50 protein-coding genes and 1 pseudogene (1 of these 51 only partly in view) are annotated in these 56,733 nt (G+C 62.8%); 32 read left to right on the forward strand and 19 right to left on the reverse strand.

The features are described 5' to 3' along the window. Positions 1–147: 147 nt before the first annotated feature. Positions 148–812, reverse strand: a pseudogene (locus ACTXGA_RS18115) (transposase); the annotation flags it as partial. Positions 813–1,049: 237 nt separating this feature from the next. Here ACTXGA_RS18115 and ACTXGA_RS18120 point away from each other — a divergent pair. Continuing rightward, positions 1,050–1,841: an inositol monophosphatase family protein gene (locus ACTXGA_RS18120; protein WP_443396015.1), complete on the forward strand. Its 792-nt coding sequence runs from the start codon at positions 1,050–1,052 to the stop codon at positions 1,839–1,841. 4 nt (positions 1,842–1,845) lie between these two features. On the opposite strand, the gene ACTXGA_RS18125 is transcribed toward ACTXGA_RS18120, so the two are convergent. The 4 genes from ACTXGA_RS18125 to ACTXGA_RS18140 form a co-directional block, all read right to left on the reverse strand. Continuing rightward, entirely contained in the window at positions 1,846–2,916 is a 1,071-nt protein-coding gene (locus tag ACTXGA_RS18125; protein WP_443396016.1) for an ABC transporter ATP-binding protein, read from the reverse strand. Then, complete coding sequence (locus ACTXGA_RS18130) at positions 2,913–5,132, reverse strand: ABC transporter permease (protein ID WP_443396017.1); 2,220 nt, start codon at positions 5,130–5,132, stop codon at positions 2,913–2,915. The genes ACTXGA_RS18125 and ACTXGA_RS18130 overlap by 4 nt, the downstream gene beginning before the upstream one ends. Beyond that, on the reverse strand, positions 5,133–6,158 hold the full coding sequence (locus ACTXGA_RS18135) for an ABC transporter substrate-binding protein (protein ID WP_443396018.1): 1,026 nt from the start codon (positions 6,156–6,158) through the stop codon (positions 5,133–5,135). It abuts the gene before it with no gap. 207 nt (positions 6,159–6,365) lie between these two features. After that, the gene (locus ACTXGA_RS18140; protein WP_443396019.1) at positions 6,366–8,027 is read right to left on the reverse strand and encodes a Na/Pi cotransporter family protein; all 1,662 of its coding nucleotides are present in this window, start codon (positions 8,025–8,027) and stop codon (positions 6,366–6,368) included. A gap of 170 nt (positions 8,028–8,197) precedes the next feature. On the opposite strand from ACTXGA_RS18140, the gene ACTXGA_RS18145 reads away from it, so the two are divergent. The 10 genes from ACTXGA_RS18145 to ACTXGA_RS18190 all read left to right on the forward strand — a co-directional run bounded on the left by ACTXGA_RS18145 (position 8,198) and on the right by ACTXGA_RS18190 (position 17,659). Then, positions 8,198–9,013 (forward strand): DeoR/GlpR family DNA-binding transcription regulator, encoded by an 816-nt coding sequence (locus tag ACTXGA_RS18145; RefSeq protein ID WP_443396020.1) that lies wholly within the window; start codon positions 8,198–8,200, stop codon positions 9,011–9,013. Positions 9,014–9,061: 48 nt separating this feature from the next. Further along, positions 9,062–10,036, forward strand: a complete 975-nt coding sequence (phnD, locus tag ACTXGA_RS18150) for a phosphate/phosphite/phosphonate ABC transporter substrate-binding protein (RefSeq protein ID WP_443396021.1) — start codon at positions 9,062–9,064, stop codon at positions 10,034–10,036. A 63-nt stretch (positions 10,037–10,099) separates the two neighbouring features. After that, a complete protein-coding gene (gene phnC, locus ACTXGA_RS18155) occupies positions 10,100–10,894 on the forward strand; it encodes a phosphonate ABC transporter ATP-binding protein (protein ID WP_443396022.1) in 795 nt (264 codons plus the stop codon). Then, positions 10,891–11,706, forward strand: a complete 816-nt coding sequence (gene phnE, locus ACTXGA_RS18160; RefSeq protein ID WP_443396023.1) for a phosphonate ABC transporter, permease protein PhnE — start codon at positions 10,891–10,893, stop codon at positions 11,704–11,706. Before phnC ends, phnE (ACTXGA_RS18160) begins: the two co-directional genes overlap by 4 nt. Next, a complete protein-coding gene (gene phnE, locus ACTXGA_RS18165) occupies positions 11,706–12,521 on the forward strand; it encodes a phosphonate ABC transporter, permease protein PhnE (protein WP_443396024.1) in 816 nt (271 codons plus the stop codon). The genes phnE (ACTXGA_RS18160) and phnE (ACTXGA_RS18165) overlap by 1 nt, the downstream gene beginning before the upstream one ends. Beyond that, complete coding sequence (locus ACTXGA_RS18170) at positions 12,485–13,423, forward strand: HAD-IIA family hydrolase (RefSeq protein ID WP_443396025.1); 939 nt, start codon at positions 12,485–12,487, stop codon at positions 13,421–13,423. The genes phnE (ACTXGA_RS18165) and ACTXGA_RS18170 overlap by 37 nt, the downstream gene beginning before the upstream one ends. Positions 13,424–13,521: 98 nt before the next feature. Further along, entirely contained in the window at positions 13,522–14,832 is a 1,311-nt protein-coding gene (gene ugpB / locus ACTXGA_RS18175) for a sn-glycerol-3-phosphate ABC transporter substrate-binding protein UgpB (RefSeq protein WP_443396026.1), read from the forward strand. Between the two features lie 89 nt (positions 14,833–14,921). Further along, the gene (ugpA, locus tag ACTXGA_RS18180) at positions 14,922–15,803 is read left to right on the forward strand and encodes a sn-glycerol-3-phosphate ABC transporter permease UgpA (RefSeq protein WP_443396027.1); all 882 of its coding nucleotides are present in this window, start codon (positions 14,922–14,924) and stop codon (positions 15,801–15,803) included. Positions 15,804–15,820: 17 nt separating this feature from the next. After that, a complete protein-coding gene (gene ugpE / locus ACTXGA_RS18185) occupies positions 15,821–16,657 on the forward strand; it encodes a sn-glycerol-3-phosphate ABC transporter permease UgpE (protein ID WP_443396123.1) in 837 nt (278 codons plus the stop codon). 3 nt (positions 16,658–16,660) lie between these two features. Next, positions 16,661–17,659 (forward strand): ABC transporter ATP-binding protein, encoded by a 999-nt coding sequence (locus ACTXGA_RS18190; protein WP_443396028.1) that lies wholly within the window; start codon positions 16,661–16,663, stop codon positions 17,657–17,659. Between the two features lie 57 nt (positions 17,660–17,716). Here ACTXGA_RS18190 and ACTXGA_RS18195 read toward each other — a convergent pair whose 3' ends face one another. Further along, positions 17,717–18,142 carry an Lrp/AsnC family transcriptional regulator gene (locus ACTXGA_RS18195; RefSeq protein ID WP_443396029.1) on the reverse strand — a complete coding sequence of 142 codons (426 nt, stop codon included), beginning with the start codon at positions 18,140–18,142 and terminating at the stop codon, positions 17,717–17,719. 129 nt (positions 18,143–18,271) lie between these two features. Between ACTXGA_RS18195 and ctlX the strand changes: the two genes are divergently transcribed. From ctlX to ocd, 3 genes are read left to right on the forward strand one after another with little or no spacing between them, the layout of a single operon-like run. Next, a complete protein-coding gene (gene ctlX, locus ACTXGA_RS18200) occupies positions 18,272–19,231 on the forward strand; it encodes a citrulline utilization hydrolase CtlX (RefSeq protein WP_443396030.1) in 960 nt (319 codons plus the stop codon). Continuing rightward, on the forward strand, positions 19,228–20,157 hold the full coding sequence (rocF, locus tag ACTXGA_RS18205) for an arginase (protein ID WP_443396031.1): 930 nt from the start codon (positions 19,228–19,230) through the stop codon (positions 20,155–20,157). The genes ctlX and rocF overlap by 4 nt, the downstream gene beginning before the upstream one ends. Before the next feature lie 15 nt (positions 20,158–20,172). Further along, positions 20,173–21,237, forward strand: coding sequence for an ornithine cyclodeaminase (gene ocd, locus ACTXGA_RS18210; protein ID WP_443396032.1), 1,065 nt, complete (start codon positions 20,173–20,175; stop codon positions 21,235–21,237). A 63-nt stretch (positions 21,238–21,300) separates the two neighbouring features. Here ocd and putA read toward each other — a convergent pair whose 3' ends face one another. Together putA and ACTXGA_RS18220 are read right to left on the reverse strand one after the other, a co-directional pair. After that, positions 21,301–24,966, reverse strand: coding sequence for a bifunctional proline dehydrogenase/L-glutamate gamma-semialdehyde dehydrogenase PutA (putA, locus tag ACTXGA_RS18215; RefSeq protein WP_443396033.1), 3,666 nt, complete (start codon positions 24,964–24,966; stop codon positions 21,301–21,303). 66 nt (positions 24,967–25,032) lie between these two features. Beyond that, positions 25,033–25,869, reverse strand: coding sequence for a carbon-nitrogen hydrolase family protein (locus ACTXGA_RS18220; protein ID WP_443396034.1), 837 nt, complete (start codon positions 25,867–25,869; stop codon positions 25,033–25,035). A gap of 577 nt (positions 25,870–26,446) precedes the next feature. On the opposite strand from ACTXGA_RS18220, the gene dctP reads away from it, so the two are divergent. From dctP to ACTXGA_RS18250, 6 genes are all read left to right on the forward strand, one after another. After that, positions 26,447–27,451: a TRAP transporter substrate-binding protein DctP gene (gene dctP, locus ACTXGA_RS18225; protein ID WP_443396035.1), complete on the forward strand. Its 1,005-nt coding sequence runs from the start codon at positions 26,447–26,449 to the stop codon at positions 27,449–27,451. Between the two features lie 76 nt (positions 27,452–27,527). Continuing rightward, the gene (locus ACTXGA_RS18230; protein WP_443396036.1) at positions 27,528–28,142 is read left to right on the forward strand and encodes a TRAP transporter small permease; all 615 of its coding nucleotides are present in this window, start codon (positions 27,528–27,530) and stop codon (positions 28,140–28,142) included. Then, positions 28,139–29,431 (forward strand): TRAP transporter large permease, encoded by a 1,293-nt coding sequence (locus ACTXGA_RS18235; RefSeq protein ID WP_443396037.1) that lies wholly within the window; start codon positions 28,139–28,141, stop codon positions 29,429–29,431. The genes ACTXGA_RS18230 and ACTXGA_RS18235 overlap by 4 nt, the downstream gene beginning before the upstream one ends. A gap of 504 nt (positions 29,432–29,935) precedes the next feature. Further along, a complete protein-coding gene (locus ACTXGA_RS18240; protein WP_443396038.1) occupies positions 29,936–31,495 on the forward strand; it encodes a bifunctional aminoglycoside phosphotransferase/ATP-binding protein in 1,560 nt (519 codons plus the stop codon). Next, positions 31,492–34,392 (forward strand): cation-translocating P-type ATPase, encoded by a 2,901-nt coding sequence (locus tag ACTXGA_RS18245; protein ID WP_443396039.1) that lies wholly within the window; start codon positions 31,492–31,494, stop codon positions 34,390–34,392. The genes ACTXGA_RS18240 and ACTXGA_RS18245 overlap by 4 nt, the downstream gene beginning before the upstream one ends. Beyond that, positions 34,389–35,522: a methionine adenosyltransferase domain-containing protein gene (locus ACTXGA_RS18250; protein WP_443396040.1), complete on the forward strand. Its 1,134-nt coding sequence runs from the start codon at positions 34,389–34,391 to the stop codon at positions 35,520–35,522. Before ACTXGA_RS18245 ends, ACTXGA_RS18250 begins: the two co-directional genes overlap by 4 nt. Before the next feature lie 4 nt (positions 35,523–35,526). Here ACTXGA_RS18250 and ACTXGA_RS18255 read toward each other — a convergent pair whose 3' ends face one another. Genes ACTXGA_RS18255 through ACTXGA_RS18265 form a run of 3 tightly spaced genes read right to left on the reverse strand, consistent with a single transcriptional unit; the run spans position 35,527 to position 38,018 of the window. Next, complete coding sequence (locus tag ACTXGA_RS18255; protein WP_443396041.1) at positions 35,527–36,015, reverse strand: HMA2 domain-containing protein; 489 nt, start codon at positions 36,013–36,015, stop codon at positions 35,527–35,529. After that, complete coding sequence (locus ACTXGA_RS18260) at positions 35,999–36,265, reverse strand: DUF5132 domain-containing protein (protein WP_443396042.1); 267 nt, start codon at positions 36,263–36,265, stop codon at positions 35,999–36,001. Before ACTXGA_RS18260 ends, ACTXGA_RS18255 begins: the two co-directional genes overlap by 17 nt. Positions 36,266–36,308: 43 nt before the next feature. Further along, positions 36,309–38,018, reverse strand: coding sequence for a PHA/PHB synthase family protein (locus ACTXGA_RS18265; protein ID WP_443396043.1), 1,710 nt, complete (start codon positions 38,016–38,018; stop codon positions 36,309–36,311). A gap of 212 nt (positions 38,019–38,230) precedes the next feature. Here ACTXGA_RS18265 and ACTXGA_RS18270 point away from each other — a divergent pair, with 212 nt between their 5' ends. The 8 genes from ACTXGA_RS18270 (at position 38,231) to ACTXGA_RS18305 (ending at position 45,483) form a co-directional block, all read left to right on the forward strand. Further along, positions 38,231–40,855, forward strand: a complete 2,625-nt coding sequence (locus ACTXGA_RS18270) for a cation-translocating P-type ATPase (protein WP_443396044.1) — start codon at positions 38,231–38,233, stop codon at positions 40,853–40,855. 117 nt (positions 40,856–40,972) lie between these two features. Then, positions 40,973–41,914 carry a formylglycine-generating enzyme family protein gene (locus ACTXGA_RS18275; RefSeq protein ID WP_443396045.1) on the forward strand — a complete coding sequence of 314 codons (942 nt, stop codon included), beginning with the start codon at positions 40,973–40,975 and terminating at the stop codon, positions 41,912–41,914. A gap of 135 nt (positions 41,915–42,049) precedes the next feature. Next, complete coding sequence (locus ACTXGA_RS18280) at positions 42,050–42,436, forward strand: nuclear transport factor 2 family protein (RefSeq protein WP_443396046.1); 387 nt, start codon at positions 42,050–42,052, stop codon at positions 42,434–42,436. A gap of 424 nt (positions 42,437–42,860) precedes the next feature. Continuing rightward, a complete protein-coding gene (locus ACTXGA_RS18285; protein WP_443396124.1) occupies positions 42,861–43,331 on the forward strand; it encodes a tripartite tricarboxylate transporter substrate-binding protein in 471 nt (156 codons plus the stop codon). Positions 43,332–43,410: 79 nt separating this feature from the next. Further along, complete coding sequence (locus ACTXGA_RS18290; RefSeq protein WP_443396047.1) at positions 43,411–43,599, forward strand: hypothetical protein; 189 nt, start codon at positions 43,411–43,413, stop codon at positions 43,597–43,599. Between the two features lie 65 nt (positions 43,600–43,664). Then, entirely contained in the window at positions 43,665–44,225 is a 561-nt protein-coding gene (locus ACTXGA_RS18295) for a hypothetical protein (RefSeq protein ID WP_443396048.1), read from the forward strand. Beyond that, positions 44,225–44,557, forward strand: coding sequence for a tripartite tricarboxylate transporter permease (locus ACTXGA_RS18300; RefSeq protein WP_443396049.1), 333 nt, complete (start codon positions 44,225–44,227; stop codon positions 44,555–44,557). Before ACTXGA_RS18295 ends, ACTXGA_RS18300 begins: the two co-directional genes overlap by 1 nt. Further along, positions 44,554–45,483 (forward strand): alpha-hydroxy-acid oxidizing protein, encoded by a 930-nt coding sequence (locus ACTXGA_RS18305; RefSeq protein ID WP_443396050.1) that lies wholly within the window; start codon positions 44,554–44,556, stop codon positions 45,481–45,483. Before ACTXGA_RS18300 ends, ACTXGA_RS18305 begins: the two co-directional genes overlap by 4 nt. Positions 45,484–45,490: 7 nt before the next feature. On the opposite strand, the gene ACTXGA_RS18310 is transcribed toward ACTXGA_RS18305, so the two are convergent. The 3 genes from ACTXGA_RS18310 to ACTXGA_RS18320 all read right to left on the reverse strand — a co-directional run bounded on the left by ACTXGA_RS18310 (position 45,491) and on the right by ACTXGA_RS18320 (position 47,785). Further along, entirely contained in the window at positions 45,491–45,784 is a 294-nt protein-coding gene (locus ACTXGA_RS18310) for a GNAT family N-acetyltransferase (protein WP_443396051.1), read from the reverse strand. Continuing rightward, complete coding sequence (locus tag ACTXGA_RS18315) at positions 45,781–46,434, reverse strand: DsbA family oxidoreductase (protein ID WP_443396052.1); 654 nt, start codon at positions 46,432–46,434, stop codon at positions 45,781–45,783. The genes ACTXGA_RS18310 and ACTXGA_RS18315 overlap by 4 nt, the downstream gene beginning before the upstream one ends. A gap of 118 nt (positions 46,435–46,552) precedes the next feature. Further along, positions 46,553–47,785 carry a urate hydroxylase PuuD gene (locus tag ACTXGA_RS18320; protein ID WP_443396053.1) on the reverse strand — a complete coding sequence of 411 codons (1,233 nt, stop codon included), beginning with the start codon at positions 47,783–47,785 and terminating at the stop codon, positions 46,553–46,555. 100 nt (positions 47,786–47,885) lie between these two features. On the opposite strand from ACTXGA_RS18320, the gene ACTXGA_RS18325 reads away from it, so the two are divergent. Then, complete coding sequence (locus ACTXGA_RS18325; RefSeq protein ID WP_443396054.1) at positions 47,886–48,809, forward strand: LysR family transcriptional regulator; 924 nt, start codon at positions 47,886–47,888, stop codon at positions 48,807–48,809. A gap of 3 nt (positions 48,810–48,812) precedes the next feature. Here the strand turns inward: ACTXGA_RS18325 and uraH are convergent, their stop codons facing one another. Beyond that, positions 48,813–49,166 (reverse strand): hydroxyisourate hydrolase, encoded by a 354-nt coding sequence (gene uraH, locus ACTXGA_RS18330; protein WP_443396055.1) that lies wholly within the window; start codon positions 49,164–49,166, stop codon positions 48,813–48,815. A gap of 151 nt (positions 49,167–49,317) precedes the next feature. On the opposite strand from uraH, the gene puuE reads away from it, so the two are divergent. The 3 genes from puuE to ACTXGA_RS18345 are packed head-to-tail and all read left to right on the forward strand — an operon-like array spanning position 49,318 to position 52,699. Then, entirely contained in the window at positions 49,318–50,730 is a 1,413-nt protein-coding gene (gene puuE / locus ACTXGA_RS18335) for an allantoinase PuuE (protein ID WP_443396056.1), read from the forward strand. Next, positions 50,727–51,215 carry an ureidoglycolate lyase gene (locus ACTXGA_RS18340; protein ID WP_443396057.1) on the forward strand — a complete coding sequence of 163 codons (489 nt, stop codon included), beginning with the start codon at positions 50,727–50,729 and terminating at the stop codon, positions 51,213–51,215. Before puuE ends, ACTXGA_RS18340 begins: the two co-directional genes overlap by 4 nt. A gap of 59 nt (positions 51,216–51,274) precedes the next feature. Further along, entirely contained in the window at positions 51,275–52,699 is a 1,425-nt protein-coding gene (locus tag ACTXGA_RS18345) for a uracil-xanthine permease family protein (protein WP_443396058.1), read from the forward strand. 251 nt (positions 52,700–52,950) lie between these two features. On the opposite strand, the gene ACTXGA_RS18350 is transcribed toward ACTXGA_RS18345, so the two are convergent. The 4 genes from ACTXGA_RS18350 to ACTXGA_RS18365 all read right to left on the reverse strand — a co-directional run. Beyond that, positions 52,951–53,817 carry a bifunctional allantoicase/(S)-ureidoglycine aminohydrolase gene (locus tag ACTXGA_RS18350; protein WP_443396059.1) on the reverse strand — a complete coding sequence of 289 codons (867 nt, stop codon included), beginning with the start codon at positions 53,815–53,817 and terminating at the stop codon, positions 52,951–52,953. Between the two features lie 165 nt (positions 53,818–53,982). Continuing rightward, on the reverse strand, positions 53,983–55,218 hold the full coding sequence (locus ACTXGA_RS18355; RefSeq protein WP_443396060.1) for a cytosine deaminase: 1,236 nt from the start codon (positions 55,216–55,218) through the stop codon (positions 53,983–53,985). Between the two features lie 131 nt (positions 55,219–55,349). Further along, on the reverse strand, positions 55,350–56,333 hold the full coding sequence (locus tag ACTXGA_RS18360) for an ABC transporter ATP-binding protein (protein ID WP_443396061.1): 984 nt from the start codon (positions 56,331–56,333) through the stop codon (positions 55,350–55,352). Then, on the reverse strand, positions 56,330–56,733 hold the 3' end of the coding sequence (locus ACTXGA_RS18365) for an ABC transporter ATP-binding protein (protein WP_443396062.1). 550 nt of this gene lie beyond the right edge of the window; the window shows 404 of its 954 coding nt (coding positions 551–954); its start codon lies off the right edge, out of view — the gene reads right to left on this strand; its stop codon occupies positions 56,330–56,332. Before ACTXGA_RS18365 ends, ACTXGA_RS18360 begins: the two co-directional genes overlap by 4 nt.

The following is a 56,733-nucleotide window of genomic DNA, read 5'->3' on the forward strand; positions in this document are numbered from 1 at the left end:
GCGCACGCAGGTCCATCATGGGTTTGGTCATCGGGTAAAGGCCTTGGTTCAGGTTGGTTTTCGCAAACCGACACTAACGGGAAACCCGATGACCACCGAAAGCTACACCACCAGACGGGACGTCACCGCATGTGCTGTCGGGCAAATCATCGCCCAGACGTCGTTCGGTCCGCTGGCGTCTTCCCGTTCCTCTCGCAGCTTGGCTTTCACGCGCCGCTTCGGGTGCTTGTTCCGCAGTTGCAGACCCAACTCATTGTAAATCCTGCGCGTCTTCTTGATGTTGATGCTCCAGCCTTCTCGCCGCAGCAGAACATGGACGCGCCGGTAGCCATACCGAACACGCGTCTCGCAGATCTCCCTGATCCGCATCTCCGCAGCAGCCTGATCCGTGCGTCGGGACTTGTAATGGTAGCTGGACGTGTCGAAACGGATGGCCCCACAAGCCCTCCTGATCGACACCCCCCAGTCGACGCACATCCCGGTAACGAGTTCGCGCAAACGGCCAGGCTTCAGAGCTTTCGCCGGATCACGTCCGTTCGCGGGTTCTCTCGACCCGATGGCGTTCACCCGCTCACCATTTCGCGGTCAAGCGTCAGGTCAGCAACGATCTTCTTTAGCCGGTCGTTCTCATCTTCGAGCGCTTTTAACCGGCGCATTTCGTCGGGCAGCGGTCCACCGTACTTTTTCTTCCAGTGGAAATAGGTCGCTTGGCTGATCCCGCCCTTTCGACAGATCTCAACGACCGGCGTGCCTTGCTCGCCCTGCTTCAGGATGAAGGCCTTCTGAGCCTCCGTGAACCTCGATGCTTTCATGCGTTTCCGCTCCTCTCCCAGCCAGGAAAGATTAGCCGAAAACTCCAGCTTCAGATGATCCAGATTTCAGGGGGGGCAGAGAAGCTTCCTTCGATGGCGGTGAGCTTTCCGCCTTGATTTACTTGGGCCAGTTCGAAACGGTGCGGCGACGGCGTGGATTGGCCGGGGCCCTCTGGGGAGGTGTCCGGGCATACGGCGCAACCTATCCGGGACAATGCAAAAGCAAGCGAGGGACACATGACCGACTGGACAGACAGGGCCCGCACGGCGGTTGAATTCGCGCGGGAAGCGGGCGCTCTCGCGCGCAGTTATTTCGAGGATCGCAGCAGCTTGCACGTCGACCGGAAGGGCGCGCAGGACTGGGTCAGCGATGCGGATCGCAATGTCGAACTCAGGATCAGGGAGCGTCTGGCCGGTGCCTGGCCCGATGACGGGATTTTTGGCGAAGAGCATGATCCGAAACCGGGAAGCAGCGGCTTTGACTGGGTGATCGACCCGATCGACGGGACGACGAATTTCGTCAATGGCATTCCTGCTTGGACCATCGTGATCGCGGGGGTCGCCGATGATCAGACCCAAATCGGCGTGATCCACGATCCGAACGTGGATGAAACCTATGTCGCCGTCCGGGGGCAGGGGGGCACGCTGAACGACAAACCGATACAAGTTGCCACAGGGCAGTCCATTCAGGACGGCACGGTGGCCGTCGGCTATTCCAACCGCGTGGCTTCGCGCAACGTGGTGCCGGTGGTGGAGGCGCTGATCGACCGGGGTGCCATGTTCCATCGCAACGCCAGCGGGGCCTTGTCGCTGGCCTATGTCTCGGCCGGGCGGCTGCTGGGCTACATGGAGGAGCACATGAACGCCTGGGACTGCCTTGCCGGTCAGTTGTTGATCGAAGAGGCTGGCGGCCGGGTCGAACGGCAGAACGCGAGCGAGATGATCCGCAACGGCGGTCGCGTTGTCGTCGGAACGCCCGATGTGTTCGACACGCTGGTGTCCATTGCCGACGAGGCTTGGTCCGGCTGAGCGGCTATTCTTCGGGCAACAGCACCGGTCCCTTCTGGGCAAAGGCCATGCGGACTTGTGTGCCGGGTTCCAGCGGGGTGTCGACGTCGTCCTGCACCGCAAAGACCTGCCCGAACTCACCTGTAAGGGTGTATTCCATCCGGACCCCCACATAGGTCGCCTTGGCGACGGTCGCGGGAATGCCCGCGTCGTCGCCGATCAACAGCCGTGATGGCCGCACGGCGATGGTGGCCGGGCCGGGCGGCAGGCCGCGGGCGGGCAGCCTGTGTTGATAGCCTTCGATCTCTATCGTGGCCATGTCGTCGGCGACCGTGACGATCTGGCACTTGAGCAGGTTGGCCTCGCCGATGAAATCGGCAACGAAGCGGTCGTTTGGCGCATCGTACAATTGGCGCGGTGTGCCGATCTGGGCGATGGCGGCGTTGCGCATGACGACGATTTCATCCGAGACGGCCAGCGCCTCTTCCTGATCGTGGGTTACGTAGACGACGGTCAGGCCAAGGTCCTGCTGGATCGCGCGGATGTCTTCGCGCACCTGTCGCCGCAATTTGGCGTCGAGGTTGGACAGAGGTTCGTCGAACAGCAGCACCTGCGGTTCCAGCACCAGAGCACGGGCCACGGCGACGCGCTGCTGTTGGCCCCCGGACAGCTCAGACGGCAGGCGGGCGTCGAACCCCTTCAGACCGACAAGGTCCAACCCGGTGAGGGCGCGTTGGCGGGCTTCGGCCTTGGCAAAGCCGGAAAAGGTCAGCCCGTACATGACGTTTTCCAGAACGCTCATGTGCGGAAACAGGGCGTAAGACTGGAAGACCATCGAAACGTCGCGGTCGGTGGCGGGCAGTTTGGTCACGTCGCGGTCGCCAATCAGGATACGGCCCGAACTGGCCATTTCCAGCCCGGCGATCATGCGCAGCGTCGTCGTCTTGCCGCAACCAGATGGGCCAAGCAGCGTAACAAGTTTGCCCGCATCCACCTGCAGATCGATGGAGTCGACGGCGATGACATCCTTGCCAAAGATCTTGGACACGCCTTCGAACCGGACGGGGGCGGCTTTGGAAGCGATGGTGACACTCATGTGCGGGGCTCCGTTGCGTGCTGCGTGCGTCGGCCGATCCGGACCCGGCCCACAAGAAGTTGCAAAAGGCCAACCGCCGCCAGCATCACGAAGATCAGCGTCGTCGAATAGGCGATGGCTAGGCCGTAGTCGTTGTTTTCGACCCGGCCGATGATGTAGCTGGTGGCCATGTCGTATTCCGCCGAGACAAGGAAGATGACGGCGGAAATCGCCGTCATTGCGCGCACGAAACTGTAGACCAGCGCGGCAAGGATGGCCGGGCGCAGCAGCGGCAGGATGATCCGCCGGAAGGTCTGCCACGAGTTCGCGCCCAGCGTTAGCGAGGATTCGTCAAGACTGCGGTCGAGTTGCGACATGCTGGCGATTCCGGCGCGGACGCCCACCGGCATGTTGCGAAAGATGAAGCTGATCACAAGGATGATCCCGGTGCCGGTGATCTCTATCGGTGGCACGTTGAAGGCAAGGATATAGCTGACGCCGATCACCGTTCCGGGGATGGCAAAACTCAGCATCGTTCCGAATTCAAAGGCGTTCTTGCCCGCAAAGCTTTGCCGTGTCAGCAGGTAGGCCGTCACAAGCCCCACCGCAGCGGTCAGCGGGGCGGCGATGGCGGCGATGTAGATCGTCGTCCAGAAGCTGTCCCAGGCCGCGCCGGTCCAGCGGATGCCTGCATCCTCGAAACGGACCGAAAAGGCGGTGACGTAGTGCTTGAGCGTCAGCGAGTTGTTGACGCCCCAGAGCTCGACCACGCTGCCGTAGAGGATCATGGCGTAGACGATGATGGTGAACAGGGCCCAGCCAAGGGCAATGGTCAGCACGGGCAGCGAAAGCCCCACGGGCATCAGCGGATGCACGCCCGCGTCGCCCTTGCCGGTGACAGTGGTGTAGCTCTTTTTCCCTAGCCAGACGCGCTGCGCGTAAAAGGCAGAGAGGGTGAAGAACAGCAGCACCATGGCCAGCACGGCGGCGCGACCCTGATCGTATTGTGCGCCGACGATGGCAAAGAAGATCTCTGTCGAGAGCACGTCGAAATTGCCACCAAGGACCAGAGGGTTGCCGAAATCGGCCATCGACTCGATGAAGCCCAGCAGGAAGGCATTGGCCAGCCCCGGCCGCATCAAGGGCAGCGACACGGTGCGGAAGGTCTGCCATTTGTTGGCGCGCAGCGTCTGGGCGGCCTCTTCCATCGAAGGGCTGACGCCTTCGACCACTCCGATCAGCACCAAAAAGGCGATCGGGGTAAAGGCCAGCGTCTGGGCAATCAGGACGCCCGGCATGCCGTACAGCCAGCGGGTCGGCGGGATGCCGAACAGGTCGGCCACAAATTGGGTGACGCTGCCCGACAGGCCGAACAGCAGGATCAGCGCAAGGCCGATGACGAAGGGCGGCGTGATGATCGGCAGGACGGTCAAAGCCCGCAGCGCCCGTTTCTGCCGAAACCCCGAACGGGTGACGACCAGCGCGAAACACAGTCCAAGGACGGTGGTGATGACACCGACGAGGATGGCAAGGAACAGCGAGTTCCACGCCGCCCCGCAGCGCGCGCCCCAGAGGCAGCCAAGCCCCCACAGCCGGTCATCGAAGAACTTGGCGAAGAAGACGGAGATGGAATATGCGCCATCCTCGGTGACGAAGGCGGCGAACAGCATCTTGGCGATGGGAAAGAAGACAAAGGCCGTGACGATGGCGATCACGCCACCGATGGCGCTGACCACGAAGACGTCGCCGTTGACCGCGCCACGCGCGGCAATGCCTTGGGTCAGCAGGAACAAGAAAGCGGTGGCGCAGATCATCGCGCCGTAGCCCATGCCGAACTGGCGGTCGCCCAGCTCTCCGAAGGCCGCGTTCAGCCAGTCAAAGCTGAACCCCCGGATGCCGATGCCAAAGCCCTGCGCAATCAGCCATCCGAACCCAAGTGCGCCGGACAGGATCAGGATGCGGGCATAGGCCGGGTCCGATTTGACCCGCCGCAGCGCCAGCAGGGGCAGCACCAGAGGAATTATCAGCGGCGCCAGCCAGAGCTTTTCCGCCTGTGCAATGAGAAAGGCCGCAGGTGCGTAATCCTCATCAAACGGATAGCCGTCGAACAGCCATTCAAACGACCACAATCCATCCTCCACCATGTACCATGGCAGAAGACAGAACCCGACCCACCCGGCGGCGATCCAGAAGATCAGAACCGGGTGGGTGGTCTTTTCAGAAGAGATGGTGCGCACTTACTGAGGCAGGGTCGAGACGTCCTCGTCCCATTTCTGCAAGAGGCGCTTGCGCTCATCCGAGGAGCCGTACTTTTTGAAGTCGTAGTCGATCAGCGTGATCTTCGACATGTCCGGCGCCTTGTCCGAGGTCTTGGCCCCCATGTTCGACGGCACCTGGAAGGCGTTCACCTCCAGCGCGAGGTTCTGCGCATCGGCCGAAAGCGCCCAATCGTAGAACTTCTTGGCCTCGTCCATGTTGCGCGCGCCCTTGATGATCGACATCGAGCCGATCTCGTAGCCGGTGCCTTCGCAGGGGGCGACGACCTTGATCGGGAACCCGGACACGGCCTGCGCCACGGCGTCATGCATAAACACGATACCGATGGTGTTCTCGCCACGTCCGGCGGCCTTGATCGGGGCCGATCCCGACTTGGTGTATTGGTTGATGTTGGCGTGCAGCCCCTTCATGAACTCAAAGCCATCATCCTCGCCAAAGATCTGCACCATCGACGCCAGTGTTGTATAGGCGGTGCCAGAGGAGTTGGGGTTCGCCATCTGGACGTGGCCCTTGTAAGCGGGGTCCAGCAGATCCTTCCAGCAGCCGGGTTCCGGCAGGTTGTTCGCGGCCAGAAGCTCGGTGTTGTAGCCATAGCCCAGGGCGCCCGAATAAATGCCGATGGTGCGGTTGCCAGCGCTTTCCGCCTGCGAAATCGCCCATCCGTGCAGTTGGTCCCGCATCGGAGAGATGTATTCTTCGGTCAGGCCTTCCTCTGCCGCTTGAAGGTGCGGGTCCCCGGTGCCGCCCCACCAGACGTCTCCTTTGGGGTTGACGGACTCGGCCCGGATCTGGGCAAAGGTCTCGCCCGAGGATTTGCGGGTCATGTTGACGTTGATCCCGGTGGCATCCTCAAAGCTGCGCGCCATCAACTGGCACCAGTCTTCCTGTGCCGAGCAATACAGCGTCAGCTTGTCCGCGTAGGACGCGGAGACCGAGGCGGTCAAAGCCAACAGCGATCCGGCCAATGTGGTTGTCAGTTTCTTCATGTCGTTCCTCCCATTTGTGTTGAATGGCGGGCGTGTCGCCGTCATCCGGTGCTCGTCCTCAGGCGGGGGTGCGCAGTTGTTCTGTAACTGCCTGTCTTTGCGACTTTTCCACCTAGTCCGAAGGAAGCCTTTCCAGCTTCCGATCTGTTGTCTTCATTGCGGCCTGTCAGCCGCAAACAAGTTTCTCCCGCTCTTTCCAATCGCCTGTCATGCCGCCCCTCCGATCGGGCGCGATCTGGCCAGCCGCGTTCCCAGAAGGTCGCCGGTTTCCTCGGCGATGGGATAGGCGACAAAGGCAAGTGCGGCATTGATCTGCTTGAGCAGGCGCAGGGTCTCCTGATGGATGTTGCTGGTTTCGATGCTTGCCGCGGCGCCGTCCTGCAGCCGCTTGAGGTGGCGTTCTTGCAGGTTCAGTTCCTCGATCCTGATCCGGTCTTTCTCAGCCACCAACTGCCGCGCGGCCTCGGCATCGCCGGTTGTCAGGACGCTGAGGGCCAATTGCCCGTTGGTGACGACCTGATCGTGGAACCCTTCGATATCCGACAGACCTTCGGGTGAGAATTTCACCGCCTCATCCGCCATCTTCTTGGCCAAGGATACGAGGTTGACCGCCACGCAGTCGGCGGCATCCTCCAGCCCGTTTGCCATAGCCACCAGTTCCAGCGTCTTCTTTTCCTGCACCGGGGTCAGATCGCATTCGCGAAGGCGCGAGACGTAGATCTTGATCTCGAAATGCATCCGGTCGATGTCTTCCTCGTGCAGTTCGACGACGCGGACAAGCTCTGGATCGAAATCGCGGAAAAGGCGTGTAACAGGCACCAGTATCGCCTGAACGGTTTCCGCCATGCGCAGCAACTCGCGCCGGGCGCAGGAGAGGGCCAGCGGCGGATGATCAAGCGCGCCGGGATCAAGCGCCGTAACCGTCCTGGGCAGGCCCGATGCGTGCCGGGGAAGGACCGCACCGGCAAGAAGCAAAAGTTGTTCCGTCAGGGGCAGCGCAAACAGCAACAAAGCGCAATTGATCAGGATATGCAGCATGATTGCCTGTTGTCCGGCAGCGGTGCCGAGCAGCTGCAGGTTCAGCGCGCCGGTCACCAGCAGCGCAAGTGCCACAAGCGTGACTGTGCCGCGCGCCATGAGATTGGCAAGCACGACAAGACGGGCAGGGCGTTCGCGGGTCCAGAGCAGGGCGAAGGGGATGATTGCGCCGCCAAAATTCGCGCCGATCACCAGAGCGGCGGCCACCGAACCGCCGATCAGCCCCGTCGTGGCAAACGCGGCGAAAGTCAGAACAGAGGCGAGGCTGGAATGCATCGCCCAAGCCAGCAGCGCGCCGACGAGGCAGGCGCTGGCAAGGTCGGTTTCAAAGTATGCGGCGGCGTTCTGCACGATCGGGGAGGTGCCGATGGGCCCGGCGGCGTCTCGGATCATCCCGAGCGACATCAGGACTAGCGCAAATCCAATGGCGATGCGGCCTGTCTGCTTGGTCCGGCGTTTGCCTGCCTTCAGAAAAGTCACCACGCCGAACAGCAGCGCGAAAGGGGCCACATCCTGCACCGGCAGAACCAGCACCTGCGTCATCAGGGCCGAGCCGAGGTCCGCGCCAAGCAACAGGGCCAGCGCCGTTTGCGGCGACAGCATTCCGGATACGGCAAAGCCCGCGCCAATCAGGGCAACCGCGGTCGAACTTTGCATCACCATCGCCGCCAGCCCACCGCCTGCCGCAGCTGACAGCCTGTGATCCGAAAAGCTTTTCAATCCGCGCTTCAGCTCGGGCAGAAAGGCCCGTTCCACGCCCGTCCGGATCAGTCGGATCGACCACAACAGCAAAGCGACAGAGGCCGCCAGATGCGTGGCGACGACGATCATGCCGTGTTTTTCAGACTGGCGATGAGACGATGCATTGCTTTCGGGCAGCCCTATCAATCTCGTGGAGTATTGGTAATTCTCACCATCAGGTCGTGGGTATTGCAACAAAATAATTGCAATACTGCGCGAAACACCACAATTCTGGGCGGGCCATCGAGTCGGACGCAGACATGACCGAGACCGGAACACGACCCAATTTCGCAGACAAAGGACGGGACCGGCTCAAGAAGGCCGACCGCCGGCGGCAGATTCTTCTGGCGCTGAAATTGCGGCCACATGTGCGGATCAGCGACCTTGCGCGCAGCTTCAATGTCTCGACGGAAACCGTGCGGCGGGATTTCGATGCGCTGGCCGAAGACGGGTTGATCGCGCGGGCGCACGGCGGCGCTTCGGCACCGGTACAGGGACATTACCCCAGCCTTGATGAACGCACGGCTGCGCGGAGCGCCGAGCGTGAGCGGATCGGCGGCAAGGCGGCTGAGTTGATCGAGGAGGGCGAGACCGTCATGATCGACTCTGGCTCGACCACGATTCAGCTGGCCCGTGCTTTGGCGTTTCGCGAAACCCGTTGTACGGTCATCACCAATTCGATCCCCGTGGCGATGACCATCGGGCACGGGGCGCCGGATGTGCTGCTGTGTCCGGGGGAATATCTGGCGGCTGAGTCGGCGGTGATCGGAACCGAAACATTGGAATTCCTGTCGCGTTTCAACGTCGACCGGTGCATGATCGGGGCCTCAGGCCTGTCTGCCGAGGGGCCTTCGGAAACGGTGCGCGGGTTTGCTGCGGTCAAACGCACCATGATGCATCGCGCGGCCAAACGACACCTGTTGATCGACTCGCAGAAGTTCGGACGCAGGGGGCTCGCCCGGGTGGGGGACATGGCGGATATCGATTCCATAGTTGTCGACATGCCGCCGGAGGGGGAGATTCTGGCGGCAATCGACGATGCGGATGTGACCATCGTCGTCGCTGACCAGGCATGAATTGAAAGACCAATGCGGTGAAACTGCCGCGCTTTAAGGGAGGAAAACATGAAAACGGACCTTAGACTGCTTCTATCGGCCTCGGTGGTTGCCCTGATGTCGCTGGGCGGCGCCGCCGCTGCGCAGGACTGCCCGCGCGGCGATCTGGACACGCGGTATTGCGACGTCGACGGCGACTTGATTGCCGATATCCCGACCGATCCGGCGGATTTGGTGGATCCCGACACACTGGTCTTTGCCTTCACGCCGGTTGAGGATCCGGCTGTCTACAAATCGGCTTGGGATGATTTTCTGACCCATCTCGAGGCCGAAACCGGCAAGGACGTGGTTTTCTTCCCGGTGCAGAACAACGCCGCCCAGATCGAGGCGATGCGGTCCGGACGTCTGCATATCGCCGGTTTCAACACCGGGTCAAACCCGCTGGCCGTCAACTGCGCCGGTTTCCGCTCCTTTGCCATCATGGCGTCAACGGACGGCAGTTTCGGCTACGAGATGGAGATCATCACCTATCCCGGGTCCGGCATCGAAAAGGTCGAGGACATCAAGGGCAACAAACTGGCCTTCACCTCGCCGACTTCCAACTCGGGCTTCAAGGCACCTTCGGCAATCCTGAAGGCGGATTACGACATGATCCCTGACCGCGACTTTGAACCGGTCTTTTCGGGCAAGCACGACAACTCCATCCTCGGCGTCGCCAACAAGGACTATCCGGCGGCCTCGATCGCCAACTCGGTGATGCATAGGATGATCAGCCGCGACGTGATCAAGGCCGACCAGATCGTTTCGCTCTATACGTCGCAGACCTTCCCGACCACTGGTTATGGAACGGCACATAACCTGACCCCCGAACTTCAGGAAAAGATCCGCAACGCCTTCTTCAACTTCAACTGGGAAGGCACGTCGCTAGAGGCGGAATTCTCGAAGTCGAACGAAGGTCAGTTCATCCCGATCACCTACAAAGAGTTCTGGGACGTCATCCGCAAGATCGACGCGGCCAACGGTGTTTCCTACGCCTGCGAATAAGCGCATCCAAAAATAGGCGGCCCTTGTTGAGGGCCGCCAACTGCCCTCAACAAGGGATATAGAATGCTGCGTCTTCAGAAGCTTACAAAGACTTATAAAACCGGTGATCAGGCGCTGAAGGCAATTGATCTGGAGGTGCCACCGGGTCAGGTACTGGCCTTGATCGGCCCGTCCGGGGCGGGCAAGTCCACGATGATCCGGTGCATCAATCGTCTTGTGGAGCCCACCAGCGGTTCGGTGATGCTGGACGATTCGGGTCTGACCAAACTGGGCACGGGCGCCCTGCGCCGGGCGCGGCGCGAAATGGGCATGATCTTTCAGGAATATGCGCTGGTCGAACGTCTGACCGTGATGGAAAACGTGCTGTCCGGCCGGCTGGGCTATGTCGGTTTCTGGCGCAGCTTCCTGCGCCGTTTTCCGCAGTCGGACGTGGACGAAGCTTTCCGCCTCTTGGACCGGGTGGGCCTGTTGCACATGGCCGACAAACGCGCCGATGAACTGTCGGGCGGGCAGCGGCAGAGGGTCGGTATCTGCCGGGCCCTGATCCAGAACCCTAAACTCTTGCTGGTGGATGAGCCCACCGCCTCTCTGGACCCCAAGACCAGCCGCCAGATCATGCGGCTGATCACCGAGTTGTGCCGAGAGCGCGGGCTGGCGGCGATCATCAATATTCACGACGTCGCACTGGCGCAGATGTTTGTGCCGCGCATCGTCGGCCTGCGCTTTGGCGAGATTGTTTTCGACGGGCCGCCTGACGCGCTGACCGCAGACAAGCTGACAGAGATTTATGGCGAAGAGGATTGGGAAGCGACCATCGAAAAGGTCGAGGACGAAGAAGAGATCGAGGCCGCGGAATGAGCCATCGCGAACTGGATGACATGCTGGGCAAGGGGTGGCGCAAACCCCATTTTGTGAAAAGCCCGAAGCTGCGCTGGGCGCTGATCCTTGGGTTTTGTGCCTACCTGATCGCGGCATTCATGACCATCGAGGTGGATTGGGCCCGGGTCTATGCCGGGTTGGACCGGGGGTGGCAGTTCATCCTGTCCTTTACCCGACCGGATTTTGTCAGCCGCTCCGGGGATATCTGGGAGGGGCTGCTGGAAAGCATCGTGATGACGGTTGCCGCCTCTGTCGTGGGTATCGCGATCTCGATCCCGATTGGCCTTGGTGCCGCGCGCAACGTGGCGCCGCTGCCGGTTTACGTCATCTGCCGTGGCATTGTCGCCATCAGCCGGGCACTGCAAGAGATCATCGTCGCCATTCTGCTGGTCGCGATCTTTGGCTTTGGGCCGCTGGCCGGGTTCCTGACGCTGTCCTTTGCCACCATCGGTTTCCTGTCGAAGCTTCTGGCCGAGGATATCGAGGCAATGGACCGCGTGCAGGCCGAGGCGATCCGCGCGTCGGGCGCGCGCTGGATGCAGTGGATCAATTACGGTGTTCAGCCGCAGGTCATGCCGCGGCTTGTGGGACTGTCCATGTACCGCATCGATATCAACTTCCGTGAAAGCGCGATCCTCGGGTTGGTCGGGGCGGGGGGCATCGGCGCCACGCTGAATACCGCCTTCGACCGGTATGAATACGATACCGCCGCCGCGATCCTGATCCTGATCATCGGGATCGTCATGGTGCTGGAATACCTGTCCGGCATCATACGGGCGAGGGTGCAGTAATGCCGGTTCTGGAACAAGATGGTGCACAGGTCTGGCGGCGGCGTACCCCGCGCGAGGCATTGGTGCGCATTGGCGGTTGGCTGATCGGGTTGGTGATCTTTGCGCTTTGCTGGCAGCGCATTTCCGAGGCGACGACATGGTTCTTTGTCTGGGATGCGCCGCGCATTGCCGGTGACATCTGGTCCCGCGCCACGCCGCCGCGCTGGGAATACATCACCCAACTGGGCCGCCCGATCTGGGACACGCTGAACATCGCCACCCTTGGCACCTTGATTTCGCTATGCCTTGCGGTTCCGGTGGCCTTTCTTGCGGCGCGCAACACGACGCCGTCAAAGGTGTTCATCCGCCCCGTCGCGCTGCTGATCATCGTCTCGACCCGGTCGATCAATTCGCTGATCTGGGCGCTGCTCTTGATCGCGATCATCGGTCCCGGAGTGTTTGCCGGCGTCATCGCCATTGCCATCCGTTCTATCGGGTTCTGCGCCAAGCTGCTGTACGAGGCGATCGAGGAAATCGACCAGACGCAGGTTGAGGCGATCACGGCGACGGGTGCCAGCCGCTGGCAGGTCATGGCCTATGGGATCGTGCCGCAGATCCTGCCCGCCTTCGCGGGGATCGCGGTGTTCCGATGGGACATCAACATCCGGGAATCCACCGTTCTGGGCCTGGTCGGGGCAGGGGGCATCGGGTTGCAGCTGTCCTCGTCACTGAACGTGCTGGCATGGCCACAGGTCAGCCTGATCCTGATTGTCATTCTTGCGGCGGTTGTCCTGAGCGAATGGGTGTCGGCCAAGGTGCGGGGGGCGATAATTTGACCGCGCTGACTGCAGAGGCGGCCTTTCAGGCCTACGAGGCGGTGCGCCACCGATTGCCGCCTGCGGTCAGCCCACCGCAACACAGCAGGCATTGCGCGACGCTGGACGACCTTTCCGATGCGTTCGACTATTTCCTGCTGGATGCCTTTGGCGTGCTGAACATCGGTGAAACCGCGATCCCCGGAACGCCCGAGCGTATCCTCGGGCTGCGCGCGGCTGGCAAAAGGGTGCTGGTCGTCTCCAACGCTGCCGGGTTTCCCCATGCCGCCCTGATGGAGAAATACACGCGGCTGGGATACGATTTTGCCCCGGAGGACGTGATCACCAGCCGCGCCACCCTGCTGGCGGGGCTGAAGGGGCGTCGCGGGATGCGATGGGGGCTGATGGCGACCCGTGCGACCGGTCTGCGGGATCTGGAGGGGCTGGATCTGACCTATCTGGAGGAAGACCCAAAGCCCTACGATGCCGTCGAAGGCTTTCTCATGATCGGCAGCGCCGCGTGGACAGAGGAACGGCAGGCGCTGCTGGAGGCGGCTTTGCAGAAACGCCCGCGTCCCGTTCTGGTGGGCAATCCCGACATTGTCGCCCCGCGCGAAACCGGGTTCTCGGCAGAGCCGGGGCATTTTGCGCATCGCTTGGCGGATCGCACGGGCATAGCGCCGGAGTTTTTCGGCAAGCCCTTTGGCAACATCTTTGATCTGGCTTTTGCCCGCATCGGCGACGTGGATCGCAAACGCGTGCTGATGGTGGGCGATAGCCTGCACACGGATATCCTAGGCGCACAGGCCGCTGGCATTGCCTCCGCGTTGATCACGGAGTTCGGCTTTCTCGCCGGGCAGGATGCGGTGCGGGCGGTTGAAATGACCGGAATCGTCCCCGACTACATGGTCAGACGGCCATGAAACGATTTGATGTTACGAAACTTTTTCAAAGCACGGACATAACGTGCAGCACACCGGCGGAGAGCAACCGTCGTATTCGCAAACCAAGGGAGAACCTCATGAAACACACGATCAGCATTATCGCCGCGGCAGCGGCGCTCGGCTCGGCCCAGACCGCGATGGCCCAGACCGAGATCCAGTTCTGGCACGCCTTCACCGGACGTCTGGGGGAACTGGTGGCCGAACAGGTCGAGACCTTCAACGGGTCGCAATCCGATTACACGGTCGTTGCGAGCCACAAGGGCAACTATTCAGAGACGCTGAACGCCGGTATCGCCGCCTTCCGCGCCGGAGAGCAGCCCGACATCCTGATGGTCTTCGAGGTTGGCACCGCGACCATGATGGGCGCCAAGGGCGCGATCAAGCCGGTCTACGAGGTGATGGCCGACGCGGGCGCCGAGTTCGACCAGTCCAAGTACATCGGTTCGGTCAAAGGTTACTATACCTCGCCCGAGGGCGACATGCTGTCCCTGCCGTTCAACTCGTCGACCCCGGTTCTGTGGGTCAACCGTGACAAGCTGCAGGAGGCGGGCATCGACCCCGACACCGACCTGTCGACTTGGGAACAGGTGGGAGAGGTGCTGGACCAGCTGAAAGCGGCCGGCGTCGATTGCCCGATGACCACCGCCTGGCAAAGCTGGATCCATCTGGAAAACATGTCCGCCTATCATGACGTGCCCTTTGCCACGAAGGCCAACGGCTTTGGCGGCACCGATACCGAGCTGGCCTTCAATGGTGAGGCGCAGGTCGCGCATATCTCTGCGATGGGCCAATGGGCGCAGGACGGCAAGTTCATCTACGCCGGACGCCGTAACGAGGGTGGTGCAAACTTCCGCGCCGGTGAATGCGCGTTGTTCACGGAATCCTCCGCAGGCTACGCAGGCATCAAGGCCGAAGCAGAGTTCGAGTTCGAGGTGCGCCCGCTGCCCTATTGGGCCTCGGTCGTTGACGAGCCGCAGAACACCATCATCGGCGGTGCCTCTCTCTGGGTGATGGAAGGGCAGACCGACGAGGAATACAAAGGCGTTGCCGCCTTCCTCAACTTCCTGTCCAGCCCCGAGATCCAGGCCAAGTGGCACCAGGACACCGGCTATCTGCCGATCACGGCAGAGGCGGGCGACCTGACCCGCAGCCAGGGCTTCTATGACGCGAACCCCGGCACCGACATTGCGGTGATCCAGATGACGGCCAAGGAACCGACCGACAACTCCAAGGGCCTGCGCCTTGGGTCGTTCGACCAGATCCGTGGCATCATCGACGAAGAGCTTGAGGCTGTCTGGTCCGGTGACAAGGACGCGCAGACGGCGCTCGACTCGGCCGTCACACGCGGCAACGCGCTGCTGCGCCGGTTCGAACAGGCCAGCCGCTAACCGCGAATGCGCGCGTCCCGTCCGGGGCGCGCGCGACCGGGTATCGGGCGTGAGATGTCGCCGCTCTGACAGGCGGCAAAGAGGGCAAAATGGAAAAGCGCGTAACCTTCAAGGGGATCTGGCTGCCGCTGCTGCTGGTTCTGCCGCAGATCATCATCACGGCTGTGTTCTTTTTCTACCCGGCGGGGCAGGCGATCTGGCAGTCGCTGTTCATCCCCGATCCATTTGGCCTCTCTATGCAATGGGTGGGGCTGGGCAATTTCGAATACCTTCTGTCGGACCCTTATTATCGCGCCACCTTTGTGACGACGGCGGTGTTTTCCATCCTTGTTACGGTCGTTTCGATGGGCGTGGCGCTGTACCTTGCCGTTCTGGCCGACCGGCTGATCAAGGGCTCCGGCACCTACCGCACGCTGCTGATCTGGCCCTATGCGGTGGCACCTGCGGTCGCGGGCGTGCTGTGGCTGTTCATGTTCAACACGCGCGTGGGCGTGGTGACATGGTACCTGGGTCTGCTCGGCTATGACTGGAACCATGTGCTGAACGAAGGGGAGGCGATGGGCCTTGTCGTGGTCGCCAGCGCATGGGGTCGTATCAGCTATAACTTCTTGTTTTTCCTTGCCGGTCTGCAGGCGATCCCGCGCAGCGTGATCGAGGCAGCGGCCATCGACGGCGCGCATTTCTGGACGCGGTTTCGCACCATCGTCTTTCCGCTACTGTCACCGACGACATTCTTCCTGTTGGTGGTAAATATCATCTACGCCTTCTTCGAGACTTTCGGCGTTATCCACACCATCACCAGCGGTGGACCACAGCAGGCCACCACGATCCTTGTCTACAAGGTCTATTCCGACGGCTTTGTCGGGCAGGACCTTGGCAGCAGCGCCGCGCAATCGGTGATCCTTTTGTTCATCGTCTCGATCCTGACCGTGGTGCAGTTCAAATACATCGAACGCAGGGTGCATTACTGATGGCGCAGCAATCCGGCATGGTTGAAAAGCGCGGCGCGGGCCTGTGGCTGACGCATCTGGGGCTTATCGTGGGCGTGGCCTTTATCTTCTTTCCGATCTGGCTGGCCTTTGTCGCCTCCACCGTCGAACAGCAGCAGATCGTCCGCCCGCCGATGCCTCTTTTGCCCGGCGACCGGTTTTTCGAAAATTACGCCAAGGCGCTGACGGCGGGCATCAACGCGCCCGTAGCGGTCATGCTGATGAATTCGATGATCATGGCCATCGGCATCGCGCTGGGCAAGATCGTGATCAGCCTTCTGTCGGCCTTTGCGATCGTCTATTTCCACTTTCCGGGCCGCAAGATTTTCTTCTGGCTGATCTTCCTGACGCTGATGCTGCCGGTTGAGGTGCGCATCGTGCCGACCTATGAGGTGATCGCCAATTTCGGCATGCTGAACAGCTATCAGGGCCTGATCCTGCCGTTGATCGCCTCGGCCACCGCGACCTTCCTGTTCCGGCAATTCTTCATGACGGTGCCCGATGAACTGGCAGAGGCGGCGCGGGTCGACGGGGCGGGGCCCATGCGCTTTTTCATCGATATCCTGCTGCCCATGAGCCGGACCAATATCGCCGCGCTCTTTGTCATTCTCTTCATCTACGGCTGGAACCAGTATCTCTGGCCGCTACTGATCACCACCGATCCCGACATGAACACCATCGTCATGGGCATCAAGCAGATGTTCCCCAGCGGTGACGACATCGCCGACTGGCCCGTCATCATGGCCACGTCGATCCTTGCGATGATCCCGCCCGTGCTGGTGGTGGTGGGGATGCAGAAACTGTTCATCCGCGGACTTGTGGAAAGCGAGAAATAAGACATGGCGACGCTGACACTCGACAACGTCAAGAAATCCTTCGGCAAGACCGATGTCATTCACGGTGTTTCGATCGACGTGGCGGATGGCGAATTCATCGTGATCGTCGGGCCGTCTGGCTGCGGCAAGTCCACCTTGCTGCGCATGGTGGCGGGGTTGGAGACGATTTCCGACGGTGAAGTGCGGATAGACGGAAAGCGCGTGAACGAGGTCGAACCGATGGCCCGGGACATCGCCATGGTTTTCCAGAACTACGCGCTCTATCCGCATATGTCGGTCTTCGACAACATGGCCTACGGGCTGAAAATCGCGAAACGTCCCAAGGCCGAGATCCGCGAGAGGGTGGAGCAGGCTGCAAAGCTGTTGCAGTTGGAACCTTACCTGGCACGAAAACCCCGTGAGTTGTCCGGCGGACAGCGGCAGCGCGTCGCCATGGGACGCGCCATCGTGCGCAAACCGGCGGTGTTCCTGTTCGACGAACCACTGTCGAACCTCGATGCCAAGCTACGCGTTCAGATGCGGTTGGAGATCAAGGCGCTGCAGCGCGAACTGGGGGTGACCGCACTGTATGTCACCCACGATCAGGTCGAGGCCATGACCATGGCCGACCGGATGATCGTGATGAACGGCGGGGTGGCGGATCAGATCGGCGCGCCTCTGGAGGTCTATGCCAATCCGGCCACAGAATTCGTTGCCGGGTTCATTGGGTCTCCGCCGACCAACTTCCTCTCCGGGGCGCTGCTGGGCCGGTCAGAAAACACCCGGATCGGTGTCCGTCCCGAACACATCCGCGTGTCTCCGCAGGGAAAGCTGACCGCGCGTACGCTCAACTGCGAGGCTTTGGGCGCCGAAACCCTGATCCATCTCCGGGCGACGGATGGCACGCAAGTTACCGTTCGGCAGGATGCGACAGCGCCATTCCCGCAGGAAGGGGAGGAGGTCTCGCTGCTCTGGGACGAAAGCACCGAGATGAGATTTGATGATTCCGGCAAGCGGATCTGACGGCTCTGACATCCCAAAACCCGGCAAGGTCTTCTCCGCGCAGGCCTTGCGCGCGCCTCAGACCGAACTCAGCAGGATCGAGGTTTCACTATTGGTGATGCCCGGGATGCTACGCACCTCGCGCAGAACCCGGTCAAAGTCGGCGAGGCTATCGGCGCTCAATTGGGCGACAAGGTCCCAGTTTCCGTTGGTCGAATGTAACTGACGCAAGGCCGAGATCCCGCGCAGGCTGCGGATCACCTGCGTGGTCGAGTGACCGGACACTTCGATCATCATGATCGCGCGCACACCCTGCGCCCCGCCGTCTTCGCGGGCCCGGATGGTAAAGCCGAGGACCGCGCCGGTTTCCAGCAGTCGGTCAAGCCGGTTTTGCACCGTCGCCCGCGACACGCCCAGAATGGTCGCCAGTTTGGAGACCGGCGCCCGCCCGTCCTCGCGCAGGATCGCGATCAGCCTGCGATCAAGATCATCATAGACGTGCATGGCAATTGTCCAGGTTGGGGTGTGCAATTGTTACAGTTTCACTGGGCATTTCTATCACCTTGGCCATGCAGTTCGTCAAGTCGCCCTGTTATCACTGCGACATCCACCAGAATCCGGAACCCTGCCGCCATGCCCAGATCTTCGCTTCAAGCTCCCGCTTCGGTCGTCATGATCCGGCCGCATCATTTCACACCCAATGCCGAAACCGCGCGCGACAACCACTTTCAAAGAGCGCCCGCGATAGACGCTTCAGAGGTGGCCCGTGCCGCTCATGCCGAAGTCACACAGGCCGCCGAAGCGCTGCGGGCCGCCGGTGTGCAGGTGCACCTGTTCGAGGACGAAGGCACGGAAACCCCGGATTCGGTGTTTCCGAACAACTGGTTTTCGACCCACTCCGGCGGCCATGTGGCCCTTTACCCGATGTATTCTCCGAACCGCCGCGCCGAACGGCGGCAGGACGTGACGGAGATGCTGAAACAGCGGTTCCGGGTGCAGGACATCATCGATTATTCCGGGTTGGAGCAGGACGGATTGTTCCTCGAAGGCACAGGCGCCATGGTGATCGACCATCTGGAACGCGTCGCCTATGCAGCCCGGTCAAAGCGCACCAGTGAAATCCTGCTGGAGCGGTTCTGCACCCATTTCAACTATGAGCCGGTGGTGTTCGACGCGGTCGATGCCCATGGCCAGCCGATCTATCACACCAATGTTCTGATGTGCATCGGCACCGATTTCGCCATGATCGGGCTGGAATCCATGCCGGACGCCGCGCGGCGGCGCGAGGTCGCGGAACGGCTGCGCCGGGGCGAACGCGACATCATCGACCTGACCCATGCCCAGATCGCCGATTTCGCGGGCAATGCCATCGAGTTGCAGGGCCGTGACGGTCTGATACTGGCGCTGTCGTCGCGCGCGCTGCGGTCCTTGGATGCCGCGCAGCGGGCCTTGCTGGAACGGCATGTGACGCTGCTGCCGCTGGATATTCCGACCATCGAACACGCTGGCGGATCGGTTCGTTGCATGATCGCGGGGCTGCACCTCAGCGCCCGCCCGGCGGCGGCGGACAATTCAACAGGAGAAACCCAATGACCGACATCGTACTTCTTGGCGTGCCGATCGAGGCCGGGGCAGGGCGGCGGGGCTGCGCCATGGGGCCGGCGGCCTATCGCACCGCAGGACTGGCCGAGGACCTGCGCGCCCTTGGCCATGACGTGACCGATCTTGGCGATGCGGTGCCCGACGACACCGGTGCATTGGAGGCGCCGCACCCGCATCTCAAATCCTTGCCGGACGTCGCGGGCTGGACCCGCAGCCTGCATCGCCATGCGCGGGACCTGTCTCGGGGCACTGCCCTGCCGATCTACATGGGCGGTGATCACGCCTTGTCCATGGGGACGGTGACAGGCCACGCGGCGGCGGCGGCCGAAATGGGCCGCCCGCAATTCGTGCTCTGGCTGGACGCCCATGCGGATTTCAACACGCTGGCCTCATCGCCCAGCGGCAATCTTCATGGTACGCCGCTGGCCTTTGCCTGCGGGCTGGAGGGCTTTGACGTCATGCTGGGTGGCCCCGTGCCTGCCGCGCTCGATCCGCGGAACGTCTGCATCATCGGCCTGCGCTCGGTCGACGGAGAGGAACGTGACCTTCTGAACGCCGCAGAAGTCACCGCCCATGACATGCGCGCCATTGATGAGCGCGGAATGGCGCCCTTGTTGCAGGAGTTCCTTGACCGGGTCGTCGCCGCAAACGGGCTGCTGCATGTCAGCCTCGACGTCGATTTCATCGACCCCGAAATAGCACCCGCCGTGGGCACCACCGTCCCCGGCGGCGCCACCTTCCGCGAGGCTCATCTGGTGATGGAGACCCTGCATGACAGCGGGTGCGTCACCTCGCTCGACCTCGTGGAATTGAATCCCTTTCTTGATGACCGTGGACGTACCGCCCGACTGATGCTGGACCTGACGGCCAGCCTGTTCGGCCGCAGGGTCCTTGATCGTCCCACCCGAAGCTATTGAACTGAAAGTCCGACCATGCCCACGCTTCCCTCTGAACTCGCCTATGTTCCCTTTGTCTCGGTCGAACACATGATGGCTCTTGTCCATCATGTGGGCATCGAACAGGTGCTGATCGATCTCGCGGAAGAGATCGAGGCCGATTTCCGCCGTTGGCCGCTGTTCGACAAGACGCCGCGCGTGGCGTCGCATTCCGACGTCGGCGTCATCGAACTGATGCCCACGTCGGACGGCGAGACCTACGGTTTCAAATACGTCAATGGGCACCCCAAGAACACGGCCGAAGGCCTGCAGACCGTGACCGCCTTTGGCCTATTGGCCGATGTGGACAGCGGCTATCCGAAGCTGCTGAGCGAGATGACCCTGCTGACGGCACTCCGCACGGCGGCCACCTCGGCGATGGCGGCCCGACACCTTGCGCCCAAGGGCGCGCGCACCATGGCGATGATCGGCAACGGCGCGCAATCGGAATTCCAGTGCCTTGCCTTCAAGGCGATCTGCGGCATCGATACTGTACGGCTGTATGACATCGATGCCTCTGCCACCGCGCGCTGTGCCAAGAACCTCGGCGGCAGCGGGCTGACGGTGGTTTCTTGCCGGTCGGGCGAAGAGGCGATGGAAGGGGCGGAAATCGTCACAACCTGCACCGCGGACAAGCAGTACGCCACGATCTTGACTGACAACATGGTCGGCGCAGGCGTGCACATCAACGCCATCGGCGGCGATTGCCCCGGCAAGACGGAATTGCATCGCGATATCCTGCTGCGTACGTCGATCTTTGTGGAATACCCGCCCCAGACCCGGATCGAGGGTGAGATACAGCAGCTTGACCCCGACCACGCGGTGACAGAGCTGTGGCAGGTCATCCTGGGCGAGGCCGAGGGCCGCACCGATGACCGGCAGATCACCCTGTTCGACAGCGTTGGCTTCGCGATCGAGGATTTCAGCGCGTTGCGCTACGTGGCCAAGGCGATCGTGGGTACGCCCTACTTTACCCAACTAGACATGATCGCCGACCCGGATGATCCGCGGGACCTGTTCGGCATGTTCCAACGGGGCAAGCCTGCCGATCAGGTGGCATGAACCGACAAGGGGCCCGGATCCTGGGCCCCTCTCTACTCAGCGTTCAGCGCGCCGACCCGACGCTCAGGACGAAGAGGCAAGCAGGCTTGCGTTGCCGCCCGCCGCCGTCGTGTCGATGCAGAGATGCCGTTCGATCACATAGCGTTCGGGCGCGACCGTTTCGGTGACCAGCGGAACGATGGCCCCGTCGCGCTGTGACAGCGCGATGCGCAACCCACGCGTCCATTCCGATTTGCCCGCAGCAGAGACAACTGCAATGTCCTTGACGGTTTGCAGCGTGTCTGCGGACACTGTCCCGTCCAGCGCCTTGATCGGCGCGCCGGCGGCAGTCAGTTCCTTGATGGCCTCCGCAGCGCCCGGGGCGGCCACGACCACGCCGCAGCCTGCGCCGAGGGCCTGAACCGCCTGCGCCAGCGCGATCTCCGGCGTGGGGCCAAGGCACAGGACATTGCCGCGCGGGTACATGCGCAGCCGGTTGCTTTCGCCGGTCGGCCCGGGCAGAGATTGCGGCGACATGTCCAAGGCCGCGGTTTCGGTCAGCGCCTTGCGCACCACGCCGGATTTTCGGCTCAGGGCCGTGCGCAGAACATGGACTCTGTCCGAACGCGCTGCCCAGTTCCGCGCGTCTATCGACGCCAGCGCCTTGTCCAGTGCATCCGGCGCAAGGGCGTCTCCTGCAGGTGCTTCATGGCTTTCGACCTTGCCGACCCGGCGGAAGCGGGTGAGGTACAGCGGACCGCCCGCCTTGGGGCCGGTGCCGGACAGGCCTTCGCCACCGAAGGGCTGACTGCCGACGATGGCGCCGATCTGGTTGCGGTTCACATAGCAATTGCCAACTTGGATGCGTTCGATGATCTGCTCGACCCGGTCGTCGATCCGGGTGTGCAGGCCAAAGGTCAGGCCGTACTGGCGGGCGTTGATGTCGTCGACCACCTTGTCGATGTCCTTTGCCTTGAAGGTGGTGACATGCAGGACGGGACCGAAGATTTCGCGCTCCATATCGGCAATCCCGCCAACCTTGACGATTGCGGGGGTCACGTAGGTGCCTTCGCTTGGGGCAGGGAGGGTCTTGACCAACGATCCCGCGGTCTTGTGCGCCGCGATATAGCCCATGATGTCAGCCTGAGCGTCGGCGTCGATCACCGGCGAGACATCGACATCCGTGCGCCACGGATCGCCGATCACAAGAGCATCCAGCGCGCCCGACAGCATGTGCATCAGCTTGTCATGCACATCTTCCTGTACATACAGCACCCGCAGTGCCGAACAGCGCTGACCGGCGGACTGGAACGATGAGATCAGGATATCGCGCACCGCCTGTTCCGGCAGCGCGGTAGAGTCCACGATCATCGCGTTCAGACCGCCCGTTTCGGCGATCAGCACGGCATCCGGCCCGGCGTTTTGCGCCAGCGCCTTGTGGATGATCATCGCTACTTCGGTTGAGCCGGTGAAGCAGACCCCGGCAATGCGCGGGTCACTGGTCAGCGGGCCGCCAACCGTGGGGCCGTCGCCGGGCAGAAGTTGCAGGGCTGCCTCAGGCAGACCGGCCTCGCGCATCATCTGCACCGCGCGGGTCGCGATCATCGGTGTCTGTTCGGCGGGTTTTGCTAGCACCGCATTGCCCACGGCCAGCGCCGCCGCGATCTGGCCGGTGAAAATCGCCAGTGGAAAGTTCCACGGGCTGATGCAGACAAAGACGCCCCGGGGGCTGCCCGGTTCCTCTTCGTCCAGCCGTTCCGCCTCGTTGGCGTAGTAGCGCAGGAAATCCACCGCCTCGCGCACCTCGGCTATGCCGTCGAGAATGGTCTTGCCCGCCTCGCGCGTGGTGATCGAGGTGAGTTCGGCGATGTTGTCCTCATAAAGGTCCGCCAGCCTGCGCAGCACATTGGCACGATCTGCGACCGGGGTAGCTGACCACGCCTTGAACCCTTCTTCTGCGGCTTCAATCGCGGCGGCGACATCTTCGGATGTGGCCTCTTGTACCGTGCCGACAAGGCGCTTTTTGTCTGCTGGCGAATAGACCTCGCGCACCGGACCGGTGGAGGCACGCCCCCCTGCGATCATCGGCGTTGCCGACCACGTGGCGTCGGCGAACTGTTCGCGCGCCGCCAGAAGCGGCAGGATCGAGGCCGGTTCGTTGATCCGGTAGCCCTTGGAATTCGGCCGCTCAGGGGCAAAGAGGTCGGCGGGTTGCCGGATGGTCGGGCTGGCGATCTGGTCCCCCAGCTTTTCCATCTGGCTCACCGGATCGGCAGAGATGGTTTCCGCCGGGATATCGGGATCGACGATCTGGTTCACGAAGGAAGAGTTGGCGCCGTTTTCCAGCAAACGCCGCACAAGGTAGGCCAGCAGATCCTGATGCGCGCCGACGGGCGCATAGATCCGGCAGCGCGTGCCCTCGGACTGCTTGACGATTTCGTGCAGCGATTCACCCATGCCATGCAGGCGCTGAAATTCGAAACTGTCCTTATCATTGCCTGCCATCGCCACCACGGCGGCGCAGGTATGGGCGTTGTGGGTGGCAAACTGCGGATAGATGCGGTCGCGCCGGTCCAGCAGCAATTGCGCGCAGGCCATATAGCTGACGTCGGTGTTGTTCTTGCGGGTGTAAACCGGGAACCGCTGAACGCCGAGTTCCTGCGCCAGCTTGATCTCGGTGTCCCAATAGGCGCCTTTCACCAGCCGGATCATGATCTTGCGATCGTACCGCTCGGCCATGTCGTAGAGCGTTTCGATGACCGGGGCAGCGCGGCGGCCATAGGCCTGAACCACGACGCCGAAACCGTCCCAGCCCTTCAACGCAGGGTCCGACAGCATCGCCTCGATCAGGTCGAGCGACAGATCCAGCCGGTCCTGTTCCTCTGCATCAATGTTGAAACCGATCCCGGCGGCGGCGGCCTGTTTCACAAGTTCCAGTGCGCGCGGCAGCAGCTCTGCCATCACCGTTTCCTTGTGGGTGTATTCATAGCGGGGGTGCAGCGCCGATAGCTTGACCGAGATACCCGGGCTGGAGCGCACATCGCCCTTGGCCTGCTTGGCAATCGCGGTGATCGCCTTGGCGTAAGCCTGATGATAGCGTTGTGCGTCCTCGTCGGTGCGGGCGGCTTCGCCCAGCATGTCGTAGGAATAGGTGTATCCCTTTTTCTCAAGCGGTTTTGCGTTCTTGAGACCCTCTTCGATGGTCTGGCCCAGAACGAATTGCCGACCGAGGATCTTCATCGACTGGCCGACCGCGTTGCGCACCACCGGCTCACCCAGCCGCTTGACCAGCCCCCGCAGGGCGCGCGCCGGACCCTTGGTTTCGTCATCCAGAACCTTGCCCGTCAGCAACAGCGCCCAGGTCGAGGCATTGACCAGCGACGACGACGAATGCCCCAGATGCGCGCCCCAGTTTGACGGCGCGACCTTGTCTTCGATCAGATCGTCGATCGTCACGGGATCGGGTACACGCAGCAGCGCCTCGGCAAGGCACATCAGCCCGACACCCTCGGAGGTCGACAGACCGTATTCAGCCAGAAACGCCTCCATCATGGAGGGCGAGGTTTCATTGCGCACCCGTGTCACGTATTGCGCCCCGGCGGCCGCGGCCTTTGCACGGTCCTCCTTGGACAGCTTGATCCGTGCGGCCAGCGATTTGATCAACTCGGCTTCATCCGCAGTATAGTTGGCCCGCACTTTCGCGCGCATCGGATTTTGGTCGGCTAGGGCTGCGGTGGCTGCGTCGTTCATCTTGATCGTCTCCGGTTGGGATGGGGCGTTCTGGCTAGTCTGATCACGCAGGAGGCATGACGTCCGCTACGGCGATGGCCGGTCGTAACTGTCCCGCCTGTCCCGCAAAAACGTATAGGTTTCGCGGGCTTCGTTCAGTCTGTCCCGATCAATAGTGATCAGGCGCAGGTCTTCGTCATGTTCGCTGAAATTCAGCGGACCGGCGGTTTCGTCCATCCAGGGATAACAGAACAGCGAGTCGCCGTAATCCTGACCGGCGCGGTTCAGCGACAGGAAAAAGATCTGGTTCTCGATTGCCCTTGCGGTCGCAAAGGCATGCCATGTGTGAAAGGAGGGATCCCGGAAATAGGCCCCGCAATGCAGAATGACCTCTGCGCCATGGTTCAGAACCAATGCGCGCGCCAGCTCGGGAAAGCGGATGTCGTAGCAGATGAAGGGGGCCAGTCTGAACCCCTTGATATCAAAGGAAAACAGGTGATCACCGCGCCGGAAGTATTCCTTTTCCATCGACGCGCCATATTGTGCCAGATGCAGCTTGTCATAGTGACCGACAAGTTCTCCCAACGGATTCACCACGGCGATGGAGATGCAGAAACCATCCTCTGCCTTGCGGGCGAAGCTATAGCTGACAAAGGTATCGTGCTTTTGCGCGACCGCGCGCCAGCATTCAAAGGACGCACCATCCAGCGGTTCCGCCAACACGTCGAGACAGGAAAATGCCGCGCGCGAATAATCAATGCTGGAAAGCTCTGGCAGGACGACGATATCCGCCGGGGTCTGCGAAAGCTGCGCCTCGATCCTGGCGGCGGAGCGTGCAAGGTGTTGATCCCGTTCTTCGGCGCTTGTCATGGCGGGGATGTCGATCTGGCAGGCCAGAAGCCTCAGGGCGTCCTGCGATGACATCAATCCCGTCTCCTCCTAATACACCTGCGATGCCGGTCTCTCCCTTTTGTGTCGGATCACGGCGGTTCCGCGCGGGCGGAGCAGTAATCCTGTGACTTCGGAGGTTTTCGCACATCGCAAGGTCGGCCCGGTTCGGCCAACCGTTTCGATGGTGCACCAGATAAACATCAATGGCTAGCGTGTTCTCCGGCGCGGGCAGATGCGATGGGACAACGGCCCAATTTGCGAGCAGCGTGAACAGGGGATGGAGCGTGCCACCGGTCCGGCCGCATTGGGCGGGCGGCGGCGGTTTTTGGACGATTATCCGAAAACCACCTCAGGTGTGGCGGGGGGACGAAAGGCCGTTTTCCGGTGTTCTTGGCCGGGCGGCTCGCGAGCATCGCCAAACTGGGGATCCGCAACATGCACAAACCGCACGCACAAATCAGAGCAATATTCCTGCGGGCCAAAATGGCTGTGCGATACAAATTGCCGCCATAAATATTTTAAACTAGGCTGACCAAACGCCTAGCCAGAGGTTGCTTGGAAAAGCGACCTCGCACGGAACAAAAATAAGTGTCCACAGGGAGAAATATAGATGAAATTTTCAAAGATTAACAACATCTTGACGGTCGGCGCGTTGAGCGCGGTCATGTCGACCGCTGCCTTCGCAGAGGAAATGACCCTGCGGTTTGCCGGCGTGTTTCCGATCGACCACCAGGGCACGAAAATGATGGAGCAGGTCGCAGCAGACGTTGCGGCGGCGAACGTCGGTCTTACGATCAATGTTTTCCCGGCCAACCAGCTTGGCTCTGGCGAAGCGCTGTTCGAAGACGTGGCCCGCGGCAACATCGATCTGGCCTCGGCCTTCATCTACGCCGACACCGACCCGCGCCTTGAATTCCTGTCCATGCCCTTCCTCGTCAGCGGTTGGGACGAGATGGACAGCATCATGCGCAACATGGACTCCGAGTATAACAAGGTGCTGCAGGAGCTCACCGACGAATACCGCGTTCACGTGGTCGCGCAGAACCCCGAAGGCTTTGTCGGCATCGTCGCCACCAAGGAACCGACAAACTGGAACGACTTTGGCGACAAGGGCATGAACATCCGTGTCTGGTCTTCCAGCATCGTGAAATCCATGGTCGAAACCCTTGGCTACAAGGCAACCACCATGGCCTGGGGCGACATCTTCCCGGCAATCCAGTCGGGCATCGTCGACGGGGCGATCTGCTGCACCAAGACCGCGACCTATTCCATCTTCGCTCAGTCGGACGTCGGCACGCACTTCATCGAAGTCAACGCGATCTCCGAGCTGACCACCTACTACGCCTCGCAGCGGACGCTGGACAAGATGACCGAGGAACAGCGCGAGGTCCTCTTCGCGGCAATGACAAAGGCATCTGACGACTTCTTTGCCTACAACCGTGAGAACGACGCGGCATTCGAGGCGAAACTGGTCGAAAGCGGCTATACCATCCTCAAGTACAGCCCTGAGGAGCAGGCGGCAGTTGCGGCAAAAATCCGCGAAGAAATCTGGCCCATGATGGCCGAAAGCGTCGGTCAGGAGATCGTCGACCGCATGTTGTCGGACAAGAACTGATCACTCGACAATTCGGAGGGCCGGCAAATTTGCCGGCCCTTTTTCTACCGAAAGAATCAAGAAAACAGGGGGTGACATGTCAACGATCAAGGACGACCTGCCGCATTACATCGGCGAAGAGGTCAGTAGCCGCCCACAGAAAATAACAGACGAATTGCCCGTGATCATCGGCTATCCGATGAAGCTGGTTGCCTGGGTCATGAGGGTGATCGTGACGATCTCCGGGTTTCTCATGGCATTCACATTCGGCGCGGTTGTCGTCATCCGGTACGGCTTTGGCGGCGATCTTTTTGCCTACGAGGAATGGCTGTTGGCCTTCAGCATCGTGGGCTTTTTCGCCGGTGCCGTTCTGGCCTCTGCCCGCAACCTGCATATCAACGCCGATATCCTTGGCATCGTGATCAAGGACGACAAGATCGCCTGGTGGCGCCAACTGGTTGTGTTGATCATCGAATTGGTCGTTATCCTGTTTCTCTTTTATGCGTGTTACGTCTCGCTCCTTGACGACTTCTCCTTCCCGCGGCTGCGGTCTACCCCGGTGCTGCGCATTCCCTTCGTGTCATGGCGCATCGCGATCATGGTGGCCTTCGGCTTCATGGCGATCTTCACCTCTGCCTATCTTTACGTACACATCCGCAAAGGACTGGGCCTTCCCCTCAGGTCCGAAATGGCCAAGGGGGCCGGAAAATGATCATTACCGGAAGTCTGGTTATCGTATGCTTGATGCTGCTCCTTGGCGTCAGCGTCTATGTGGCCTTTGGGGCGGTTCTGATCTTCATCGCTCTGGTCGGGGATCAGTCGATCACCGGCTACCTGCCGACGGGATCGACGGGGATCCGTTCGCTGGTTCTGCTGGCGATTCCGCTGTTCATGATCGCCGGTGGTATCATGGAAAAGGGCAGGATCGCCGCGCCCCTTGTTGCCCTGGCCGAAATGTTCATCGGTCATATCAAGGGGGGGCTCAGCGCGGCGGGGGTTCTGGCCTGCGGGATTTTCGGATCCATCTCGGGCAGTGCCAACGCGACCCTGACCTGCATCGGCGGCATCATGATGCCGCACCTGAAAAAGGCGAACTATCCGGGCGGACAATCGGCGGCCCTGATCGTTTCGGCCAGTCCGCTTGGTCTGCTGATCCCGCCCAGTTCGTCGCATATCCTGTATGGATGGGTGGCCCAGCAGCACGTGCTGAAATGCTTTTTGTCGACGGTCATCCCGGCGATCATCCTCATCACGCTGCTGATCATCACCAACCAGTTCATGCTGCGCAAATACAATGACATCAAGCTGACGGATCGGCCCACGCCCTTCATGCCGACACTGGGGCGGCAGGGGCGGCTGGCGGGGCCCGCACTGATGATGCCGATCATCATTCTGGGCGGGATCTACGGGGGCATCATGACCCCGACAGAGGCCGCAGGCATTGCCGTTGTCTACGCGATCCCGGTGGCGATCTACTTCTATCGCGGACTGACGTGGAAAACCTTGGCGACCACCATCCAGACGTCCGGCGTGACCATCGGTGTCGTGATGGTGATGATCTTCATGGTGCTGATCGTGTCCGACAACCTGATCGCGCAGGGCGCGCCGGATCTGGCCAAGCAGATGGTCTATTCGGTGTCGGACAACCCGATCGTGATCCTGCTGATGATCAACGTCGTGATGATCCTGATCGGGATGCTGATGGACGATATTTCGGGCCTGCTTCTGGCGACCCCGATCCTGTTGCCCATCGCGCAGAGCACCGGCATGGACCCGATCCACTTTGCGGCTGTCATCGGGGTGAACCTTGGCATGGCGAATATCACGCCCCCGACGGCACCGCTGCTCTATCTTGGCGCGCAGGTCTGTGACATCCCGGTGTCGCGCATGCTGTGGCCGACGCTGGTGTTCATCGTCTTCGCTTGGTTGCCGACGCTGATGCTGACGACCTTCATTCCGGAACTGGCGCTGTGGCTGCCCGATCTCCTGCTTGGACGGTAAGCGGCGTTCCCTGAAACACCGAAAGGCGCCCGGAAACGGGCGCCTTTTTGGTATTCGTGACGATTGAACGCTGGTTGATCGCCTGGTTTCGCGATCCACTAACCCGCGTCAGCGACAGGATTGGGCTGATTTACTGGACGAATGCCCAGGAATGCAGGCCAATAAAAAGCGCTGTCGCGGAGATCATCGCTACGATGCCCATGACGTTTCTTACTGCTTGTGCCATTATCCCGATCCTTTCGAGGAGCAAGTTTTACGATTGCCAATTAATCAGGCAAACTGCCTCTGACCACCAGCATTGAGCGCATACCCGGCCCGCAATTTTCACATGGCTCATCTTCCATTCAACTGTAGTGAGAAACGGCGGGAAATGAATTGCTTTGGAACGCGGATTTCCGCCGAAATCCGGTATGCTTTGACTCCGATCAATGGCGTCGTGCGTCGCCCATGCGATCAAGGAGCGGACCCTTCCATGTTGGTCGGAAACGGAAAGACGGGGGTGAAATGCCGGAACAGGACGAGGTGGTCTCCTTTGTGAGCCAGCCGATGCTGTATCCCGATGCGGGAACCGTCGAATTGGTGCAGACGCACGGCGCTTTCGTCTTTCTGGGCGGCAAAGTGGCGCTCAAGATCAAGCGCGCCGTGCGCTACGACTACCTTGATTATTCGACACTTCCGGGCCGCAAGGCCGCGCTGGAGCGAGAGCTGGAGTTGAATGCGCCTTTCGCGCCGACGATCTACCGCGATCTTGTCCCGATCACGCGCACCAGTGACGGGGGGCTTGCCTTGGATGGCGATGGCGAAACCGTCGAGTGGGCGCTGCGCATGTGGCGGTTTCCGGATGAGGACCAACTGGACCGGGTGGCGGCGCGCGGTGCGCTGGGTCGCAGGGTCGCCGAGCGCCTCGGCTCCAGCGTCGCCCGTTACCACGCGGACGCACCGGTCCATCGGGCTCCCAAGGCCGCCTGGCGGATTGGTGACATACTGGACGAGTTGGAGCGGGAATTCGCAGGCATGGCCGATGCCTTGCCACAGTCCGATACCGATGATTTCCTGACCCGGGCGAGAGAGGCGCTGACGCGTCACGCAGGTCTGTTGGATGCGCGCGCGGTGGCGGGGCAGGTCCGGCGTTGCCATGGTGACCTGCACCTGAGGAACATCGTGCTGCTGGACGGTGTGCCCGTCCCATTCGACGCGCTGGAGTTCAGCGAGGAATTGGGCACCTGCGACGTTCTCTACGATCTTGCGTTTCTGCTGATGGATCTTTTGCACCGGAACCTGCCGGAGGCGGCGAACACGGTGCTGAACAGCTATCTGTTCAGCGCGCGGGCCGATCTGCGTTACGCGGGGCTTGCTGCGCTGCCGTTGTTTCTGGCCGTGCGTGCAGGAATTTCCGCGATGGTGGCGGTGCAGTCAGCGCGCGCACAACAGGACAGCGATCCGGCGCCCGAAGAGGCGCGGGGATACCTGCGCGAGGCTTGCGCTTTCATGACACCAAGGCCTGCGCGTCTACTGGCCATTGGCGGATTGTCCGGCACTGGGAAAACGACGCTGGCGCGCGGGCTGGCCCCGGATCTGGGGGCGGGTCCCGGGGCGGTGCATCTGCGCAGTGACACGATCCGCAAGGCGCTGTTCGGAGTTGATCCGCAGACGCGTCTGGACGACAGCCATTACCGGCCCGAAATCAGCGCGCAAGTCTATCACCGGCTGGACGCTCTCGCCCGCATGGCATTGGAGGCCGGGCAGAGCGTGATCGTGGATGCGGTTTTCCTGAAACCCGCAGAACGGGCCGCGATCGAAGCTGTGGCGGCGCGCTGTGGCGCAGGCTTCACAGGCCTCTGGCTGGAGGCGTCCCCCGCAGTGCTGGAGTCGCGTGTGACGGCGCGGCACGAAGATGCCTCTGACGCTGACGCCGATGTGGTGCGCGCGCAGTTGACCATCGACCCGGGAGAAATGGGTTGGATAGAGGTCGATGCCTCGGGGCAGGCGGCGGAGACATTGACCCATGCCCGGCGGGCGCTCAGCGGCGATGCCTCCACGAACGCGCCCTACGATGCGGCATGAGCGGGCGCTCCGGGATCCGGATCGTTCATGAAACGGCGCAGGGACGGGTGCGGCTGCACGTCGATGGGATACGCCGGTCGCCCGATCTGTGCCGACGCCTGCGGTCTCTGCTGTCGGAATGTCCGGAGTGCGATGATGTGGCGGTTCGTGCTGTGTCAGGCAGCATCGTCCTGCGCAAACAAGGGGAGGTCAGGCACGAGAGGCTGCTGACGCTCGTACAGCGAGTGCTATCCCGCGCGCTGGCCGGAGAAGAGGCCCGATCGACGCCCGCCTCCGAGGCTTCGGACCCTGCTCTGGGCCTGTCGCTACCGCAATTCGTTGAGCAGCACGGTGCCGACGCGATGCTGGGCCTGAGGGCGGAACAGGCGGCGTCGCGGCGTTTGCACTTTGGCGAAAACCGCTTGCCAGCGGAGGAAAGCCGCTCGCAACTGGGTGTTTTCATGCGTCAGTTCCAATCCCTGCCTGTCGGGATGCTGGGCGTGTCCTCTGCGGTTTCGCTGGCCAGCGGCGGCGTTGCGGACGCGATGGCGACGCTGTCGGTTGTCGCGCTCAATGCCGTCTTTGGCTACATCACCGAAGGGCAGGCGGAGGCTGCCATCGACAGCCTGATGGATGTGTCGGGAAGCAACGTGCCCGTGCTGCGCGGCGGGCAAGAGGTGCAGGTGCCGGGACGGGATATTGTCCCGGGAGACGTGCTTCTGGCGCGGCCCGGCATTCCGATCGCTGCGGACGCGCGGCTGATTTCCGATGATCGACTGATGGTGGACGAATCCGTCCTGACCGGGGAATCCGAGGCGGTGCGCAAGCGCAGCGATGCAGAGGTGGCCCCGGATGCGCCTATCGGGGCGCGGCCCAACATGCTGCACGCCGGGTCATTGGTGACCGAAGGGGCAGGGCGCGCATTGGTCGTGGCGACCGGGGCCGGGACCGCAGCCGGACGGATCGCGCTGCTCAGTGGCACGGCCGAACGGCCCCGTGCACCGGTCGAGGTGGAACTGGATGCATTGGGGGAACGTCTGGCCAAGCTGTCTTTGGCGGCCTGCGCGCTGTTCTTTGGTCTTGGCTGGGCGCGCGGGTCGGCCTTGGCCGAAATTTTCAAGGACACATTGGCGCTGGCGGTAGCGGCGGTGCCCGAAGGCCTGCCGGTGGTGGCCACCACGACCATGTCACTGGGGCTGAAACGAATGCAGAAACGCGGCATCCTCGTACGCCAGTTGAGCGCGGTCGAGGCTTTGGGCGCGATGGAGGTGATCTGCGTCGACAAGACCGGGACGCTGACGGAAAACCGCCTGTCCGTGGAATTGGCCGGGATCGGCACGCAAGAGGCCGATGATCTTGCAGGGCCGGACCTGAAACCGCTGGCCCGCGTGGCCGCCATGGCCAGTCTGGCCGAGGTCCGCGATAGCCGCGCGGTGGGGGCCTCTGCCACGGAACGCGCGCTATTGGATTTCGCCCTTTCGCACGGACAGGTACCCCTGGCCCTGCTGCGGGACGCGCCGATAGCCGCCCGGATCGACCGCAACCTGCGCCGGCCCTGGACCGGGTCGCTGCACCGCGGAGCCGACCCGCAGATGGTGGTCAAGGGCGCGCCGGAGCGTGTGCTGGAGATGTGCGACCGGGTGGTTGAGCACGGTAACCTCCGCGCCCTGAGCGAAACCGACCGCGCCAATATCCGGTCCCTGAACGACCGGCTTGCGGGCAGACCCGCGCGCGTGCTGGGCTTTGCCCAAGGTTCTTGGCCCGGCGATCCTGACGCGCCGCAGGGGCTGATCTGGCAGGGGCTGCTCGGGATGGTCGATCCGCTGCGCGCCGATGCGCCGGATTTTGTGCGCGCAATGCACCGCGCCGGGCTGCGCACCGTAATGATCACCGGCGATCAGACAGCGACTGCCCGCGCCATCGCCGAGGATCTGGATTTGTCGGCTGGAGCGCCCCTGCGGATCGTCGACGCGCCACAGCTGGGCCGGATGCCGCCCGACTTGCTGAGCGCGGTGGCGCGCGAGACGCATGTATTTTCCCGCGTCAGCGCCGAGCACAAGCAGGCCATCATCCGGGCCCTGCAACGCGGTGGCGTGGTTGTGGGCATGACCGGCGACGGGGTCAACGACAGCCCCGCGTTGAAGACCGCCGATGTTGGCATCGCCATGGGGGCCAGCGGTGCGGACCTCGCCCGTGAGGTGGCCAACGTTGTGGTGCGCGACGATGAACTGGCCACGCTGTCCGACGCGGTAGCGCAGGGACGCACGATCTATCGCAACATCCGCCGGTCGCTGGAGTTCCTGATCACCACCAACATGTCGGAGATCGCTGTCGGCATTGTCGAGGCCGCGCATGGCCCGGGTGAACTGGAAACGCCGATGGAACTCTTGTGGATCAATCTTGTCAGCGACGTTCTTCCGGGACTTGGACTGGCTCTGGCCGATCCGGACCCGGACGTATTGGATCAGCCTCCGCGCCGCCGGGATGAACCGATCATTCCGCCACAGCATTTCCGCCGGATGATGCTGGACACGTCGGGGATCTCGGCGGCGACGCTGCTGTGCCATTTCATAGGGCTTCGGCGCTATGGTCCGGGGCCGCGGACGCGCGCCATGACCTACCTGTCGCTGTCACTGGGGCAGTTGCTGTACACGCTGGTCTGTCAGCGGTCCGATGTGCGCCATCTGCGCCCCGGAAAATTGTTGGAGAACCGGGCTTTGGACAGCGCGGTTCTGGTGTCTTCGGGGCTGGCGGTGCTGCCGTTCTTCGTGCCGCCCCTGCGCCGGATGATGGGACTTGCCCCGATCGGGGCGGGCCCGGTCGCGCTGGCGTTGACGGCGACTGTCACCCCCGCCGCGTCGGTTTTGCTGCGCCGGGGAGTGGCTTTGGGACTGGACGAAGTGGAGGGCCAGCCATGAGAAATTTCGTGATGACATCGGATGCGGTGACCAAGGGCCACCCGGACAAGCTGTGTGATCAGATCAGCGACGCCGTGGTGGATGCTTGGCTGACAGAGGGCGGGCGGGCCGGGGTCAATGCGGAATGCGCGCTTGCCTCTGGCGTGGCCTTCTTGTCGGTGCGGTCGGGCATGGCTGCGCCTGTGGACGCGGCGGCGCTGGTGCGGCGTTTGGTGGCCGAGGCGGGCTATGACGGGGTGGACGAAGATAGGATGACCGTGATCCTCGATCTGGCCCGCGGCGAAGACCTGTCGCCTGAACAAATCGCCAAGGCGCGCGCGCGGCACATGGTGACGGCCATCGGCTATGCCTGCGATGGCGCTGGTGCGATGCCTGCGCCTGTCATGCTGGCGCGGGGCCTTGTGGCCGGGATGGATGCGGCGCGCGAAAGCGGGCGGCTGGGCTGGCTCCTGCCCGATGCCAAGGCGCAGGTGGCCGTCCGCTTTGAGGACCGTCGCCCGGTGGCGGTGACGGCCGTGGCGCTCAGCCTCGGGACAGTCGAAAGCATGTCTGAGCAAAGTATCGCGGCGGTCATGCGCGATGAGGTGATCGCCCGAGCCATGACGGGGCTGGACCTGCAGCCGGCCAAGGATCTGCGACTGACGGTTCAGGCGCACTCCGGGCCGGCCGGTCCGGCGGCGCATACCGGCCTGACCGGGCGCAAGACGGGCGAGGATGGCTATGGCGCCTTCGTGCGGCACAGCGGCTCTGCGCTCAGCGGCAAGGATCCCTCTCGGATCGACCGGGTTGCGGATTATGCTGCCCGATTTGCCGCGCGTGGTGTCGTCGCCGCCGGTCTGGCCCGGGAATGCGAAGTGCAGCTGTCCTATATTCCCGGAGATATCGCCCCGGCCAGCATCGAGGTGGATAGCCATGACAGTGGAACGTTGCCGGACAGCCAGATCCGGCAGCGGCTGCAAGAAAAGATGGATTTCCGTATCGGCGCCATCGCCGAGCGGTTCGGCCTGTGGGATCTGCCCGCCGCGCGCAACGGACGGTTCTACCAGCTGCTGGCGACCTATGGTCAGATCGGCCGTGAGGACCTTGAGACACCCTGGGACAGGGCGGATTTGGCCGGAGACCTGGTCTGAACGCTCAGTTACGCGCAGCGGCCAGCAGCGAATAGGCCGACAGGGCCATGGTCAGGGCCGGACCGGCCACCTTGCCACGTGCAAGCTGGATCATGGCCCCGAGTGCCAGCAGCAGGCCGATGGATGTCTTCAGGTCCAGCGCGCCCCCGGTGCGCTTGCCGATGGCCATGTCCGCCTGCAGCAGGCCAAGGTTGATCACCTGTCCGACCGGCGGCTTTTTGACCGGCGGCATCAGTTTGACCAACCCGCCCTCCTGCAGTGCCTGCAGCACGGTTTCGGCGGGCACCAGTGTATCGATTATGACGCTGGCGGTATTGGGGCGGACGCGGGTGCGCGCGACCCCTTCGACCCGCGCCAAGGCATCGGCAATGGCATTGGCCTCGGGACCCGGCGGCACGGTCAGCCGCAGGCGCAGCCGCCGCGCGGTCTGATGAGCCAGACGCGCCTTGACCGTGTAATGGACGGCATGTTCGGCCTCAGGCGGCATGGTCATCCTCGGCCGCGGCCTTGGCCGCCGCCTGGCGCTCGGCCTGCATTTCCTCGCGAAGTTCGGCCGCGATATCCTCGAAGTGTTCATAGGCCTCGGCTCCGGCCTTGCTGAATTCCTCATAGGCGGTGGTGCCGGTCCGCATTGCTGCGCGCATCAGCGGGCGGCCCGCCCGTCCGACGGCCTGCGCCACGCCCGGGATCAGCAGCACGGCGCCCGTGGCGACCAGCGCCCCCAACATGAAATTCTTGCTCATCACGATATCTCCTGTCGTTGGCTTCCGAATTGAGGGGGCTCGGTCATCGTTGCAGGACAAACGACCCCGGCGCGGCCATCAGTGGCGGCAGGCCTTTTTCAGCGCTGCCCATGGCGGGCGGGGCTGTCCGTTCGGCGCTGCTCTTGTTTGCCAGCCAGTCGAACCAGATCGGCCACCAGGACCCCTCTTCGATGTCATGGTGCCCGAGCCAGGTGTCGGGGTCCATGTATTTCCGGCCCGGCGGGCGATGGCCGTGCCGGAAATGCCGATGGCCGTGACCGGGGACGCTCAGCACGCCGCTGTTGTGTCCGCCCGAGGTCAGCACAAATTGGAGGTCGGCGTTGGTGAAAAGCGCCGTCTTGTAAACCGAACGCCATGGCGCGATGTGATCCTTTTCCGTGCCAAGCACGAAAAAGGGCGCGGTGATGTCCTTGAGCGCGATGACCCGCCCCTCGACCGAAAAGCGCCCGGCGGTCAGCCGGTTTTCCAGAAACAGCCCGCGCAGGTATTCCGAGTGCATCCGGTAGGGCATCCGCGTGGCATCGGCGTTCCAGGCCGACAGGTCGAACATCACTTCCTCTTCGCCCAGTAGATACCGGCGCAACAGGCGGCTCCAGACCAAATCGCGTGAGCGCAGCACCTGAAAGGCCCCGGCCATCTGCGGCCCGTCCAGATAGCCTTTGGCCCACATCATGTCCTCCAGATAGGTGATCTGGCTGTCATCGACGAACAGCATCAGTTCGCCTGCCTCGGAGAAATCCGTCTGCCCGGCCAGCAGGGTGATCGAGGCCAGCCTGTCATCCCCGTCCTGCGCCAGCGCAGCCGCGGCGATGGCAAGGATCGTCCCGCCAAGGCAATAGCCGCAGGCATGCACCTTTGGCGCCTCAGTGATCGTCTGGACCGCCTCCAAGGCCTCTATCACTCCGCGGCGTCGGTAATCTTCGAGAGCAAGGTCACGCTGGTCGGCGGTCGGATTGCACCACGAGATGACAAAGACGGTGAACCCCTCGGCCACCAGATGCGCGATCAGCGATTTTTGCGGGCTGAGATCCAGAATGTAGTATTTCATGATCCATGCCGGGACGATCAGGATCGGCTCTGCCTGCACCGTTTTTGTCTGTGGGGCGTATTGGATCAGTTCGAACAGGTCGTTGCGATAGACCACCTGACCCGGTGTCACGGCCAGATCCTTGCCCACTTCGAACCCCGCTTTGGGCGGGGCGCGGTCCAGCGTCACCGTGCGGGCGATATCCTCGGCCAGATGCTTTGCGCCTTTGAAGAAATTCATCCCGCCGGTTTGCAGCGTGCGTTCCACCACCTCTGGGTTGGTCAGCGGGAAATTCGATGGCGCCATCATGTCGAGCGCCTGACGCGCCATGAAATGCACCCGGTCGGCGTTGATCTTGCGCATGCCGCGGATTTCCGAGGTCGCCTCGCTCCACCACTGTTCCTGGGCCAGAAAGCCCGTCTTCAAGATCCGGAACGGCGGCAGCGCCCAGCCGGGATGGTCGAACCGATGATCGCCCGGACCGGGCTGCGGCGCGCCGCTCTGTTTGATAAACGACAGGGTGGCCTCTCCCGCGATCCGGACCGCCTCTTGTGACAGGGCTGTTATCCGGCCGGGCGCATGGCCGAGGTGGGACATCCAATCCATCCACGCCGCGTTGGCCGCATGGGGCGACACGCCGCCGGTAAACCGGGCGCTGGAGGCGCGGAGTGCACGGTCAAGCGTGCTGCTGTCTATCTGGTCCATTTCTTGCGGTTCCCTCGCACGTTCCGTGGGGCAGGTGAGTCGGTTGAGACCCTATGCGCTGTGGCGCGAATTCCCGATGACGTGGATCAAACCGCCCAGCCAAAGTGCCGGTGCTTGACGTGGGTCAAGTCAACCGGTCTGTGGCTGGGCTAGGGTGGCCGTGGAAAAACGCGCACCTTTCTGACAGATATGGCGAACAGGCGAGGACCAGCATGACGGCGGACACCGGCGTGACGAGCTATGGATTGACCTCCGCGCAGGCGGCACAACGTCTTGCGGAGATCGGGCCGAACCAGTTGGCCGAAAAGAAACCTGTCTCTCGCTGGACGATTCTGGCCCGGCAATTCACCAGCCTGCTGATCCTGATGCTGATCGCTGCTGCGGTGATCGCCGCAGCGATGGGCGAGATGGTGGATGCCGTGGCCATCGTGCTGGTCGTGCTGTTGAACGGCGCGCTGGGCTTTGTGCAGGAGTGGCGGACCGAAACCGCCATCGCCGCGCTCAAGAACATGCTGGCGACAGAGGCGCGGGTGGTGCGCGACGGCCGCCAGATGATGATCGACACGCGCCAGATCGTGCCCGGAGACCTTGTGATCCTCGACAGTGGCGACAAGGTTCCGGCGGACCTCGTGTTGACCTCAGGCATGCGCCTGAAGGTGGACGAAAGCGTCCTGACCGGTGAGTCCGTGCCCGTCGACAAGATCATGGGGGCGGGTGATGTTCCGCTGTTCATGGGCTCCAACGTGGTGGCGGGCCGCGCCGAAGGCGTGGTGCGTGCCACCGGGACGCGGACCGAGTTTGGACATATCGCCGAGATGACCGCCTCGATCGATGTTGGACAGACCCATCTGCAGCAGCAATTGGCCCGGTTGGCCCGCCTGTTGGGTGGTATGGCCTTGGCATTGGCGGCGCTGGTGCTGGTGACGGGCCTGTTCGTCGGTCGCCCATTGGAAGAGATGTTCCTGACCTCCATCGCGCTGGCGGTGGCGATGGTGCCCGAGGGTCTGCCCGCGGTGGTGACGATCACGCTGGCGCTTGGTGCATCTGCCATGCTGCGCCGGCATTCCCTTGTGCGGCGATTGCAGGCGGTCGAGACGCTGGGCGCTGCGACGGTGATCTGCACCGACAAGACCGGCACGCTGACCGAAAATGCCATGACGGTTACCCGCGTCTGGATGCCGGCGCGGGCCTATGAGGTGACTGGAACGGGATATGACCCCTCTGGACACATCTCGGTTGAGGGGGGACGGGTGCGGGCGGCGGATGATCCGCGACTGGCCGAATTGATCGACGTGGCCCTGTCCTGCAACCATGCTGAACTGGCCCATCGCGATGGCGGTTGGCGCATGGTGGGCGACCCGACCGAAGGGGCCCTTGTAACGCTGGGATTCAAGGCATGGGCACCGCTGCCGGACCCGGTGGACCGGCTGGCCGAGATTCCCTTTGACGCCGAACGAAAACGTATGAGCGTGGTCATGCGCCGCACGCAGGGCCTGATGCAGATGGTCAAAGGCGCGCCGGAATCCGTGCTGGACGTCTGCGACCGGGTCCAAGGCCCGGAAGGCGCCCCCGAACCGCTGACCAGTGCTATTCGGGAAGAGATCGAGAAAGCGGCGGAAGAGATGGCCTCGGACGGGCGCCGCCTGCTGGCCATGGCGCAGCGCCTGGTCGATGATCCACAATCGGCGGAAGAAGGCCTGATCTTTCTGGGCCTCGTCGGCATGATCGATCCGCCGCGCCCCGAGGTGAAACAGGCGGTCGACCTGTGCCGCCGCGCGGGCATCCGCGTGGTCATGATCACCGGCGATGCACCGCTGACCGGCGGTGCCATCGCGCGCGAGATCGGGTTGCAGGTGGACAGGGTGCTGACCGGGGTGGATCTTGACGCTCTGTCGGACGAAGACCTGGAAACGGTGCTGGACGGCGATACGCATTTCGCGCGCACCGCACCGGCGCACAAGATGCGGCTGGTCGAGGCGCTTCAGCGTCGCGGCAACCTTGTGGCGATGACCGGCGACGGCGTGAACGATGCCCCGGCGCTGCGGCAGGCTGACATCGGCATCGCGATGGGCCAGCGCGGCACGGATGTGGCCAAGGATGCCAGTGATCTGGTCCTTCTGGACGACAATTTCGCCACCATCGTCGGCGCCGTCGAAGAGGGACGCCGCCAGTTCGCCAACATTCAGCGGTTTGTCCGCTACCTGCTGTCCTCCAACGCGGGCGAGGTGGTGGCGATTGTCATCAACCTGTTCCTTGGCGGTCCGCTGATCTTTCTGGCGACGCAGATCCTGTGGATGAACCTTGTCACGGATGGGGTGACGGCGGTTGCGCTGGGGATGGAAAAGGCAGCTCCCGATCAGATGGATCAGCCGCCAGTGCCCAAGGATCACCCGATCCTCGATATGACGGGACTGGCCATGATCGCCTGTTTCGGCATCTACACCGGCGGGGCCAGCCTCTGGCTGTTTTACGGCCACATGGCCGAGGGCGAAGACCTTGCCCGCACGATGGCCTTTACCGGAATGGTGCTGTTCGAAAAGGTCAGTGTCTTTGCTTTCCGGTCTTTCCGCCTGCCGCTGTCGCGGATTGGCTATCTGTCGAACCGGCCGCTGCTGATCGCCTTTTCCGCGACCATGGGGATGCAGGTCGCGGCGGTCTACTGGCCACCGTTGCAGCGCCTGTTGCACACGGTTCCCCTGAACTGGGAACAGCTGGGGCTGCTGGGCGCGCTGGCTCTGCCGCTGGTCGTTGTGCCTGAACTGGTGAAAATCGCCACCTCGGCCCGGACAAAGGGGACATCGCGCGCAGAACGGGGTCTTGCTGCGACAAAGCACTAGCCGCCCCTTGCCGCTGTCCATCGAAGTCAGGCACAAGGCGGACGGCGGGCGGGCGTGTCGGGGCAGGTGGCCCCCCTGTCCGGGACGAGGTTCGAAACGAGAGGCGCGCGGGCTGACATGACGACAGAAACGGGCAAATCCAGTTGCTGCGCACCCGCGCGACAGGGCCAGGGCCCATCCGGTGCCCGCTTTGCACCCGATGCGCGGGAAAGCGATCCGCCGGAGCGGGTGCAGATCCCGGGCGGTCGCGGGCTGATCGGCACCGACCATCCGGAATTGCCGGTGGATGGCGAAGGCCCTCTGCGGCAGGTCCGTGTGAAGCCCTTTGCCATGGACGCCACAACCGTCACCAACACCCGCTTTCGCCAGTTTGCAGAGGCGACGGGCTATGTCACCGATGCCGAACGTCTGGGCAATTCCTTCGTCTTCATTCACCTGCTGCCCAAGGACATGCCGCCGACCCAGGCCGTGGCCGCCGCGCCGTGGTGGCGGGTGATCGAGGGGGCGACATGGGCGGAACCTTTGGGGCCGGGCTCTGCCGCCGAATGCCTGCCGGATCATCCCGTGGTGCATGTCAGCTGGAATGATGCGCAGGTCTTTGCCCGTTGGGCGGGCGGGCGTCTGCCGACAGAGGCAGAGTGGGAACATGCCGCGCGCGGCGGTCTGGGGGACGTGCGTTTTCCCTGGGGCGATCAGGAACCCGACGACACGGATTTCTTTCCCTGCAACATCTGGCAGGGGCAGTTTCCGGACGTGAACCTGAAACTGGACGGTTGGATGGCCACGGCCCCGGCACGGTCCTTTGAGCCCAATGGCTATGGCCTGTACCACATGGTCGGCAACGTCTGGCAATACACGGCCCAGCCGTTCAAGGTGCGGTCGCTGAAAAAGGCGGTGAAACGGGCGCACGCGGACAAGGCGGGATACAAGCTGGCCAAGGGCGGGTCGTTCCTGTGTCACGCAAGTTATTGCTATCGCTACCGTATCGCTGCCCGCACGGGATCGACGCCGGACAGCACCACCTCTCATCAGGGGATCCGGCTGGTCTATGACGCCTAGCGCTTGCAGGCGCAGGCGATGTCAGCGGCGGTTCTCTTTCCCATACCAGGTGGGGTGAAAGTGCGTCATTGCAGCGGGCGGCAGCTTTGATACCTAGGCAAACGCCCGCGAATGATCCGGAAAGGCCAGCCCCAGATGCCCAGCACACCCGCCCAGAACAAGGCCAACGCCATGGCCTTCTACGACATGATGTTCAACAAATGTCAGCCGCGCGCTGCGATCGAGCAGTTCGCCGGAGAGGTCTACATCCAGCACAACCCGCATGTGTGCGACGGCAAAGAATCCTTCATCGCCTATTTCGACCGCATGGCCGCCGAATACCCCGGCAAGTCGGTGACCTTTAAACGGGCGATTGCCGAGGATGACCTTGTGGTGCTGCATTGCCATCAGCTCTGGCCGGGCAGCGACGATTACGCCGGGATCGACATCTTTCGGTTTGATGATAACGGCAAGGTGGTCGAGCATTGGGACGTCCTGCAGGTCATCACCGCAGACTCCGCCAACAACAACGGATTGTTCTGAACGGACGCCCCACCGCGCCATTCGGACCCCCGCCGGTTTGCCGGACAGCTTGCCCTCCGCTGCCAGCGATCGCGCCTCGGTCGCGATAACCTCCTGAACGATCCTTGCCGCAGGCAGAAAGCCTGCGGTCGGGCTGGGCGACGTCCAATGCGCGCGAAGCAGACGACATCGACCCCTGGCGGCAGATGGCAAGGGTCTGTTTGAGCAGGCGGGGGCGCATGCAGAGCTATAACCCAATATATATAGCGAACATATGGAACTAATATATCCGTGTCTGTGCGCGCTCGGCTATGCTCTTTCCATTCGACTTTGTCGAACCTTGGGAGGACAAATGAAAACGCTCATCGCCACCGTAGCTGCGGTGCTTCTTTCCGCATCCGGCGCACTTGCCGACTAGGCGCCTTCTGGTCCGATCAAGGTTCAGATCGGGTTTGCAGCGGGCGGCGGCGCGGTGATGGCACGGTCGGTCAAGGAAGCTGCGGTGGATGGGCTGACCATCGGTGTCGGCATCACCGACACCTTTGCAAATGGCGTGCTGTCCGCGCGAGATCCCGGTTGCGGTGTCGAGGATTTCGACTTTCTGTCGACCATCGCCGGCACCCAGATCGGCATCGTCGCCAAGTCCGACCGCGGCTGGAAGACAATGTCCGACGTGATCGCCGCGGCGAAGGCTGGCGAAATGATCTCTTTCGGGGCCATGACCCCGCGTCTGGCGGATGGCGCCTATTACATCGGCAAGGTCAACGATGTCGATTTCAACATCGTCTCCGGCTACAAGGGCGGCAAGGCGGTCCTCAACGCGATCAACGCCGAGGATGTGGACATCGGCTGGGTGGCCGGTCCGCAAGCCGCGGGCGTTCTTTCCGGTGACCTTGTGAACCATTGTCAATGGTGAGAGCCAGCCGCTGAAAGTCTCGCCCGGCGCGCAGGAACTCAGCGAGATCGGTGTTGAATTCTCGTTTGGCGTCGCCTTCGTGGCGATGGCCCCCGCCGGTCTGCCGCAGGACGCCCGCGATGCACTGAGCGACGCCATCGCCTCTGTTATTCAGAACAAAGGCAGCAAGTCCAACGCCTTCATCAACCGGGTCTTTTCGCTGAAGGTCGCGACCGGCGCGGATGAAAGGGCCTATGTGACAAATACCTGTCTGACGCGCAGGCCCTGATGGACGCCACGGCCGAGTAATCCCCACCACAACCTAGTGAAGACGTACCAGACGGGGGCAAAGCCATGAATCGCCGAGCATACTTGCGCGACATCGCGGTCAGCCTGACGGAAATCGGCTTTGCCCTTGCCGCTCTGGTCGTCTGGGTCCCGATGGACGTGGACACGGGCGTGATCGATGTCTGGCGTCGAAGCGTGCGGATCGGCGACGCCATGCTGCCTGTCTTTGCGGCGGCGGGTGTCCTGATTTCCGCAGCGGCGATCGGACTGCGCACACTGCTGTGCGGGTCCGGGGATACGCCGGGCGTGATCGATCTCCGATTTCTCCTTTGGCTGGCGGTGGTCATGGCGGTCAGCCTTGGCCTGATGATGACCTCCGGGCCTGTCTTGGCTTGGATCGTCTCGGGCGGAGAGACGCCGTACCGGTTTCTGCTGGCGCAGGCACCTTGGAAATATCTGGGCTTTCTGCCGGGCGTCACGGTGCTGACCTATGGGTTGATGGCGCTGGCCGCGCATCGTCCGACATGGCGGCTGGCGGCGCTGGCCTTTGTGGCCACTCTGATCATTGCGCTGCTCTACGATCTTCCTTTCGACACCCTGCTCTTGCCGCCGAACGGTGATTTCTGATGGGTGTTCTGGAATACATCCTTGCCGGGGTCGCAGAGGCGTTCCTGGGCAATCCCGCGCTGGTTCTGGGGCCCATCGTGCTGTCCTGGCCGGTGATCCTCGTGGCGCTGGGGTTCTTCATCGGCGTGCTGATCGGCGCGATGCCGGGCCTGTCCGGGCCATTCGCGATGGCGCTGGCCTTGCCGATCCTGATCTCGATCTTCGGCTTTACCCCGGACGCGCTCTTGCCCGTGCTTGGCTTCCTCGTCGGGGTGATGAAGGGCGCGACCGTGGGCGGGGCGGTGCCCGCGATCCTCTGTTCAACACGCCCGGCACGCCGGATGCCTTCATGACCACGCTGGACGGCCACCCGATGGCGCAGAACGGGCAGGGAGGCAAGGCGCTGCGCGTGGCGCATTTCGCATCCGTCAGCGGGGATACATTCTCCGACATCGTGCTGTTCGTCTGCGCGCCCTTTCTTGCCATCAGCATCGAGGCCTTCCTTGGCCTGCCGGAAAAGGCCGCGCTGATGATCCTGTCGCTGTCCTTTGTCGCGGTGGTCGTGGGCAATGACACGTGGAAAGGGCTGCTGGCCGCGTGCCTCGGGTTGTTCGCGGCCTCTATCGCAACCGGGACCGACACCTATCCTCGCCTGTCGATGGGCAGCGATGTACTGGCCACCGGTCTGCCAACCATCGCCGTGGTCATCGGCCTGTTGGTGGTGGGGGAGATATTCGTCAGCCTGCAAGAGATGTGGCTGTCCAAGCGCGACCGGCAGAAACCGGCCGAACAGCCCGCACCGGGGGACTCGACGCTCAGCATGGGGGAGAGTCGCAAACTGCAGCCCCGATCGGCGTGTCCGAATATCCCGTTCATCGCCACCAAGCCGCGCTGGGCCTATGAAATGGCGACCGGCCCGGCATTGAGTTTCGGCAACGTGGTCGGCCATGCCAAGGGCGTCGATGATCTTGCCAGCCTGCTGACCTGGGCCGCCGAGATGGTCGATCCCGCGCTGGACTGGGACGACTTCGAGTGGATCCGAAAGGAATGGAGCGGGCCGGTGATCCTGAAGGGGATCATGGATGTCGAGAACGAAAAGATCGCTGCCGACTTGGGGATCGAAACCATCGCCGTGTCGCGCTATGGCGGGCGCCGACAGGACGGCGCGGGCAGTTCCATTGCCCTGCTGCCGCAGATCGCGGATGGGGTGGGTGACCGGGTAGAGCTGATGCTGGATTCGGGCGTGCGCACGGGCATGGACGTCTCCCGCGTCGATTGACCCCGTCTCAGCGGCCCTGCAGCACGTCCTGCCACTCGGGGTGCCGCTGGATCTGTGCCTTGGCAAAGGGGCAGAGCGGCACCACCTTGCGCCCTTCGGTTCGGGCGTCCGTGATCGCCCGTTCGACCAGCGCCTGACCAGCCCCACGCCCGCGCAGGGCGTCGGGTACTTCTGTGTGGTCGATGATGATCGCAGACGAGCCAAGCCGCGAATAGGTCAGTTCGGCCCTGTGCCCGTCGATGGTCAGCACGTAGCGGCCCTTGCTGTCGGTTTCCTCGCGCCTGATGTCAGGGGCGCTCATGCGGCCTGTTCCTTGTCCAGATGTTCCAGAATGCGGGCGTAATTCTCTTCGCCCTGCGCGCCGACCACCAGATGCTGCCTGGCAAAGATCATCGCCGGAACGCCCGTGATCCCGCGCGAGGTCCAGAATTGTTCCTTCTGGCGCACACTGTCGGCACGGTCCCCGCTGTCCAGCATGGCAAGCGCCGCGTCGCGCTCCAACCCGATTTCGGCTGCGACATCGGCCAGCACACCCGGATCGGCGATATTCTCCCGCCAGGTGAAAAAGGCGGCGAACAGCGCCATCTTGGCCGCGTGCCCCTTGCCCTGTTCCGTCGCCCAATCGATCAGCTGATGAGCGCGAAACGTGTTCCACATCCGCATGTCATCCGCATAATCAAAGGTGAACCCCAGCGCCGCGCCCATCTCGGTCAGCCGCTCTCGCGCCTGGCGCGACTCCTCGGCCGTTGTACCGTATTTTGCGGCCAGATGCTCGCGCAGGTCCTCGCCTTCGTCCGCCATACCGGGGTTCAGTTCGAACGGGTGCCAGAAAACCTCGATCTCGATCCCTGTGTCCGCAGAGGCCTTTTTTAGCTGGTGATAGCCGATCGCACACCATGGGCAGACGACGTCCGACACGATGTCCACACGGATGGGGGCGGGGGTGCTCATGATCTCTGTCCTTGTCCTGTTCGGCACCGTTGCCGGTGCCGTCGCCCGACAGAGATAGGGCGCATGCTCCCCTGACAAAAGGTGCGGGGCGCGCAACCGTCATCCGTAGCGGGCGGAGCTACTGGCCGCGCACCTCGCGCACCCATGCCACAATCTGGCGGCGGGCGTCGTCATCCATGTCGATGGCATTGGGGGGCGGCATCGCGTGGGTCCGTCCGGCCTGCAAATAGATCTGGTCCGCATGGCGGGCGACATCGGCCTCGGTTTCCAGCACCACGCCCTTGGGCGGCCACATCAGCCCCTCCCATGACGGCTCACGCGCGTGGCACATGGAACAGTTGCCAACCACCGCGTAATAGGCATCCTCGAAACCCTCGGCAGAGGCGTATTTCTGTTCATAAGGCGTCAGGGCGCGCGCCTCGCTTTCCTCGTAGCTGTCCATGCCGGAAGCCGTCGACAGCCACGCGATCACGATCATGATCCCCACCGTCACCGGCCATGTCCACATCGGCCCTGTGCCGGTCTTGTGCATGGTGTTGAAGTAATGGCGGATGGTCACCCCTGTCAGGAAGATCAGGCAGGCGATGATCCATGCATACTGCGTGGCAAAGGCCAGCGGGTAGTGGTTCGACAGCATCAGGAACACCACCGGCAAGGTCAGGTAGTTGTTGTGGGTCGACCGCAGCTTGGCAATCTTGCCGTATTTCGCATCCGGCGTCCGCCCGGCCTTCAGGTCCGCCACCACGATCCGCTGGTTCGGCATGATCTGAAAGAAGACGTTGGCCGTCATGATCGTGGCGGTAAAGGCGCCCAGATGCAGCAGCGCCGCGCGACCGGTGAAGATCTGGTGATAGCCCCAGCTCATCACCACAAGGATCGTGAACAGCAGCAGCATCAAGAGGGTGGGCGTTTCGCCCAGCTTGGATTTGCACATGAAATCATAAGCCAGCCAGCCGATGGTCAGCGACCCACCGGAGATCAGGATACCTTGCAACAGGCTCAGATCCGCCTTGGTCGGGTCCAGCAGGTAGAGTTCCCCGCCGACCCAATAGATGATCATCAACAGCGCCGCACCTGACAGCCATGTCGAATAGCTCTGCCATTTGTGCCATGTCAGGTGCTCCGGCATCCGGGCGGGGGCGACCATATATTTTACGGTGTGATAGAACCCGCCGCCATGCACCTCCCATTCTTCGCCAAACGCACCCTCGGGCAGATCGGGGTTCGGCTTCAGCATCAGGTCGAGCGCGATGAAGTAGAACGATGCGCCGATCCACGCCATCGCCGTGACGACGTGCAGCCAGCGGACGGAAAAGGCGATCCAGTCCCAGATTATTGCCAGATCATACATGGCGTGCCTCCAAAGAATCGTGGTTTCGGGCAGACTAGGCGCGCACCATTTGTTCTGCTATCGCTGCCAAAAGCCAAGCTGCATCAAAAAAAACAAAAGAATGTCCTACCTCGACAACATTCGCACCTTTGTCCGTGTCTACGAATTGGGCAGCATGTCCGCCGCAGGCCGCGATTTGCGGATTTCGCCGGCGGTGACATCTTCGCGGATTTCGCAACTGGAGGAGCATCTGGGCGTGCGGCTGTTTCAGCGCACCACGCGCAGCCTGACCCCGACAGAGCAGGGGCAATCCTTCTATCGCGGGGCGACGGATATCCTTGATGCGGTGGAAAGCGCCGAGGCGCAGATCGTCAATATCACCGAAAACCTCAAGGGGTCGCTCTATGTGGCAGCACCCTTGGGCGTCGGTCGGCGGTTGATCGCGCCGCAGGTGCCTGATTTTCTGAAGGAATATCCAGAGGTCAGCGTGCGTCTGCGCCTCACGGACCGGCGCGTGGACCTGACGACAGAGGGGCTGGATCTTGCGTTTTTCCTGGGCCAGCCAGAGGACAGCAACCTGCGCATCCGCAAGATCGCGGATGTGGAAAGGGTGCTTTGCGCGGCTCCTGACTATATCGCGGCGCGCGGGATGCCCAAGGACGGGGATGAGTTGATCGCCAAGCGGCACGAATGCCTCAGCCTGCGGTTTCCCGGCGCGACGGAATTCCAGTGGCGGCTATCGACGGCGGAAGGGCCAAAGCGTTTTCGCGTCTCGGGCCGCTACGAGTCCGATGACGGCGATGTGCTGACCGATTGGGCGCTGGCGGGCCACGGGATCGCGATGAAACCGGTGTTTGAGATCGCCGAGCATCTGAACAACGGCGCGCTGATCCCGGTCGCGGTGGATACCCCGCCCGAACCGATCCAGATGGCCTGTCTGTTCACCCACCGGCGCAGGCAGGACCCCAAGACGCGGTTGTTCATGGAATTCATGGTCGAGCGCATTGCCTCGACGATCCGTGCCACCGAACGACCGCGCCCGTAACGCTCAGCTGCCGCGGTAGGTAGAGTAGCCGAACGGCGACAGCAGCAGGGGCACATGATAATGCGACTGTTCCGACATGCCGAAGCGGATCGGAATCACATCCAGAAAACGCGGATCTTCCGGCGCAATGCCGCAGGCGTCCAGATAGGCACCTGCATGAAAAATAAGCTCATACTCGCCAATCTGGAACTGATCGGCAGGCAGGATCTGTTCATCCGTGCGGCCATCTTCATTGGTGGTCAGCGTCTTGAGCAGCCTGCGGCCCGTTCCCTCGATCCGGAAAAGCTCGATCTTCAGTCCCTCTGCGGGGCAGCCGCGCGCGGTGTCGAGCACATGAGTGGTCAGGTAGCCGGTCATTTTCAAAGCCTCCGCTATGGTCTGCGCGTTTTCTAGACGCGACGGAGGGCGTAGGACAAAGCCGGACTCACAAGATAGTCCTTTCTTGTTTTTTTGAAAAACAGGCGGGATTTTCTGGATTATGCATTGGGCAACCGAAGAGGAACCAAAGTTGAAACGCTATCCACGCGACATGAGAGGCTACGGCGCGGACGTTCCGGCGGCCAACTGGCCGAACGGGGCAAAGATCGCCGTGCAGATCGTCCTCAACTACGAAGAGGGCGGCGAGAACAACATCCTGCACGGGGATGCAGCGTCAGAGGCTTTCCTGTCAGAGATTACCGGCGCGGCGGCCTGGCCCGGGCAGCGGCACTGGAACATGGAAACGATCTATGAATATGGCAGCCGCGCCGGGTTCTGGCGGGTGCACCGCCTGCTAAAGGATCTGCCAATCACCGTCTACGGTGTGGCCACCGCGCTGGCCCGCGCGCCGGAACAGGTAAAGGCCATGCAAGCCGCAGGCTGGGAAATCGCCAGCCACGGTTTGAAGTGGATCGAGCACAAGGACATGGACCCGGAAGAGGAACGCGCCCAGATCCGTGAGGCGATCCGGCTGCACACAGAGGTGACGGGCGCCGCACCGCGTGGCTGGTACACCGGGCGCTGTTCGATGAATACTGTGGACCTTGCCGCCGAAGAGGGTGATTTCGCCTATGTCGCAGACAGTTACGCCGATGACTTGCCCTATTGGGTGAAGGCGGGCGGCAAGGATCAGTTGATCGTGCCTTACACCATGGACTGCAACGACATGCGGTTTGCGATACAGGCGGGCTTTACCAACGGCGACCAGTTCGAAAGCCATCTGCGCGACAGTTTCGACATGCTCTATGCCGAAGGTCAGGCAGGCGCGCCCAAGATGCTGTCCATCGGGCTGCACTGTCGTCTGGTGGGGCGACCGGGCCGCGCGATGGCGCTGAAACGCGCGCTGGAACACATGGCATCGCATGAGGGCGTCTGGTTCGCCACCCGCGAACAGATCGCCGATCACTGGGCAATGCAGCATCCGCCCGCGTCCCGCACGCGCCCGTCCGAAATGGAACGGGAGAGTTTTGTCGCCGCCTTCGGTGGCATCTTTGAACACAGCCCGTGGATCGCCGAGGGCGCCCATGATCTGGAACTGGGCCCGCATCACGACAGCGCGGTGGGCGTGCACAACGCGCTGGCGCGCGTCTTCCGCTCAGCCTCCGAGGAACAGCGCCTTGGCGTGCTGACCGCGCACCCCGATCTGGCGGGCAAGCTGGCCGCTGCAGGCCGCCTGACGGCTGAGTCCACGGCCGAACAGGCGGGGGCGGGGCTGGACATGCTGACGGATGAGGAGCGCGAGACCTTTCAGAAGCTGAACGCCGATTACGTCGCGCGCCACGGTTTTCCTTTCATCATCGCGGTCAAGGACAATACCAAATCCAGCATCCTCGACGCCTTTCAGCGCCGTATCGGCAATGACCGCGCCACCGAATTCGCCGAGGCCTGCCGTCAGGTGGAACGCATCGCCGAACTGCGCCTGATCGAGAAGCTGGGCGCATGAGCGGGACCATCACGCTGCGCCCGCTGACGGCAGAGGCGTTCAAACCCTTTGGCGATGTTCTGGACACCCAAGGGGCGCCCGACAAGCTGATCAATCAGGGGCTTTGTGGCCGATACCATGACCGCGCCACCCTGGACTTTGCCGATGGCCGCGCCGGGATCAGCCTGTTCAAGGCCGAGCTGCGAACGCTGCCCCTGACGCTGGAGATGATGGAGCGCCATCCGCAGGGATCACAGGCCTTCATTCCGATGTGCATGGAGGCATTTGTGGTCATCGTTGCCGAAGATGCAGGCAACCGCCCCGGCCAGCCAATGGCCTTTGTCACGCAACCCGGGCAGGCGATCAATTTCCACCGCAACACTTGGCATGGCGTCCTGACCCCGATCCGCGGGTCCGGGCTGTTCGCCGTGGTGGACCGTATCGGCGCTGGGGACAACCTCCAGGAACACTGGTTCGAAACCGCTTACCAGGTGGTGGAGGGCTGACGACCCGGGCCTCCGGGAGGAGCGGTGGCCCAAATGAACAGCTATGAGGGGAGATATGAATGGCTGACGTATCCATCGGAACGCCAGCGCAGTTGCGCGATCCGGATTACACACCACCCATCGCCAAGGCGGTGCCGCTGGGCATCCAGCACGTGCTGGCGATGTTCGTGTCAAACGTCACACCTGCAATCATCGTCTGCGGCGCGGCAGGCTTCGGCTTTGGCTCCAACAGCCCCGACTTCCCGCAGATGATCTACATGATCCAGATGTCGATGTTCTTTGCTGGCATCGCCACGCTGTTTCAGACCATCGGTGTCGGCCCGGTGGGCGCGCGGCTGCCGATCGTGCAGGGGACATCCTTTGCCTTCATCCCGATCATGATCCCCTTGGTGGCGGGCAAGGGCGTTGATGCCATTGCCGTGCTGATGGGCGGCATTCTTGTCGGCGGTATCTTTCACGCCACGCTGGGCCTCTTTATCGGCAAGATCCGCTTTGCGCTGCCGCCGCTGGTCACCGGCCTTGTGGTCACCATGATCGGGCTGGCGCTGGTCAAGGTCGGCGTCCAGTATGCCGCTGGCGGTGTGCCCGCGATGGATCAGCCGGAATACGGCTCTGCCATCAACTGGTTCATGGCCGGCACGGTGATCGTCGTCACGCTGGGGCTAAAGTTCTTTGCCCGCGGGATGCTGTCCGTCTCCGCCGTTCTCGTCGGTCTGCTGGTGGGCTATGCCGTGGCCTTCGCGCTGGGGCAGGTGAACCTTGGCAACGTGGGGCAGGCCGCGCCGTTTGCCCTTCCGAACCCGCTGCATTTCGGGCTGGAATTCTCGGTTGCCGCGATTGTCGGATTCTGCCTGATGTCCTTCGTCTCGGCGGTTGAAACCGTGGGCGACGTGTCCGGCATCACCAAGGGCGGCGCGGGCCGCGAGGCCACCGACAAAGAGATCCAGGGCGCGACCTTTGCCGACGGGATCGGCACTGCGATTTCCGGCCTGTTCGGCGCGCTGCCGAACACCTCGTTCAGCCAGAACGTCGGCCTGATCGCCATGACCGGCGTCATGAGCCGCCACGTCGTCACCATCGGCGCAATCTTCCTGATCATCTGTGGGTTGATCCCCAAGATCGGCGCGGTGATCTCGTCGATCCCGATCGAGGTACTGGGCGGCGGTGTGATCGTCATGTTCGGCATGGTCGTGGCTGCCGGTATCTCGATGCTGTCGGATGTGACCTGGAACCGCCGCAACATGGTGATCTTTGCCATTGCCCTGTCGCTGGGTCTGGGGCTGCAACTGGAACCGAACGCCCTGCAATATCTGCCCGGCACGCTGAAGGTCTTGGCCACCTCGGGTATCCTGCCCGCGGCCCTGATCGCCATCGTGCTGAACCTCGTCCTGCCAGAGGAACTGTCGGACGAGGCGACCGAGGAGGTCTCTGGCGGTTTGGCCGGCCACGGCCACGGATCTCTGGCCCGCGACGATCACGCGTGAGCCACGGCCCCGGCGCGTGGACCGCCTCGGGGACAAATGGAAAGGCGGTGCAGAGGATGCACCGCCTTTTTTATGCGTGAACCGGCTCGGGTTGGCGTGCCGTGCATTTGGTATCGGGCGGCGCATCATTGCCCGGCTGATCCCCGACTTTGTCGAACAGCACCCGGAAATCCAGACGCGCATGTCGGACCGCAAACTGAAACCGCCTCCGGCGGGGGGGCGGCTGTGACGTTGGAATGCTCAGTCGTGGATTACTCTGCCGCCTTCAGCCGCGCATGGCGGCTGTGCGTGGCGATGCCCGGACGCAGGGCCATGTGGCGATTGACGTCCTTGTAGAGCAGATAGCGGAACCGGCCCGGCCCGCCCGCGTAACAGGCCTGCGGGCAGAAGGCGCGCAGCCACATGTAATCGCCCGCCTCGACCTCGACCCAATCGGTGTTCAGCCGGTAAACCGCCTTGCCCTCAAGTACATAAAGCCCGTGCTCCATCACGTGGGTCTCAAGAAAGGGGATCACCGCGCCGGGTTCCAGCGTGACGATGGTAACATGCATGTCGTGGCGCAGGTCCGCAGGGTCCACAAAGCGGGTCGTCGCCCATTTGCCATCCGTGCCGGGCATCTCGGTCGGGGTGATGTCATTCTCGTTCAGGATCAGCACGTCCGGCGTGTCCAGCCCCTCGACCGACTCATAGGCCTTGCGCACCCAATGAAACCGCAGGGTCTCGTCGCCTCGATTGTGCAGGGTCCAGCCGCTCGACGGGGGCAGGTAGGCATAGCCGCCCGGCGTCAGGACATGGGTTTCTCCCCCCACGGCCAGCGTCGCTTCACCCTCGACCACGAACAGCACGCCTTCGGCCTCCGGGTCTGTTTCGGGCCGGTCGGACCCGCCGCCGGGCTGCACCTCCATGATGTATTGCGAAAACGTCTCGGCAAATCCGCTAAGCGGGCGCGAGATGACCCACAGCCGCGTGTCGGTCCAGAAGGGTAGAAAGCTGGTCACGATGTCCCGCATCGTGCCCTTGGGGATCACGGCGTAGGCCTCGGTAAAGACCGCGCGATCCGTCAGCAACTGATCCTGACCGGGGTGCCCCCCGTGCGGCGCGAAATATTTGGTGCTCATGCAGGCTCCTGAAACGGCAGAGGCAGGGTTTCCCCGAATATGCGGCGCAAAGCGGGCTTGGACCACCACAAATCAGGCAACAACTCTTTTCCGGTCAATTTGAAAATCGGCGATGACCTTAGCCAAGGCCGAAAAGGCGGATGTCCCGTGCGTGGGCCGGGATGGTCAGATCTGGACCGACAGGGCGCAGACCTCCGGTTGCGTCCGGGCCACCACCCGCCCGTTGGAAATCACTGCCAGCCGGGCAGGGCGCAGGCGCAAGGCCTCGATCGGATCGGGCGCATCCAGCACCACAAGGCTGCCGCGCGCCCCCGGCGTCAGACCAAACTCCAGCCCCATGACCTGTGCCGGTGTGTTCGTGACCATGTCAAACGCCGCGCGCATCTGATCAGGCGCCGTCATCAGCGCCACGTGCAGTCCCATATGCGCCACCTCAAGCATGTCACCGGAGCCCAGCGGATACCAAGGATCGCGCACGCAATCCTGACCAAAGGCCACGGTCACCCCCGCTGCGCGCAGTTCCGGCACCCGGGTCAGACCGCGCCGTTTCGGGTATGTGTCCATGCGCCCCTGCAGGGTGATGTTGATCAACGGATTGGGGATCGCCGCCACCTGCGCCTCCGCGACCAGCGGCAACAACTTGGCGACATAGTAGTTGTCCATCGAATGCATCGAGGTCAGGTGAGAGCCCGCAACCCGCCCCTGCAAACCGCAGCGGACGGTTTCGGAGGCCAGCGTTTCGATGTGGCGGCTCAGGGGATCATCGCTTTCATCGCAATGCAGGTCCACGCGCAGGCCCCGGTCTGCCGCCAGTTCGCAGGCCGCCCGCACAGAGGCCGCCCCGTCGGCCATCGTGCGTTCGAAATGCGGGATACCGCCCACCACGTCGACCCCGGCATCCAGCGCGCGGATCACCTGTTGTTCGGCCCCTTTCGCCCGGAACCAGCCGTCCTGCGGAAAGGCGACCAGCTGCAGGTCCAGCACGTCCCTGACCCTGTCACGGACCTCCAGCAGCGCCTCGACGGTGCGAAAGGTCGGGTCGGTGACGTCCACATGGCTGCGGATGGCCAGCACACCCTTGCCAATGGCCTGCCGGCAATAGTCCAGCGCCCGCGCGACGATCTCTTCGCGACTCTGGATCCGCTTCAGCTCTCCCCACAGGCCGATGCCCTCCAACAGCGTGCCAGAGGCGTTCACCCGTGGCTTGCCATAGCTCAGCGTCGCATCCATGTGGAAATGCGCATCGACAAAGGGCGGGGCGATCAGCTTGCCCTGCGCCTCGATCACCTCGCGTGCCTCGGCTGTGATGCCGGGCTCCACGGCGGTGATCCTGCCGTCCGTGATGGCCACGTCCGCCTGCGTGCCGTCGGGCAGGATGCCGCCCCTGACCAGTAGATCCATCGCTGCGCGTCTCCCCTAATCGTGCCGTGTCCGGGCGGGCTGCGGTCAGGGCAATTCCTGACAAAAGGTTAATTCGTCTCTGGAACCCATTGATTCCATTAAGGCAGGTAGGTGTCCACGCGTGGACACCCTCAAACCATCTCATTCTCCAGCAGGCAGGCCACCTGACGTGCGCCGCTCTGGATCAGCTCTGGCCGCTGGCTGGCGCAGGCCTCCACCCGGCGCGGGCAGCGCGACTGAAACAGACAGCCCCGGGGCAGGTCCATCGGGCTGGGCAGGTCGCCGCTCAGGATCTGCGGCGCCACCTTCACCCGCGGGTCCGGCACCGGCACCGCCGACAGCAGCGCCTGCGTGTAGGGATGGCGCGGCGCCCGCACCAGATCCGCCGCCGGGGCCATTTCCATCATGCCGCCCATATACATCACTAGGATATCGTCCGAGATATGCCGCACCACGCCAAGGTCATGCGCCACGAAAATCAGCGTCAGCCCCATCTCTGCCTGCAAATCCTTCAGCAGGTTGATCACCTGCGCCTGAATCGACACATCCAGCGCCGAGACAGGCTCATCACAGAGAAGGATCTGGGGCCGGGCGACAAGGGCCCGCGCGATGCCGATGCGTTGACACTGACCGCCGGAAAACTCATGCGGAAAGCGGTTGATGTTGGCCTGCGCGATACCGACGCGGTCCATCATCTCCAGCACCGCGCGCCGCCGCTCTTCGGGGCCAAGCTCGGGCAGGAAATAGCGCAGCGGCTCGGCCACGATCTCGCGCACGGTCATGCGCGGGTTGAGCGAGGCCATCGGATCCTGAAAGATCATCTGCATCCGCCGCCGCAACCGCTGCAACCCACTGCGCCTTTCATAGTCCACGACGTCCCCGTCCAGCGTGACCGTCCCAGAGGCGCGCGGCCCCAGGCCGGCGATGGCGCGGATCAGCGAGGACTTGCCGCAGCCGGATTCCCCGACGATCCCCAGCACCCGGCCTGGCATCAGGTCGAAGCTGGCGCCATTGACCGCGTGCAACTGCCGAGGCGGAGACCACGGAAACCGCTGGCCGCGCCGGACCGGAAAGGTCACGTGCAGGTCGCGGACGGTGAGGATCGGCGCGGTCATGTCAGCTCCTCCACCGGGCGCAGGCAGGCGCGGCCGTTTTCCAGTTGCGGCAGGGTGTGGCGGCAGGCCTCGATCACGTCCCGACAGCGCGGGGCAAAGGGGCAGGCCCGGGGCGGGGCGGTCTGGCTGGGCGGGCTGCCGGGGATGGCGGTCAGTTCGGTGCCGTCCTCAGTGATCCTCGGCACGGCCCGCAACAGCCCGCGGGTGTAGGGATGTCCGGGTGCGTCGAAGATCGACAACGTCGGCGCGGCCTCCATCACACGGCCGCCATACAGCACCATCGTATCCTGGCAGAACCCGGCCACCACACCCAGATCATGGGTGATCAGCAGGATGGCGGTGCCAAACTCACGTTGGATGTCATCCAGCAAAGCCATGATCTGCGCCTGTACCGTCACGT

It is taken from the genome of Antarctobacter jejuensis (assembly GCF_052266595.1).
Classification (GTDB): domain Bacteria; phylum Pseudomonadota; class Alphaproteobacteria; order Rhodobacterales; family Rhodobacteraceae; genus Antarctobacter; species Antarctobacter jejuensis.

What these genes read in the sequence shown, in the direction of transcription:
- ACTXGA_RS18120 (WP_443396015.1), top strand. Translation starts at nt 1,050, where the DNA reads ATGACCGACTGGACAGACAGGGCCCGCACGGCGGTTGAATTCGCGCGG.
- ACTXGA_RS18240 (WP_443396038.1), top strand. Translation starts at nt 29,936, where the DNA reads ATGCCGGAACAGGACGAGGTGGTCTCCTTTGTGAGCCAGCCGATGCTG.
- ugpE (WP_443396123.1), top strand. Translation starts at nt 15,821, where the DNA reads ATGGTTGAAAAGCGCGGCGCGGGCCTGTGGCTGACGCATCTGGGGCTT.
- ACTXGA_RS18260 (WP_443396042.1), bottom strand. Translation starts at nt 36,265, where the DNA reads ATGAGCAAGAATTTCATGTTGGGGGCGCTGGTCGCCACGGGCGCCGTG.
- dctP (WP_443396035.1), top strand. Translation starts at nt 26,447, where the DNA reads ATGAAATTTTCAAAGATTAACAACATCTTGACGGTCGGCGCGTTGAGC.
- phnE (WP_443396024.1), top strand. Translation starts at nt 11,706, where the DNA reads ATGCCGGTTCTGGAACAAGATGGTGCACAGGTCTGGCGGCGGCGTACC.
- ACTXGA_RS18300 (WP_443396049.1), top strand. Translation starts at nt 44,225, where the DNA reads ATGGGTGTTCTGGAATACATCCTTGCCGGGGTCGCAGAGGCGTTCCTG.
- ocd (WP_443396032.1), top strand. Translation starts at nt 20,173, where the DNA reads ATGCCCACGCTTCCCTCTGAACTCGCCTATGTTCCCTTTGTCTCGGTC.
- rocF (WP_443396031.1), top strand. Translation starts at nt 19,228, where the DNA reads ATGACCGACATCGTACTTCTTGGCGTGCCGATCGAGGCCGGGGCAGGG.
- ACTXGA_RS18230 (WP_443396036.1), top strand. Translation starts at nt 27,528, where the DNA reads ATGTCAACGATCAAGGACGACCTGCCGCATTACATCGGCGAAGAGGTC.
- ACTXGA_RS18140 (WP_443396019.1), bottom strand. Translation starts at nt 8,027, where the DNA reads ATGATCGTCGTCGCCACGCATCTGGCGGCCTCTGTCGCTTTGCTGTTG.
- ACTXGA_RS18275 (WP_443396045.1), top strand. Translation starts at nt 40,973, where the DNA reads ATGACGACAGAAACGGGCAAATCCAGTTGCTGCGCACCCGCGCGACAG.
- ACTXGA_RS18195 (WP_443396029.1), bottom strand. Translation starts at nt 18,142, where the DNA reads ATGCACGTCTATGATGATCTTGATCGCAGGCTGATCGCGATCCTGCGC.
- ACTXGA_RS18170 (WP_443396025.1), top strand. Translation starts at nt 12,485, where the DNA reads ATGGGTGTCGGCCAAGGTGCGGGGGGCGATAATTTGACCGCGCTGACT.
- ACTXGA_RS18350 (WP_443396059.1), bottom strand. Translation starts at nt 53,817, where the DNA reads ATGAGCACCAAATATTTCGCGCCGCACGGGGGGCACCCCGGTCAGGAT.
- ACTXGA_RS18340 (WP_443396057.1), top strand. Translation starts at nt 50,727, where the DNA reads ATGAGCGGGACCATCACGCTGCGCCCGCTGACGGCAGAGGCGTTCAAA.
- ACTXGA_RS18245 (WP_443396039.1), top strand. Translation starts at nt 31,492, where the DNA reads ATGAGCGGGCGCTCCGGGATCCGGATCGTTCATGAAACGGCGCAGGGA.
- ACTXGA_RS18255 (WP_443396041.1), bottom strand. Translation starts at nt 36,015, where the DNA reads ATGACCATGCCGCCTGAGGCCGAACATGCCGTCCATTACACGGTCAAG.
- ACTXGA_RS18295 (WP_443396048.1), top strand. Translation starts at nt 43,665, where the DNA reads ATGAATCGCCGAGCATACTTGCGCGACATCGCGGTCAGCCTGACGGAA.
- phnD (WP_443396021.1), top strand. Translation starts at nt 9,062, where the DNA reads ATGAAAACGGACCTTAGACTGCTTCTATCGGCCTCGGTGGTTGCCCTG.
- ACTXGA_RS18280 (WP_443396046.1), top strand. Translation starts at nt 42,050, where the DNA reads ATGCCCAGCACACCCGCCCAGAACAAGGCCAACGCCATGGCCTTCTAC.
- ACTXGA_RS18190 (WP_443396028.1), top strand. Translation starts at nt 16,661, where the DNA reads ATGGCGACGCTGACACTCGACAACGTCAAGAAATCCTTCGGCAAGACC.
- ACTXGA_RS18135 (WP_443396018.1), bottom strand. Translation starts at nt 6,158, where the DNA reads ATGAAGAAACTGACAACCACATTGGCCGGATCGCTGTTGGCTTTGACC.
- ugpA (WP_443396027.1), top strand. Translation starts at nt 14,922, where the DNA reads ATGGAAAAGCGCGTAACCTTCAAGGGGATCTGGCTGCCGCTGCTGCTG.
- phnC (WP_443396022.1), top strand. Translation starts at nt 10,100, where the DNA reads ATGCTGCGTCTTCAGAAGCTTACAAAGACTTATAAAACCGGTGATCAG.
- ACTXGA_RS18315 (WP_443396052.1), bottom strand. Translation starts at nt 46,434, where the DNA reads ATGAGCACCCCCGCCCCCATCCGTGTGGACATCGTGTCGGACGTCGTC.
- ACTXGA_RS18270 (WP_443396044.1), top strand. Translation starts at nt 38,231, where the DNA reads ATGACGGCGGACACCGGCGTGACGAGCTATGGATTGACCTCCGCGCAG.
- ACTXGA_RS18250 (WP_443396040.1), top strand. Translation starts at nt 34,389, where the DNA reads ATGAGAAATTTCGTGATGACATCGGATGCGGTGACCAAGGGCCACCCG.
- ACTXGA_RS18310 (WP_443396051.1), bottom strand. Translation starts at nt 45,784, where the DNA reads ATGAGCGCCCCTGACATCAGGCGCGAGGAAACCGACAGCAAGGGCCGC.
- phnE (WP_443396023.1), top strand. Translation starts at nt 10,891, where the DNA reads ATGAGCCATCGCGAACTGGATGACATGCTGGGCAAGGGGTGGCGCAAA.
- ctlX (WP_443396030.1), top strand. Translation starts at nt 18,272, where the DNA reads ATGCCCAGATCTTCGCTTCAAGCTCCCGCTTCGGTCGTCATGATCCGG.
- ACTXGA_RS18220 (WP_443396034.1), bottom strand. Translation starts at nt 25,869, where the DNA reads ATGTCATCGCAGGACGCCCTGAGGCTTCTGGCCTGCCAGATCGACATC.
- putA (WP_443396033.1), bottom strand. Translation starts at nt 24,966, where the DNA reads ATGAACGACGCAGCCACCGCAGCCCTAGCCGACCAAAATCCGATGCGC.
- ACTXGA_RS18145 (WP_443396020.1), top strand. Translation starts at nt 8,198, where the DNA reads ATGACCGAGACCGGAACACGACCCAATTTCGCAGACAAAGGACGGGAC.
- ACTXGA_RS18320 (WP_443396053.1), bottom strand. Translation starts at nt 47,785, where the DNA reads ATGTATGATCTGGCAATAATCTGGGACTGGATCGCCTTTTCCGTCCGC.
- ACTXGA_RS18265 (WP_443396043.1), bottom strand. Translation starts at nt 38,018, where the DNA reads ATGGACCAGATAGACAGCAGCACGCTTGACCGTGCACTCCGCGCCTCC.
- ACTXGA_RS18355 (WP_443396060.1), bottom strand. Translation starts at nt 55,218, where the DNA reads ATGGATCTACTGGTCAGGGGCGGCATCCTGCCCGACGGCACGCAGGCG.
- ACTXGA_RS18325 (WP_443396054.1), top strand. Translation starts at nt 47,886, where the DNA reads ATGTCCTACCTCGACAACATTCGCACCTTTGTCCGTGTCTACGAATTG.
- ACTXGA_RS18235 (WP_443396037.1), top strand. Translation starts at nt 28,139, where the DNA reads ATGATCATTACCGGAAGTCTGGTTATCGTATGCTTGATGCTGCTCCTT.
- ACTXGA_RS18305 (WP_443396050.1), top strand. Translation starts at nt 44,554, where the DNA reads ATGACCACGCTGGACGGCCACCCGATGGCGCAGAACGGGCAGGGAGGC.
- uraH (WP_443396055.1), bottom strand. Translation starts at nt 49,166, where the DNA reads ATGACCGGCTACCTGACCACTCATGTGCTCGACACCGCGCGCGGCTGC.
- ACTXGA_RS18360 (WP_443396061.1), bottom strand. Translation starts at nt 56,333, where the DNA reads ATGACCGCGCCGATCCTCACCGTCCGCGACCTGCACGTGACCTTTCCG.
- ACTXGA_RS18125 (WP_443396016.1), bottom strand. Translation starts at nt 2,916, where the DNA reads ATGAGTGTCACCATCGCTTCCAAAGCCGCCCCCGTCCGGTTCGAAGGC.
- ugpB (WP_443396026.1), top strand. Translation starts at nt 13,522, where the DNA reads ATGAAACACACGATCAGCATTATCGCCGCGGCAGCGGCGCTCGGCTCG.
- ACTXGA_RS18345 (WP_443396058.1), top strand. Translation starts at nt 51,275, where the DNA reads ATGGCTGACGTATCCATCGGAACGCCAGCGCAGTTGCGCGATCCGGAT.